General features: G+C 63.8%; 53 protein-coding genes and 1 tRNA gene (2 of these 54 running past the window's edge). 26 read left to right on the forward strand and 28 right to left on the reverse strand.

Annotated features, from left to right (window positions below):
• From XH91_RS30555 to XH91_RS30565, 3 genes are all read left to right on the forward strand, one after another.
• A protein-coding gene (locus XH91_RS30555) for an HlyD family secretion protein (RefSeq protein WP_128954043.1) crosses the window boundary here: on the forward strand, window positions 1-1079 show its 3' portion. The gene continues 73 nt to the left of window position 1, outside the view; only the last 1079 of its 1152 coding nucleotides appear in the window; the start codon falls outside the window, past its left edge; its stop codon occupies window positions 1077-1079.
• Between the two features lie 119 nt (window positions 1080-1198).
• Window positions 1199-2818 carry an MDR family MFS transporter gene (locus XH91_RS30560; RefSeq protein ID WP_128954044.1) on the forward strand — a complete coding sequence of 540 codons (1620 nt, stop codon included), beginning with the start codon at window positions 1199-1201 and terminating at the stop codon, window positions 2816-2818.
• A 28-nt stretch (window positions 2819-2846) separates the two neighbouring features.
• A complete protein-coding gene (locus tag XH91_RS30565; RefSeq protein ID WP_128954045.1) occupies window positions 2847-3308 on the forward strand; it encodes a carboxymuconolactone decarboxylase family protein in 462 nt (153 codons plus the stop codon).
• A gap of 162 nt (window positions 3309-3470) precedes the next feature.
• Here XH91_RS30565 and XH91_RS30575 read toward each other — a convergent pair whose 3' ends face one another.
• The 6 genes from XH91_RS30575 to XH91_RS30600 form a co-directional block, all read right to left on the reverse strand.
• Complete coding sequence (locus tag XH91_RS30575) at window positions 3471-4331, reverse strand: D-amino-acid transaminase (RefSeq protein ID WP_164933671.1); 861 nt, start codon at window positions 4329-4331, stop codon at window positions 3471-3473.
• Window positions 4332-4450: 119 nt separating this feature from the next.
• Window positions 4451-5182 carry an amino acid ABC transporter ATP-binding protein gene (locus XH91_RS30580; RefSeq protein ID WP_128954047.1) on the reverse strand — a complete coding sequence of 244 codons (732 nt, stop codon included), beginning with the start codon at window positions 5180-5182 and terminating at the stop codon, window positions 4451-4453.
• Window positions 5183-5373: 191 nt separating this feature from the next.
• Window positions 5374-6066, reverse strand: a complete 693-nt coding sequence (locus XH91_RS30585; RefSeq protein ID WP_128954048.1) for an amino acid ABC transporter permease — start codon at window positions 6064-6066, stop codon at window positions 5374-5376.
• Between the two features lie 3 nt (window positions 6067-6069).
• Entirely contained in the window at window positions 6070-6801 is a 732-nt protein-coding gene (locus XH91_RS30590) for an amino acid ABC transporter permease (protein ID WP_128954049.1), read from the reverse strand.
• Between the two features lie 130 nt (window positions 6802-6931).
• Window positions 6932-7843, reverse strand: coding sequence for an amino acid ABC transporter substrate-binding protein (locus tag XH91_RS30595; protein ID WP_128954050.1), 912 nt, complete (start codon window positions 7841-7843; stop codon window positions 6932-6934).
• Between the two features lie 112 nt (window positions 7844-7955).
• The gene (locus XH91_RS30600; protein ID WP_128954051.1) at window positions 7956-9341 is read right to left on the reverse strand and encodes a M20 family metallopeptidase; all 1386 of its coding nucleotides are present in this window, start codon (window positions 9339-9341) and stop codon (window positions 7956-7958) included.
• A 278-nt stretch (window positions 9342-9619) separates the two neighbouring features.
• On the opposite strand from XH91_RS30600, the gene XH91_RS30605 reads away from it, so the two are divergent.
• Complete coding sequence (locus XH91_RS30605; protein ID WP_128954052.1) at window positions 9620-10999, forward strand: LLM class flavin-dependent oxidoreductase; 1380 nt, start codon at window positions 9620-9622, stop codon at window positions 10997-10999.
• A 141-nt stretch (window positions 11000-11140) separates the two neighbouring features.
• Here XH91_RS30605 and XH91_RS30610 read toward each other — a convergent pair whose 3' ends face one another.
• Window positions 11141-12802, reverse strand: coding sequence for a thiamine pyrophosphate-binding protein (locus XH91_RS30610; protein ID WP_128954053.1), 1662 nt, complete (start codon window positions 12800-12802; stop codon window positions 11141-11143).
• Window positions 12803-12945: 143 nt separating this feature from the next.
• On the opposite strand from XH91_RS30610, the gene XH91_RS30615 reads away from it, so the two are divergent.
• Window positions 12946-13374 carry a TfoX/Sxy family protein gene (locus XH91_RS30615; RefSeq protein ID WP_164933672.1) on the forward strand — a complete coding sequence of 143 codons (429 nt, stop codon included), beginning with the start codon at window positions 12946-12948 and terminating at the stop codon, window positions 13372-13374.
• On the opposite strand, the gene XH91_RS30620 is transcribed toward XH91_RS30615, so the two are convergent.
• From XH91_RS30620 to XH91_RS30630, 3 genes are all read right to left on the reverse strand, one after another.
• The gene (locus XH91_RS30620) at window positions 13328-13834 is read right to left on the reverse strand and encodes a GFA family protein (RefSeq protein ID WP_128954054.1); all 507 of its coding nucleotides are present in this window, start codon (window positions 13832-13834) and stop codon (window positions 13328-13330) included. The genes XH91_RS30615 and XH91_RS30620 overlap by 47 nt on opposite strands.
• Before the next feature lie 155 nt (window positions 13835-13989).
• Entirely contained in the window at window positions 13990-15117 is a 1128-nt protein-coding gene (locus XH91_RS30625; RefSeq protein ID WP_128954055.1) for an alkene reductase, read from the reverse strand.
• Between the two features lie 104 nt (window positions 15118-15221).
• Window positions 15222-16718, reverse strand: a complete 1497-nt coding sequence (locus tag XH91_RS30630) for an aldehyde dehydrogenase family protein (protein ID WP_128954056.1) — start codon at window positions 16716-16718, stop codon at window positions 15222-15224.
• A gap of 188 nt (window positions 16719-16906) precedes the next feature.
• Between XH91_RS30630 and XH91_RS30635 the strand changes: the two genes are divergently transcribed.
• On the forward strand, window positions 16907-17752 hold the full coding sequence (locus XH91_RS30635; protein WP_128954057.1) for an SDR family NAD(P)-dependent oxidoreductase: 846 nt from the start codon (window positions 16907-16909) through the stop codon (window positions 17750-17752).
• A gap of 157 nt (window positions 17753-17909) precedes the next feature.
• Here the strand turns inward: XH91_RS30635 and XH91_RS30640 are convergent, their stop codons facing one another.
• From XH91_RS30640 to XH91_RS30665, 6 genes are all read right to left on the reverse strand, one after another.
• Window positions 17910-18116: a hypothetical protein gene (locus XH91_RS30640; RefSeq protein ID WP_027562959.1), complete on the reverse strand. Its 207-nt coding sequence runs from the start codon at window positions 18114-18116 to the stop codon at window positions 17910-17912.
• Between the two features lie 71 nt (window positions 18117-18187).
• On the reverse strand, window positions 18188-18601 hold the full coding sequence (locus tag XH91_RS30645) for a Rieske (2Fe-2S) protein (RefSeq protein ID WP_164933673.1): 414 nt from the start codon (window positions 18599-18601) through the stop codon (window positions 18188-18190).
• Window positions 18602-18608: 7 nt separating this feature from the next.
• Window positions 18609-19721: an amidohydrolase family protein gene (locus XH91_RS30650; RefSeq protein WP_164933674.1), complete on the reverse strand. Its 1113-nt coding sequence runs from the start codon at window positions 19719-19721 to the stop codon at window positions 18609-18611.
• A gap of 103 nt (window positions 19722-19824) precedes the next feature.
• The gene (locus XH91_RS30655) at window positions 19825-20889 is read right to left on the reverse strand and encodes an amidohydrolase family protein (RefSeq protein WP_128954060.1); all 1065 of its coding nucleotides are present in this window, start codon (window positions 20887-20889) and stop codon (window positions 19825-19827) included.
• 269 nt (window positions 20890-21158) lie between these two features.
• Window positions 21159-21434 (reverse strand): YiaA/YiaB family inner membrane protein, encoded by a 276-nt coding sequence (locus XH91_RS30660; RefSeq protein WP_128954061.1) that lies wholly within the window; start codon window positions 21432-21434, stop codon window positions 21159-21161.
• A gap of 43 nt (window positions 21435-21477) precedes the next feature.
• The gene (locus XH91_RS30665) at window positions 21478-22173 is read right to left on the reverse strand and encodes a PspA/IM30 family protein (protein ID WP_128954062.1); all 696 of its coding nucleotides are present in this window, start codon (window positions 22171-22173) and stop codon (window positions 21478-21480) included.
• A 101-nt stretch (window positions 22174-22274) separates the two neighbouring features.
• On the opposite strand from XH91_RS30665, the gene XH91_RS30670 reads away from it, so the two are divergent.
• Together XH91_RS30670 and hydA are read left to right on the forward strand one after the other, a co-directional pair.
• Complete coding sequence (locus tag XH91_RS30670; protein WP_128954063.1) at window positions 22275-22883, forward strand: TetR/AcrR family transcriptional regulator; 609 nt, start codon at window positions 22275-22277, stop codon at window positions 22881-22883.
• Window positions 22884-23016: 133 nt separating this feature from the next.
• Window positions 23017-24471: a dihydropyrimidinase gene (gene hydA, locus XH91_RS30675; RefSeq protein WP_128954064.1), complete on the forward strand. Its 1455-nt coding sequence runs from the start codon at window positions 23017-23019 to the stop codon at window positions 24469-24471.
• A gap of 77 nt (window positions 24472-24548) precedes the next feature.
• Here hydA and XH91_RS39105 read toward each other — a convergent pair whose 3' ends face one another.
• Entirely contained in the window at window positions 24549-24689 is a 141-nt protein-coding gene (locus XH91_RS39105; RefSeq protein ID WP_007597071.1) for a hypothetical protein, read from the reverse strand.
• 274 nt (window positions 24690-24963) lie between these two features.
• On the opposite strand from XH91_RS39105, the gene XH91_RS30680 reads away from it, so the two are divergent.
• From XH91_RS30680 to XH91_RS30700, 5 genes are all read left to right on the forward strand, one after another.
• A complete protein-coding gene (locus XH91_RS30680; protein ID WP_128954065.1) occupies window positions 24964-25377 on the forward strand; it encodes a DUF3606 domain-containing protein in 414 nt (137 codons plus the stop codon).
• 443 nt (window positions 25378-25820) lie between these two features.
• A complete protein-coding gene (locus tag XH91_RS30685; RefSeq protein WP_164933675.1) occupies window positions 25821-27395 on the forward strand; it encodes a S53 family peptidase in 1575 nt (524 codons plus the stop codon).
• 209 nt (window positions 27396-27604) lie between these two features.
• Entirely contained in the window at window positions 27605-29167 is a 1563-nt protein-coding gene (locus XH91_RS30690; RefSeq protein WP_164933676.1) for a flavin monoamine oxidase family protein, read from the forward strand.
• 95 nt (window positions 29168-29262) lie between these two features.
• Window positions 29263-29766 (forward strand): hypothetical protein, encoded by a 504-nt coding sequence (locus XH91_RS30695; protein ID WP_128954068.1) that lies wholly within the window; start codon window positions 29263-29265, stop codon window positions 29764-29766.
• A gap of 175 nt (window positions 29767-29941) precedes the next feature.
• Window positions 29942-30922, forward strand: coding sequence for a helix-turn-helix domain-containing protein (locus XH91_RS30700; protein ID WP_128954069.1), 981 nt, complete (start codon window positions 29942-29944; stop codon window positions 30920-30922).
• A gap of 48 nt (window positions 30923-30970) precedes the next feature.
• On the opposite strand, the gene XH91_RS30705 is transcribed toward XH91_RS30700, so the two are convergent.
• Window positions 30971-33121 carry a methyl-accepting chemotaxis protein gene (locus XH91_RS30705; protein WP_128954070.1) on the reverse strand — a complete coding sequence of 717 codons (2151 nt, stop codon included), beginning with the start codon at window positions 33119-33121 and terminating at the stop codon, window positions 30971-30973.
• 56 nt (window positions 33122-33177) lie between these two features.
• Complete coding sequence (locus XH91_RS30710; RefSeq protein ID WP_128954071.1) at window positions 33178-33453, reverse strand: hypothetical protein; 276 nt, start codon at window positions 33451-33453, stop codon at window positions 33178-33180.
• A 397-nt stretch (window positions 33454-33850) separates the two neighbouring features.
• On the opposite strand from XH91_RS30710, the gene XH91_RS30715 reads away from it, so the two are divergent.
• Both XH91_RS30715 and XH91_RS30720 read left to right on the forward strand, forming a co-directional pair.
• A complete protein-coding gene (locus tag XH91_RS30715; RefSeq protein ID WP_128954072.1) occupies window positions 33851-34783 on the forward strand; it encodes an alpha/beta hydrolase in 933 nt (310 codons plus the stop codon).
• A 229-nt stretch (window positions 34784-35012) separates the two neighbouring features.
• Complete coding sequence (locus tag XH91_RS30720) at window positions 35013-36236, forward strand: ABC transporter substrate-binding protein (RefSeq protein ID WP_128954073.1); 1224 nt, start codon at window positions 35013-35015, stop codon at window positions 36234-36236.
• 40 nt (window positions 36237-36276) lie between these two features.
• Here the strand turns inward: XH91_RS30720 and XH91_RS30725 are convergent, their stop codons facing one another.
• Window positions 36277-37839 carry an adenylate/guanylate cyclase domain-containing protein gene (locus XH91_RS30725; RefSeq protein WP_128954074.1) on the reverse strand — a complete coding sequence of 521 codons (1563 nt, stop codon included), beginning with the start codon at window positions 37837-37839 and terminating at the stop codon, window positions 36277-36279.
• A 200-nt stretch (window positions 37840-38039) separates the two neighbouring features.
• Window positions 38040-39467 (reverse strand): sulfatase family protein, encoded by a 1428-nt coding sequence (locus XH91_RS30730; RefSeq protein WP_245477250.1) that lies wholly within the window; start codon window positions 39465-39467, stop codon window positions 38040-38042.
• Between the two features lie 172 nt (window positions 39468-39639).
• Here XH91_RS30730 and XH91_RS30735 point away from each other — a divergent pair, with 172 nt between their 5' ends.
• From XH91_RS30735 to XH91_RS30750, 4 genes are read left to right on the forward strand one after another with little or no spacing between them, the layout of a single operon-like run.
• A complete protein-coding gene (locus XH91_RS30735) occupies window positions 39640-40404 on the forward strand; it encodes a FadR/GntR family transcriptional regulator (protein ID WP_206733187.1) in 765 nt (254 codons plus the stop codon).
• 32 nt (window positions 40405-40436) lie between these two features.
• Window positions 40437-41789 (forward strand): ABC transporter substrate-binding protein, encoded by a 1353-nt coding sequence (locus XH91_RS30740; protein WP_128954075.1) that lies wholly within the window; start codon window positions 40437-40439, stop codon window positions 41787-41789.
• Between the two features lie 6 nt (window positions 41790-41795).
• Entirely contained in the window at window positions 41796-42698 is a 903-nt protein-coding gene (locus XH91_RS30745) for a carbohydrate ABC transporter permease (protein ID WP_128954076.1), read from the forward strand.
• A complete protein-coding gene (locus XH91_RS30750; RefSeq protein WP_128954077.1) occupies window positions 42695-43522 on the forward strand; it encodes a carbohydrate ABC transporter permease in 828 nt (275 codons plus the stop codon). The genes XH91_RS30745 and XH91_RS30750 overlap by 4 nt, the downstream gene beginning before the upstream one ends.
• 245 nt (window positions 43523-43767) lie before the next feature.
• Here the strand turns inward: XH91_RS30750 and XH91_RS30760 are convergent, their stop codons facing one another.
• Complete coding sequence (locus tag XH91_RS30760) at window positions 43768-44013, reverse strand: hypothetical protein (RefSeq protein WP_128954078.1); 246 nt, start codon at window positions 44011-44013, stop codon at window positions 43768-43770.
• Window positions 44014-44230: 217 nt separating this feature from the next.
• On the opposite strand from XH91_RS30760, the gene XH91_RS30765 reads away from it, so the two are divergent.
• A complete protein-coding gene (locus XH91_RS30765) occupies window positions 44231-45322 on the forward strand; it encodes an enolase C-terminal domain-like protein (RefSeq protein ID WP_128954079.1) in 1092 nt (363 codons plus the stop codon).
• Window positions 45323-45406: 84 nt separating this feature from the next.
• Here XH91_RS30765 and XH91_RS30770 read toward each other — a convergent pair whose 3' ends face one another.
• From XH91_RS30770 to cpdR, 4 genes are all read right to left on the reverse strand, one after another.
• Complete coding sequence (locus tag XH91_RS30770; RefSeq protein WP_128954080.1) at window positions 45407-46267, reverse strand: hypothetical protein; 861 nt, start codon at window positions 46265-46267, stop codon at window positions 45407-45409.
• 327 nt (window positions 46268-46594) lie between these two features.
• A complete protein-coding gene (locus tag XH91_RS30775) occupies window positions 46595-46810 on the reverse strand; it encodes a hypervirulence associated TUDOR domain-containing protein (RefSeq protein ID WP_128954081.1) in 216 nt (71 codons plus the stop codon).
• A gap of 143 nt (window positions 46811-46953) precedes the next feature.
• A tRNA-Val gene (locus XH91_RS30780) sits at window positions 46954-47028 on the reverse strand.
• Window positions 47029-47104: 76 nt separating this feature from the next.
• Window positions 47105-47464: a cell cycle two-component system response regulator CpdR gene (gene cpdR, locus XH91_RS30785; RefSeq protein ID WP_007597092.1), complete on the reverse strand. Its 360-nt coding sequence runs from the start codon at window positions 47462-47464 to the stop codon at window positions 47105-47107.
• 325 nt (window positions 47465-47789) lie between these two features.
• Here cpdR and XH91_RS30795 point away from each other — a divergent pair, with 325 nt between their 5' ends.
• The 3 genes from XH91_RS30795 (at window position 47790) to XH91_RS30805 (ending at window position 50992) form a co-directional block, all read left to right on the forward strand.
• The gene (locus XH91_RS30795; protein ID WP_128954082.1) at window positions 47790-48680 is read left to right on the forward strand and encodes an N-formylglutamate amidohydrolase; all 891 of its coding nucleotides are present in this window, start codon (window positions 47790-47792) and stop codon (window positions 48678-48680) included.
• 546 nt (window positions 48681-49226) lie between these two features.
• Window positions 49227-50009: a histidinol-phosphatase gene (gene hisN, locus XH91_RS30800; RefSeq protein WP_128954083.1), complete on the forward strand. Its 783-nt coding sequence runs from the start codon at window positions 49227-49229 to the stop codon at window positions 50007-50009.
• Window positions 50010-50026: 17 nt separating this feature from the next.
• Complete coding sequence (locus tag XH91_RS30805; protein WP_128954084.1) at window positions 50027-50992, forward strand: Bug family tripartite tricarboxylate transporter substrate binding protein; 966 nt, start codon at window positions 50027-50029, stop codon at window positions 50990-50992.
• A gap of 12 nt (window positions 50993-51004) precedes the next feature.
• Here the strand turns inward: XH91_RS30805 and XH91_RS30810 are convergent, their stop codons facing one another.
• Complete coding sequence (locus XH91_RS30810) at window positions 51005-51895, reverse strand: LysR substrate-binding domain-containing protein (protein ID WP_128954085.1); 891 nt, start codon at window positions 51893-51895, stop codon at window positions 51005-51007.
• Between the two features lie 96 nt (window positions 51896-51991).
• Here XH91_RS30810 and XH91_RS30815 point away from each other — a divergent pair, with 96 nt between their 5' ends.
• A complete protein-coding gene (locus tag XH91_RS30815; RefSeq protein ID WP_128954086.1) occupies window positions 51992-52744 on the forward strand; it encodes a sulfite exporter TauE/SafE family protein in 753 nt (250 codons plus the stop codon).
• A gap of 103 nt (window positions 52745-52847) precedes the next feature.
• Here the strand turns inward: XH91_RS30815 and XH91_RS30820 are convergent, their stop codons facing one another.
• On the reverse strand, window positions 52848-53480 hold the full coding sequence (locus tag XH91_RS30820; protein WP_128954087.1) for a LysE family translocator: 633 nt from the start codon (window positions 53478-53480) through the stop codon (window positions 52848-52850).
• A 224-nt stretch (window positions 53481-53704) separates the two neighbouring features.
• On the opposite strand from XH91_RS30820, the gene XH91_RS30825 reads away from it, so the two are divergent.
• Window positions 53705-55501 carry an adenylate/guanylate cyclase domain-containing protein gene (locus XH91_RS30825; protein ID WP_128954088.1) on the forward strand — a complete coding sequence of 599 codons (1797 nt, stop codon included), beginning with the start codon at window positions 53705-53707 and terminating at the stop codon, window positions 55499-55501.
• A 213-nt stretch (window positions 55502-55714) separates the two neighbouring features.
• A protein-coding gene (locus XH91_RS30830) for a di-heme-cytochrome C peroxidase (RefSeq protein ID WP_128954089.1) crosses the window boundary here: on the forward strand, window positions 55715-56841 show its 5' end (the start). 1678 nt of this gene lie beyond the right edge of the window; only the first 1127 of its 2805 coding nucleotides appear in the window; it begins with the start codon at window positions 55715-55717; its stop codon lies beyond the right edge, outside the window.

Here is a 56841-nt window from a genome sequence, read left to right on the forward strand (position 1 = left end):
GGGCCGCCCTCGCGCTGGCGCTGGTCCTCGGCATCGCTGCTGCCGGCGACTTTGGCTATAATTACCTGACCACGGGCCGCTACCTGGAATCCACCGATGACGCCTATGTGAAGGCGGATTCCACCATCATCGCCCCGAAGGTCTCGGGCTACATCGCGAAGGTGCTGGTCGGCGACAACGAAAAGGTCAGGGCCGGCCAGGTGCTGGCCAGGATCGACGACCGCGATTTCAAGGCCGCGCTCGGCCAGGCCCGCGCGGACGTCGCCGCCGCGGAAGCGTCGGTGCGCAACCTCGATGCCCAGCTCGAGCTGCAACAGCCTATTATAGCGCAGAGCACCGCTGACGTCTCCGCCGCCGATGCCAATCTGAAATTTGCGCAGGAAGAACGCGCCCGCTACGACGACCTCATGAAGTCGGGTTCCGGCACGATCCAGCGCGCGCAGCAGACCGATGCGGCGCTGCGCGCCAGCGACGCGCAATTGCAGCACGCCAAATCTGGCCTTCTGGCCGCGCAGCGCAAGGTCGACGTGCTCACCACGCAGCGGGCGCAGGCTTCTGCGCAGCTCGACCGCGCCCGCGCGGTCGCCGACCAGGCCGAGCTGAACCTGTCCTATACCGAGATCACGGCGCCGGTTGACGGCACGGTCGGCGCCCGATCCTTGCGGGTCGGCCAGTACGTGCAGGCCGGCACGCAATTGATGGCCGTGGTTCCACTCGACGCCGTCTATGTGGTCGCGAATTTCAAGGAGACCCAGCTCACGCATGTGCGCGCGGGGCAACCGGTCGAACTGATCGTCGACAGTTTTCGCAATCGCACGCTGCACGGCCATGTCGACAGCCTTTCGCCGGCCAGCGGGCTTGAATTCGCGCTGTTGCCTCCCGACAATGCGACTGGCAATTTCACCAAGATCGTGCAGCGCGTGCCGGTGAAGATCATGCTCGACGATCATAGCCTCACGGGTCTGCTGCGGCCCGGCATGTCGGCGGTGCCGACGGTCGACACCAAGGCGGCGGTGGTGGCCGAGCGCGAGAGCATCAAGCGCGTCGCCGACAACGCACCGCATCCGAACGGAGGCTGATGTCGCGGAGGATCGCGGCGGGATTATCAACTCCCGCCTGATGATCCTTCCCAGATTCCCCCGATTATCGAAACGAACCGTCCAATGCATCCTGTCTCCACATTAGAGACGAGGCTTCCATGAGCACGCTCCAACCAACCCTCAACGCCGCTTCCGCTGCCGACATCCCCGCGCCACAAGCTGCTCCCGCCACGCCGGCGGTTTCTGCAAAAACCTGGATCGCCGTGATCGGTGCGACGCTCGGCGCGTTCATGGCGGTGTTGAACATCCAGATCGTCAACGCCTCGCTCGCCGACATCCAGGGCGCAATCGGCGCCGGCATCGATGACGGCGGCTGGATCTCGACCTCTTATCTGATCGCCGAGATCGTGGTGATCCCGCTGTCGGGCTGGCTCGCCCAGGTATTCTCGATCCGGATCTATCTGCTCACCAATGCGATCCTGTTCCTGGCTCTGTCCGCGGCCTGCGCGCTGGCGCAAGATCTGCCGCAGATGATCGTGCTGCGCGCCGTGCAGGGATTTACCGGCGGCGTGCTGATCCCGATGGCGTTCACGCTGATCATCACGCTGCTGCCGCGTGCAAAGCAGCCGGTCGGCCTTGCGCTGTTCGCCTTGTCGGCGACGTTTGCGCCGGCGATCGGCCCGACCATCGGCGGCTACCTCACCGAGAATTTGGGCTGGCAGTACATCTTCTACGTCAACCTCGCGCCCGGTGCGATCATGGTCGGCATGCTCTGGTACGCGCTCGACGCCAAGCCGATGAAGCTGTCGCTGCTCGCAGACGGCGATTGGGCCGGCATCATCACCATGGCGATCGGCCTCTCCGCGCTCCAGACCGTGCTGGAGGAAGGCAACAAGGACGACTGGTTCGGCTCGCCCTTCATCGTCAAGCTCAGCGTGATCGCGGCCGTGGCGCTCACCGCGTTCCTGATCATCGAGCTGACCGTGAAGAAGCCGCTGTTGAACCTGCGCCTGCTGGTCCGCCGCAATTTCGGGTTCGGAATGCTCGCGAACTTTCTGCTCGGCGTCGCGTTGTATGGTTCGGTATTCATCCTGCCGCAATATCTGTCGCGGATTCAGGGCTACAATTCCGAGCAGATCGGCATGGTGCTGGCCTGGACCGGACTGCCGCAGCTGGTGCTGATCCCGCTGGTGCCGCGCCTGATGCAGAAGTTCGACGCGCGGATCATCATCGGCATCGGCTTCATCCTGTTCGCCGTCTCCAACTTCATGAACATCTCTATGACCAACGACTACGCCGCCGCTCAGCTGTTGTGGCCCAACATCGTCCGCGCCATCGGCCAGGCGCTGGTGATGGCGCCGCTCTCGGCGGTGGCGACCGCAGGCATCGAGGCGGAGAATGCCGGTTCGGCTTCCGGCCTTTTCAACATGATGCGCAATCTCGGCGGCGCCGTCGGCATCGCGCTGCTGCAGACCGTGCTGACCAAGCGCGAGCAGTATCACTCCAACGTTTTGACGCAGTCGGTCTCGGTCTTCGAGCAGGCCACCCGCACGCGGCTCGAACAGCTCACGCAATATTTCATCAATCACGGCTTGCTCGACCGTGCCGATGCCGCGCATCGCGCCTATGTCGCGATCGGCCATGTCGTGCAGAAGCAGGCTTACATTTTCGCGTTCAGCGACACCTTCTATCTGCTCGGCATCGCGCTGATCGTCGCCTTCATCGCGTCCCTCTTCCTGACGAAGCCCGGCCATGTCTCGGCCGGGGGAGCCCACTGATCTCTCACCCAGCGAAAGGAGAACCACCATGAAACCCCGCATGAACTTCTACCAGGCCGCCCCCGACACCATGAAGGCGCTGATGGCGCTGGAAGAGCAGATCCAGTCGACGGGTCTGGAAAAATCGCTGATCGAGCTCGTCAAGATCCGGGCTTCGCAGATCAACGGCTGCGCTTTCTGCATCAACATGCACACCGAGGACGCGCGCAAGCGCGGCGAGACCGAGCAGCGCATCTATCTGCTCAACGCCTGGCGCGAATCTCCGCTCTATACCGACCGCGAGCGTGCCGCGCTTGCCTGGACCGAGTCGGTGACGCTGATCTCCGAGACGCGTGCACCCGATAATGTCTATGAAGAGGTCCGCGCGCAGTTCTCCGATGCGGAGACAGTGAACCTGACCGCGCTGATCGGCGCCATCAACGCCTGGAACAGGCTGGCGATCGCGTTCCGCGCGGTGCATCCGGTGAAGGTGAAGGCGTCGGTGGCGTAGGCCACGGCGCCGTGACGGACGCATCCCCGCTTCCACTCATTCAACTGTCATGCCCCGCGAAGGCGGGGCATCCAGTACGCCGCGGCCCATCTGTTCAACCACCGCCGTCTCGGAGTACTGGATCGCCCGGTCAAGCCGGGCGATGACAGTGACGGGTGTGGCTTAGACCGCGGTCGCCTTGGCGAACTCGACATAGATCTCGCGCAGGCGCGTCGCCATCGGCCCGGGCTTGCCGTCGCCGATCGTCTTGCCGTCGACGGCGATCACCGGCTGCACGAACGACGAGGCCGAGGTGATGAAGGCCTCCTTGGCGGCGAGCGCCTCGGCGACCGTGAAGGAACGCTCCTCGACGCGGAGCTGGCGCTCCTCCGCAAGCGCGATCACCGCCTTGCGGGTGCAGCCGGGCAGGATCGCGTTCGAATTCTGTCGGGTGACGATGACGTCGTCCTTGGTCAGGATGAATGCCGTGGACGAGCCGCCCTCGGTGACATAGCCATCCTGCAACATCCAGGCTTCGCCGGCGCCGACTTCGGCCGCGGCCTGCTTCGCCAGCACCTGCGCCAGCAGCGCCACGCTCTTGATGTCGCGCCGTTCCCAGCGGATGTCGGGCACCGTGATGACGTTGATGCCGGTCTTTGCGACCGGAGCGTTGATGATGTCCTTCACCGAAGTGAACATCACCAGGCTCGATTTCACGTCGGCCTTGGGAAACGGGAAGTCGCGGCCCTTGTCGGCGCCGCGCGTGACCTGGAGATAGACGAGGCCGCTCACCAGCTTGTTGCGGGCGATCAACTCCTTCTGGATCTCGGTGAGGCGCTCAACCGTCTCCGGCAATTTCAGCTTGATCTCCCCGACCGAACGCTCCAACCGCGCCAGATGCGAGGCGTTGTCGATCAGCTTGCCGTCGAGCACGGCGGAGACCTCATAGATGCCGTCGGCGAACAGGAAGCCGCGATCGAGCACCGAGATTTTCGCCTCCGCGAGCGGGACGAATGAGCCGTTGACGTAGGCGATCGAATCCAAGGCGGGTCTCCTGGCAGTAAAGGGGATTTGGGGCGCTTATACGCGAAATGGGGGCGCCGATCACCCCTCGTTTCGTCATTCCGGGGCATTCGCAAAGCGCGCCCCGGGATGACGACCAGTTAGTGGGATAGAATCTTCGACAAGAACTTCTGCGCACGGTCGCTGCGCGGCTTGCCGAAGAAATCGTCCTTCGGGGCGTCCTCGACGATCTCGCCGCGGTCCATGAAGATGACGCGGTTGGCGACCTTGCGGGCAAAGCCCATTTCGTGGGTCACCACCATCATGGTCATGCCCTCATGGGCGAGGTCGACCATGACGTCGAGCACCTCGCTGACCATCTCGGGGTCGAGCGCCGAAGTCGGCTCGTCGAACAGCATCACGATCGGATCCATGGCGAGCGCGCGCGCGATGGCGACACGCTGCTGCTGGCCACCGGAAAGCTGTGCCGGAAATTTCTGCGCCTGTTCCTTCAGGCCGACACGCTCCAGCAGCGTCATGCCCTTCGTCACCGCCTTGTCGGACGACCGCCCCAGCACTTTCTGCTGGGCGAGGCAAAGATTGTCGATGATCTTGAGGTGCGGGAAAAGTTCAAAATGCTGGAACACCATGCCGACGCGCGAGCGCAGCTTCGGCAGATTGGTCTTGGGATCGTTGACCTTGGTGCCATCGACGCTGATGTCGCCGCTCTGGAACGGCTCCAGCGCGTTGACGCATTTGATCAGGGTCGACTTGCCCGAGCCCGAGGGGCCGCAGACCACGACGACCTCACCCTTGGTGACGCTTGTGGTGCAGTCGGTCAGCACCTGGAAGGTCGGGCTGTACCATTTGTTGACGTGGCTGATTTCGATCATGTGTCTCTCAAGTCCTGCGGCAGACTCGGTCACCTCTCCCGAGGGGAGAGGTCGGCGCGGAGCGCCGGGTGAGGGGTTCAGGTCTATCGTTGGAGCGAAGCCCCTCACCCGGATCGCCGACGCGATCCGACCTCTCCCTGTGGGAGAGGTGAAGGGGCACCGTTCGTTGGGATGTCAATTCCACATCACACCTAGCGGATGATGGCGATGCGCGCCTGGAGGCGGCGGACGCCGAAGGACGCGATACAGGAAATGGTGAAGTAGACGACGGCGGCAAACAGATACATTTCGACCAGACGGCCGTCGCGTTGCGCGACCTTGCTGGCGGCACCGAGGAAATCCGTGATCGACAGCACGTAGACCAGCGAGGTGTCCTGGAACAGCACGATGGTCTGTGTGATCAGCACAGGCAACATGTTGCGGAACGCCTGCGGCAGCACGACGTAACGCATGGTCTGGGCGTAGGTCAGGCCGAGCGCGCTGGCAGCGGCCGGCTGCCCGCGCGAGATCGACTGGATGCCGGCGCGCATGATCTCGGAGAAGTAAGCGGCCTCGAACATGATGAAGGTGATGAGCGAGGAGGCAAACGCGCCGACGCTGATGGGGCGCGACGCCCCGGTCAGCCACTGTCCGATATAGGGCACCAGGAAGTAGAACCAGAAGATCACCAGCACCAGCGGCAGCGAGCGCATGAAGTCGACATAGACGCCGGCGATGCGCCCGAGCGTCTTGTAGCCGGACAGCCGCATCAGCGCGATCGCGGTGCCGAACACGAGGCCGCCGAGGGCCGCGAGCCCCGTCAGCATCAGCGTGAACGTCATGCCCTCGTAGAACAGATAGGGCAGCGCGCGGCGGATGACGTCGAAATCGAAATTGGCGAGCATCGCTTATTTCCCCGTGATGTAGCCGGGGATCGCGACCCAGCGCTCGAGGAAGCGCATCGCGGTCACGACGACGGCGTTGACGAGGAGATAGAGGACGGTCGCGGCCGTGAAGGCCTCGAACACCTGGAACGAGAATTCCTGCATCGAGCGCGCCTCACCGGTCAGCTCCAGCAGGCCGATCGTGATGGCAACCGCGGTGTTCTTGATGGTGTTGAGGAACTCGGAGGTCAGCGGCGGCAGGATGATGCGGAACGCCATCGGCAGCAGGATGTAGCGATAGCCCTGCACCGTGGTCAGCCCGAGCGCGGTCGCGGCCATCTTCTGCCCGCGCGGCAGCGAGGAGATGCCGGCCTGCAACTGCACCGCCACGCGCGCCGACATGAAGAAGCCGATGCCGATCGACGCGGTCCAGAACGGCGCGTTCGGCAATTGCTTGAGCCACAGGCCGGCCGCCTTCGGCAGCAATTCCGGCAGCACGAAGAACCACAGGAATAGCTGCACCAGCAACGGCATGTTGCGGAAGAATTCGACATAGGCGAAACCGAACCAGTTCGCGCCCTTGGACGGCAGCGTCCGCATCACGCCGACGACCGAGCCGGTGATCAGAGCGATGATCCAGGCCAGCACTCCGGTTTCGAGGGTCAGCACAAGTCCCGACAGCAACAGGTCGAGATAGTTGCCGGTCCCCATCGGGTTCGGCTCGAAAAAGATTCCCCAGTTCCAATGGTAGTTCACGTGTCCCCCGCGCGAACGCGTCAATCAAAATTGGCTCGAAAGAAGGTCTGGGCGCCTATGCAAATGTCCGGCCACTCTGGTGTCAAGAGTGGCCGGACATGATCCCGATCCTGAGATCGAGTTTATATCTTTACTTGTAGTCGTCCGGGATCGGCGAGTCCGAGGGTTTTGCGAACTCGTGCTTCAGCTGATCGGAGATCGGGGTGTTGAGGTTCAGACCCTTCGGCGGGATCTTGGACATGAACCACTTGTCGTAGATCTTCTGGCCTTCGCCCGAGGTGTAGAGCGCAGCGGTTGCTGCATCGACCACCTTCTTGAAGGGGGCGTCGTCCTTGCGCAGCATGATGCCGTAGGGCTCGGGCTTGGAGAACGCATCCTTGGAGATGACATAGTCGGACGGCGTCTTCGCGCCGGCGACGAGGCTCGCGAGCAGGATGTCGTCCATCACGAAAGCGACCGCGCGGTCGGTCTCGACCATCAGGAAGGCTTCGGCGTGATCCTTGGCCGGAATGATGTTGGCGCCGAGCTTCTTCTCGACGTTGGCTTCAGTGAGCTGCTTGATGTTGGTGGTGCCGGCGGTGGAGACCACCGTCTTGCCCTTGAGGTCGTCGATCGACTTCAGGCCGCTCGATTTCTTGAACACATAGCGGCTGGCGGTCAGGAAGTGGGTGTTGGTGAAGGCCACCTGCTTCTGACGCTCGGTATTGTTGGTGGTCGAGCCGCATTCGAGGTCGATGGTGCCGTTGGCCATCAGCGGGATGCGCGTGGCCGAGGTCACCGGGTTGAGCTTGACCTCGAGCTTGTCGAGCTTGAGCTCCTTCTTTACCGCGTCGACGATCTTGTAGCAGATGTCCATCGCGAAGCCGACGGGCTTCTGGTTGTCGTCGAGATAAGAGAACGGAATCGAGGAGTCGCGGAAGCCGAGGGTGATGGCGCCGGTGTCCTTGATGTTCTTCAGCGTGCCGGTGAGTTCCTCGGCCCCAGCCTGGCTCACAGCAAAGGTCGCGACGAGCGCGAGGCCGATGTGACGGAAATGTTTCACTTTTTCTCCCCTTTCAGGATGATGCGGCCGGATGCAAGCACATCTTGGCCCGGATTAGAATGTGACTTTCGGCTGGATGCCCGCCCAGGTTAATGGACTGAGGCAAGCGGCCTCACGTCAAGGGTCTGGGTAATTCACCGAGATCCCAGAACAAGCCGGCCATCACCGTCAAGGCTTCTTCGGTCAATGGCAGCAGGATGTGTTCATTCGGCGCATGCTGGGAGCAGCCGGGATAGGAGTGCGGGACCCAGATCGTCGGCAGGCCCAGGACTTCCGAAAACACGTCGTTCGGCAGCGAGCCGCCGAAATTTGGCAGCACCGCCGGCGCCTTGCCGGTGGTCTCTCGCACCGAATCCGCCGCCCATTTGATCCACGGGCTGTCGAAATCGGTGCGCGAGGCCGCAAAGCTCTGGGCCGCCCGCACCTCGACCATCGGAAAGCCCTTTGCAACCAGATGCGCGCGGACGGCCTCGATCAGGCCATCGACCTTGGTGCCGACGACGAAACGCAGCTGCAACACGGCATTGGCGTGGCCGGGGATGGCATTGGCCGGCTTCTCGATATTGCCCGACGACATCGCCAGAACTTCCAGCGTATTCCAGGCATAGAGCCGCTCGGCCGCGGACAGGCCATCCTCGCCCCAATTCTCCGCAAGCGCGGGCTCGTCCTCGGTCGGGACCACCTGGACGTCGGCAAGGTAGCTGCGGATCTGGTTGGTCAGCCGCGGCGGCTTCAAGGCCTCCAGCTGAAGCCGGCCATGGCCGTCGACCAGCGTCGAGATCGCGTTGGCCAGGATGGTCGCGGGGTTGGCGAGCACGCCGCCCCAATTGCCGGAATGGTGTCCGCCATCGCGCAAGACCACATCGAGATGGATGCGGATGCCACCGCGGCAGCCCAGAAAAAGAGTCGGCCGATCTGCCGACAGCCGCGGCCCGTCGGAGGCCATGAATAGATCGGCCTTGAGCGCATCGCGGTTGAGGTCGCAGACCTTGCCGAGATCAGGCGAGCCGATCTCCTCGCCCATCTCGACGATGAATTTCGCATTGAAGCCGAGCTTGCCGCCACGGGCCTCGCGCACGGCGCGGAGCGCGGCCATGTTGATGCTGTGCTGGCCCTTGTTATCGGCGGTACCGCGGCCATAGAGGCGAATGCCTGATGTCGTCGTACGCCAGGGATCGCGGCCCTCGCGCCATTCGCCCTCCATGCCGTCGACGACGTCGCCATGGCCGTAGATCAGCACGGTCGGCAGCGACGCGCTTTCTTGATGCTCGGCAAACAGGAACGGCGACTTGCCGCTCGGGGATTCCACGATGCGGCTGGTGAAATCGAGCGCGGCAAAGGCCGGCACCATCTCCTGCTCCAGATAGGCGCGCAGCTCGGGGCCGCGCGAGGCATTCTGGCTTTCGGTCTTGTAGGCGACGCGGCGGTCGAGTTCGGCGAGGAACGCGCCGGATTTGAAGTCGTCCCGGGCGCGGGCGATGGCGTCGGCTCTGGTCATCAGTCTCGTCTTCAACGTCCTGGAACGAGGCAGCGTAGCGGAGTACGCGGGCACTCGAAAGTGGCGGGGACTTGCGATTTCGTTCTTGCTCTCTTGAGCCTGGCTTGCCAAGGACGGGCGTGCCGCCGGTTTTGGCCTTGCCGAGCGCAAGCCTTTCTATCCTCGGTCCTTCTATTCTTGGCCCTTGCCAAGGGCCAATTATATGCAAGAACTTCGCCAAGTTGGGGCGCACGTCTATCATTCAAAGAGCGCTCAGTACAGGGCGCCGGGGGACCAGCATGGCCAAAGAGATCAGGCTCAACGCATTTGCGATGAATTGCGTCGCGCATCAATCACCGGGCCTGTGGACCCATCCGCGCGACCGCACCGCCGAATATAACCGCCTGCCCTACTGGATCGATCTCGCCAAAACGCTGGAACGCGGCCGTTTCGACGGGTTGTTCCTGGCCGACGTGCTCGGCGTCTACGATGTCTACGGCAATAGCCCTGACGCAGCCTTGCGCAATGCAGCACAAACGCCGTCGAACGAGCCGCTGCTGCTGCTCTCGGCCATGGCGGCGGTGACCAAAAATCTCGGCTTCGGCGTCACCAGCAATCTCTCCTTCGAGCCGCCCTACCCGTTCGCGCGGCGGATGTCGACGCTCGATCATCTCACCGAGGGGCGGATCGGCTGGAACGTCGTCACCGGCTATCTCGACAGCGCCGCACGCGGCGCCGGCAAGGACAAGCAGACCGGGCACGACGACCGCTACGATATCGCCGACGACTATATGGAAGTGGTCTACAAGCTGTGGGAAGGCAGCTGGGAGGACGACGCCGTGCTGCGCGATCGCAAGCGCGGCATCTTCACCGATCCAAGCAAGGTTCACCGCATCAATCATGACAGCGCGAACTACCGCATCAACAACACCATTCATCTGAGCGAGCCGTCGCCCCAGCGCACGCCCGTGCTGTACCAGGCCGGCACCTCGCCGCGGGGCCGGCAATTCGCGGCCAAGCACGCCGAATGCGTGTTCATGTCGGGCCCCTCGGCCAAGATCATCGCGCCGCGCGTCGCCGCGATCCGCGAGGAAGCCGCCAAGATCGGCCGCAACCCGGCCGAGATCCTGATGTTCAACATGATGACGATCATCCTCGGCAAAACCGAAGCTGAAGCTGCGGCGAAATATGCCGACTACCGCTCGCACATCAATCCGGAAGGCGCGCTCGCCTTGATGTCGGGCTGGACCGGCATCGACTTCTCCGGCTACGAGCTCGATCAGCAGGTCCGTCACGTCCAGAACGATGCCGGCCGCAGCGCGCTCGACAACGTCACCCGCGGCGATCCCGACCGCATCTGGACCGTACGCGACGTCATCGAGCATGTCGGTATCGGCGGCGCCGGACCCGTCGTTGTCGGCACGCCCGAAAGCGTCGCCGACAAGATCGAGGACTGGTTCGAGAAGACCGACGTGGATGGTCTCAACGTCGCGTTTGCGATCTCGCCCGGCGATTTCGAGGATATCAGCGACATGCTGGTGCCGGAGCTGACCAGGCGCGGCCGCTATAAGCCGGAATACGCCAAAGGAACATTGCGGGAAAAACTGTTCGGCGATGGCCGCGCGCGACTGGATGCACCGCATCCGGCGGCGACGTATCGGGTGGGGAAGAAGGGGTAGAAGCCACGTACTCGCTGTCATGCCCCGCGGAGGCGGGGCATCCAGTACGCCGCGGCCTATCGAGGAATCACAGCCGTCTCTGGAATGCTGGATCGCCCGCCTGCGGGCGATGACAGCTGAGAACGTTGAAGCAGCGCGGCCCTACACCTTCCCGTCCACCATCACCTCGATCAGCTTCGTCCCCGGCCGATTGAACGCCGACGCCAGCGTCGCCTTCAACTCCCTGGGATCGCTGATCTTGATCGCTTCGCAGCCCAGCGCCTTCGCGACGCCGGCGAAATCCACCGGCGGATCGACAAAATCCATGCCGACATAATTGTCGTCGCCATGAAACGCGAGCAAGCGCTGCTTGATGATGCGGTAGCCGCCATTGTTGGCGATGACGACGTTGAGCGGCAGCTTGTGATGCGCCGCGGTCCACAGCGACTGGATCGAATACATTGCGCTGCCATCGCCGGAGAAGCACACGACGGGACGATCCGGATTGGCGATGCTGGCGCCGACGGAGGCCGGCAGGCCCCAGCCAATGCCGCCGGAGGCAAGGCCGTGATAGCCATAGCGGTCGCGGTGTGGACGCAAGTTGGTGATCTGGCGGCTGGAGGTGAGGCCTTCGTCGACGAGGATCGCGTGGTCGGGCATGGCCTCGACCATTTGGAGCACCAGATAATCAGGATCGATCGGCGCACGGCCGGCGCTCTTGCCGATCTGCTCGACCAGCGCGGCGCGGCGCGCGGTCCAGTTCTTCGGCGTCAACTCGGCAAGACGCTGCTTCGCGCGGGTCGCGAGCGCCGCGCCGCCCATCTCCTTCAACACAGGGATCAGCGCGCGCAGCGTTTCCTTCAGATCCGCCTTCAGCGCGATCTCGGCGCCGTAGTTCTTGGCAATCTCCCAATCGACCAGGCCGATCTGAATGATGCCGAGTCCGTCAGGCAGCGCATCGACCTCGCTATAGACCGACATGCGCAGGGGATCGCCGCCGAGCGCGATCAGGAGATCGTAGGGCGCGAGCGTATCGCGCGCGACTTTCTGGACGCGGGCCAGCGTGCCGACGAAGCTCGGGCTCTCGGAGAGGAAGTGCGAGCCATAGGGTGTCGAGGATTGATAGGCGGCGGCGCCGAGCAGTTCGGCGAGCTCGGCAGCTTCCTTCAGCGCATCGCTCTTGACCACCTCGTCCATGGTGACGATGACAGGGCGCTCGGCCTTCAGCAGCCGCGCGGCAAATGCTCTGAGCGCCTCGTCCGTCGGCTTCGTGCGGGCATCGATGCGGGTGGAGCGGCCGAGATCGATGCCGGCCTCGCTGTTGAGGATATCGCCGGGCAGTGAGATGAACACCGGCCCAGTCGGCGGCGTCATCGCCACCTTGGCGGCGCGGCGCACGATGCGCGGCAGGTCCTCCAGCCGTGTCACCTCGACCGCCCATTTCACCAGCGGCTCGGCCATGCGCACCAGCGGGCCGTAAAGCACCGGCTCCATCAGGCCGTGGCCCTGCTCCTGCTGGCCCGCGGTCAATATCATCGGCGTGCCGGTGAACTGGGCGTTGTAGAGCGAGCCCATCGCATTGCCGAGGCCAGGCGCCACATGAACGTTGCAGGCGACGAGCTTTCCGGAGGCGCGGCTGTAGCCGTCGGCGATCGCGACCACCAGGCTCTCCTGCATCGCCATCACATAGGTGAGGTCAGGGTGGTCCTTCAGCGCATGCATGATCGGCAGCTCGGTGGTCCCGGGATTGCCGAACAGATGCGTGATGCCCTCGTCCTTGAGCAGCGCGAGAAAGGCGGAACGGCCGGTGATCTTGTTCTTCATGTTTCCTCCAGGAGCGGACGTTGCCGCAAGGACGGAGGACATGATGGCCGAAATTTCGACGTGCGCGCAAGGAAGCACGGTCATGGCTGCCTTGCGCGCGCGGGGAGAAGCTGGAAGGATCGGCCGATTCTGGAGGGACCGTCATGGCCTATGACGAAGGCACCGCAGTTCGGGTTCGCAAATTGCTGGCCGGCCAACGCCACGTCGCGGAAAAGAAGATGATGGGCGGGCTTTGCTTCATGGTGGACAACGTCATGTGCTGCACCATCAGCGGCCGCGGCGGCATGCTGTTTCGCGTCGGACCTGAGGCGCATGCGCGGATGCTGAAGGAGCCGCACACAAGTCCGATGGAAATGCGCGGGCGCATCATGACCGGCTTCGTGCGGGTCTCTGATGAAGGCACGCGAACCGATGCCGGGCTCAAGTCCTGGGTGAAACGCGCGCTCGATTACGTGGCAACGATACCGGCCAAGCCGCCGGCGAAGCGGGCTACACCGCGCAAGGCCGCACCATCGAAGGCGAGGGCTAAAGCGGCTCCTCGCGGCCGAGCTCGAACGGGTCCTCGCCGCTAGCGCGCTTCTTCTTTTTCGAGCGCTGCCAGACCACGCCCGGAAAGCCCTTCAGCGGCACCAGCGGCTCGCCGGTATAGGCCCATTCCTGCAGCTCCTCGATGGCGATGTGATAGAGCGGCTGGCGCCCGGTGCGCTCCTTGAACAGTGCGCGCGGGATGTTGACCATGTGCGGGCCGCGCGGGCGCTCATAGGCGATCGGCGTGCCGCAATGTGCGCAGAAGCTGCGCGCGGTCCTGGTGGCCTTATCCTCGTAGCGGGTGAGCGCGGCCTTGCCGGAGGTGATGCGAAAACGCTTCTTCCAGCTGCCGACATAGGTGGCATAAGCCGCGCCATGGGCGCGACGGCTGGCCGCGGAGTGATCGTGCCACGCCCAGCGCGCCGGCACGTCGATCTCGAAGGTGACCTTGCCGCAGAGGCACTGGCCCGTGGCGGTTCCTCCGGCGACTGCGGCTTTGGCCATGATGCGTCCTCATCGTCATCGCGAGCGACAATACACGATCGTCATTTCCGGGGCGCGACGAAGTCGCGAACCCGGAATCCAACGAACGGCATACCAAGAGGCTGGATGGATTCCGGGCTCGATGCTGCGCATCGCCCCGGAATGACAGGAGGGGATTACGCCGGCGTCAGCTCGTCATACCCAGGATAATCCGTATACCCCTTCTCCTCGCCGCCATAGAACGTCGCGCGGTTATATGGCGTGATCGGATAACCGTGCTCGAGCCGTCGCGGCAGATCGGGGTTGGAGATGAAGATGCGGCCGAAAGCGATGATGTCGGCATGGCCATCGGCAATCGCGGCATTCGCGGTCTCGCCGGTGAAGCCCCCGGCGGTCATCAGCACGCCGCTGTAGTAGGGGCGGAACAGCACCATGGCAGAGGGCACGTTCTCCCAATGGACGTCGGCGCGGCCGGCGCCGCTGGAGCGCGGCTCGATGAAATGCAGATAGGCCAGACCGAGCTTGTCGAGCGCCTTCACCAATTGGGTGTAGAGCGGCATCGGATCGGGCTCCGCTGAATCATTGGCGATGCCGTGCGGCGACAGCCGCACGCCGACACGGTTCGCGCCCCACACATCGATCGCGGCCTGGGTGACTTCAAGCAGCAGTCGCGTGCGGTTCTCGATCGAGCCACCATATTGATCGGTGCGCTGGTTGCTGCGCGACTGGAGGAACTGCTCGAGCAGATAGCCATTGGCGCCGTGGATCTCGACGCCATCGAACCCGGCCGCGAGCGCGTTCTTCGCGCCCTGCCGGAAAGCCTCGACGATGCCCTTGACCTCGTCGGTCTCGAGCGCGCGCGGCGTCTCGTAATCGGCGATCTTGCCGTCGGCGGTCATCGCCTTCATGCCTTCGGCCCTGATCGGGATCGCCGAAGCCGAGACCGGCAGCTCACCGCCATGGAAGGAGGAATGCGAGACGCGGCCGACATGCCAGAGCTGGAGGAAGATGATGCCGCCCTTGGCATGCACGGCATCCGTCACCCTGCGCCAGCCCGCGATCTGCGCGTCCGTATAGATGCCCGGCGTCGCCGGATTGCCGCGCCCGTGCGAGAGCACCGGCGAGGCTTCGGCGATGATCAGGCCGCCTTTCGTCGCGCGCTGGCCATAATACTCGGCGTTGAGCGGCCGCGGCGAAAAGCTTTCGCGCTCGGCCCGCATGCGTGTCAGCGGCGCCATCGCGACGCGATGCGCAAGCTTGTAAGGACCGACCTGCAACGGTTGAAACAACGCTGGATATTTCATACTGGCCCCAGTTGGCTATGAAAGGATGCTGATCATATAGCGAGGGGCGGCCACCGGAAAAGGTGCCGCCCCACCAAAAGCAGTTATTCCCTCGTGCGGAACGCTTACGCCGTCTTGACCCAGACGGCCTTCACATTGAGATATTCCTCGACGTGCTGCTTGCCGGATTCGCGGCCATAGCCGCTCATCTTGTAGCCGCCGAACGGCACGGCTGGGTCCATCGCCTGGTAGCAATTCACCCAGACCGAACCGGCGCGCAGGCGTTTTGCGACCGCATGGGCCTTGGTGACGTCACGCGTCCACAGGCCGGAACCGAGGCCGAAGGTGGTGTTGTTGGCACGCTTGACCAGCTCGTCCATGTCCTTGAACGCAATCGCGGAGATGACGGGACCGAAGATCTCCTCCTGCGCGATCCGCATGTTGTCCTGGACGCCCGCGAACACCGTCGGTGAGACGAAGAAGCCCTTCGACAGCGCGCCCTCGGTGACGCGGCCGCCGCCGGCGAGCGCACGCGCACCTTCCTTCTGGCCGATGTCGAGATAGCCGGTGACGCGCTCGAGCTGCTGCTCGGAGACCAGCGGGCCGATCTGGACGTTGGGATCGAGCCCGTTGCCGACTTGCAGCTTCTTGCCGAACTCGGCGACGCGGCCGACGAACTCTTCGTAGATGGCCTGCTCGACGAACAGGCGCGTGCCGGCGCTGCAGATTTGACCCGAATTGGCGAACACCGCCATCGCGGCGCCCGGCACGGCGGCATCGAGATCGGCATCGGCGAACACGATGTCAGGCGACTTGCCGCCCAGCTCGAGCGAGACGCGCTTGAGGTTGCCGGCCGACGCACGAATGATCGACTGGCCCGTCACATGCGAGCCGGTGAAGGCGACCTTGTCGACATCATGGTGCGAGGCAAGCGCAGCGCCCGCGGTCTCGCCATAGCCGGGCACGACATTGACGACGCCGGGCGGAATGCCGGCTTCCATCGCGAGCTCGGCGATGCGGAGCGACGTCAGCGGCGCCTCTTCGGCGGGCTTGAGGACCACGGTGCAGCCGGTCGCGATCGCAGGACCGATCTTCCAGATCGTCGCGGTGAGCGGACCGTTCCAGGGAATGATAGCGCCGACGACGCCGATCGGCTCCTTCAGCGTGTAGGAGAAGATCTCGCCGGGCAGCGAGTTCTCGATGGTCTCACCGTGGATCGCCGTGGCCTGACCGGCGTAGTAGCGCAGCATGCCGACAGCGCGCAGGCGATAGGCGCGGGTGCGGCTGAGCGGCGCGCCCATGTCGAGCGTGTCGAGCTGCGACAATTCGTCGAAATTCTTCTCGACGAGGTCGGCGAGCTTGAGCAGCAGGTTCTGCCGTTCGAACGGCTTGACCTTGCTCCACGGCCCCTCGAAGGCGCGGCGCGCGGCCGCGACCGCCCGATCGATGTCGTCCTTGTCGCCTTCGGCGACGGTTGCCAGCAATTCGCCGGTGGCGGGATTGTGGGTCTCGAAGCGCTTGCCGGACGCGGCATCGACCCACTTCCCGTCGATCAGCATCTGCTTGTAGGACCCGTTGGCGAACGGATGGCGCGTGATCGGAATAGCCTGCGACACAGCCATGTCTGCACTCCCTAGGTTTTATGATTTTGATGGGCTCGATCTGGCCGGGATCGTTAGGTCGAAGAGGATACAGCGGCGCCGGAAACGCGTAAAGTCGGCGCGGAACGAAGCCCTGCCATGCCGACTTGTGCAGGGTCGGGCGAATGCCATGTTATAGCTCGAGCAAGATCCACGCCTGGAGAACAGCCATGCCGCATCCTGTCATCGCCAAGGGCAATGTTGCCGTGATCACCGGCGGCGCTTCCGGCATCGGTTTCGCCGCGGCCCTGGCGTTCGCACGCGCCGGGATGAAAGTGTGCATCGCCGATGTCGACGAGGCCAGCCTGGCAGAAGCTGCAACAAAACTGTCATCGATCGCAGGCGCAGCGAACGTGATGACATCAGCAACCGACGTCAGCCGGATCGAGAGCGTGACGGAACTTGAACGCGCCGTGGGCGCGCATTTCGGCGGCACCGACCTGTTGATGAACAATGCCGGCATCCAGCCGGGCAGCACGCTGTTCGGCGAGCCGGACCATTGGCAGCACATCATCGGCGTCAACATGTGGGCCATCATCAACGGCACACGCATCTTCGCGCCGAACATGATCGCACGCAGCAAGGCCGGGGTGATCATCAACACCGGTTCCAAGCAAGGCATCACCACCCCGCCCGGCGATCCCGCCTACAATGTCTCCAAGGCCGGCGTGAAGGCGTTTACGGAGGCGCTTCAGCACGAGCTGCGCAACACCAGGGATTGCCACGTCACGGCGCATCTCTTGATCCCCGGCTTCGTGTTCACGAGGCTCACCGCCAAGGGCCGCACCGAAAAGCCCGCCGCCGCCTGGACGCCCGAGCAGACCGTCGAGTTCATGCTGGCGCGGCTTGAGGCCGGCGATTTCTACATCCTCTGCCCCGACAACGATGTGCCGCGCGTGCTCGACGAGAAGCGCATGCTGTGGGCCGCCGGCGACATCGTCGAGAATCGCCCGCCACTGTCGCGCTGGCACCCGGATTACGCAGACGCGTTCAAACGATTTGTGGAAGGGACGTGATCTTCTTCCTTCTTCCCTTGTGGGAGATGGTGGCGCGAAGCGCCGGATGAGGGCTCCGCAAACTTAGGCGAGGGAGGGCTCATGGAGAGAGACCCCTCACCCGTCTCGCCGCTACGCGGCGAGCCACCCTCTCCCACAAGGGGAGAGGGTAAGAATCCTACAGCGTCTCTTGCTTGTGTCCGCAATTCTTGCAGGCGAACTTGACGCGGCTCTGGCCTTTTTCCGCCTGCACCCGGTTCGGCGCGCCGCATTTGCCGCAGACGGCCTCGATGCGGGTGGTGCCCTGCTTCACGACGATGGTCTTCTTTTCCATCGATTCGCGGATCAGGCGCTCGGCCTCTTCACGCAGGGATTGTTTCGACAAAGCTCGTCTCCGCCTCTGAAAGCGCGAGAGCCATATCGTACCTGCGTGCGAATCTCAATCGGCAATGCCGATCAGACCTCGACAATTACATAGGAGTCTTCGACATGGACCGGGAAAGTCTCGGCGACATACGGCCCCTTCTGCAATTCGTCGCCGCGTTCCACAGCAACCGGATATGACCGGATCTTGAACCGTTTCGGGTCGAACCAGGACTGGCCGTTGCGCATGTCGAATTCCCAGCCGTGCCAGGGACAGCGCAGCATCTCGCCGACGCGCGAACGCTCATAGACGCCGGGCTCCGGCGAGGTCAGCCGCGCCACGCAAGCGGCCTTCTCCAGTGGCGCGCCTTCGTGCGGACAGCGGTTCAATAGCGCGAAGAACTCGCCATTGACATGGAACACGACGATATCGCGCCCGGCGACATCGACGACCTTGTTGCCGCCGGGTGGAATCTCCGAAGTCGACGCGACGATGTGACGGGCCATACCAATCTCAGAACTTGTAGACCGCGCGGGCATTGGTGCTGAAGATCTTCTTCCGCTCGGCCTCAGTCAGCGGCGTCTTGAAGGCGAAGCGCGGATCGTCGAAATCCCAGTGCGGGTAGTCCGACGAGAACAGCAACCGGTCGATGCCGACCCATTCGATCAGCGCGCGCAGATGCCGCGCCTCGTCCGGCTCGTCGATCGGCTGGGTCGTGAACCAGAAATGCTCGCGGACATATTCCGAGGGCTTGCGCTTGAGATGCGGGACCTCGCTGCGGAAGCGCTCGAAATGCTGATCCATGCGCCAGACCGCCGAGGGAATCCAGCCGAAACCGCCCTCGATGAAGACGATCTTCAGTTTCGGGAACCGCTCCGGCACGCCTTCGATGACGAGGCTGGCGAGCTGCGCTGCGATCGTGTGGGCGTTGGACTGATGCTCCTCGACATAATAAGACGGCCAGCCGCCGCCGGTCGGCGCATGGCCGCCATAGCCGCCGACATGGATGCCGAGCGGAAGGTCCAGCGCCTGCGCGCGCTCGTAGATCGGCCAGTAGCGTCGGCGCCCGAGCGGCTCGTTGGCGCGCGGCGAGACGTTGATCTGGATGTATTCGCCAGTTTTGGCGCAGCGCTCGATCTCGGTGAGCGCCAGATCCACCCCGTCCTGCCCGACCAGGATCGAGGCTTTCAGGCGAGGATCGCGATGCGACCAGAACGCCAGCTGCCAATCATTGATGGCGCGCTGGATCGCGGCGCCGAACTCCAGATTCTGCTGCGAGAAGATGAAGAGATCGAGCACCTGCAGAATCCCGAACTCGACGTCGAGCGGATCGAGATGCTGCTTCTGCATGAAGGCGAGATCGGAGCCCGGCGGCCCGCCCGTCGGCGGCCAGGCATCGCGCCGCGCGATCAACGGCGACGACCGCGGATAGGGCGTCGTGAAGAGATAGGGCGTGCGCAGATGGCTGCCATATTCCTTCAAATGCTGCCGCCAGCGTTTGGGCAGGAATTCGTTGAGATCATCGTGAGAATGCAGGCTCGGATGCACGTCGCAATCGACGATACGCAGCCTTGATGCAGCGGGCTTCTCATCGTCACGCAGCGGACGGTCGATGACTTCACTCATGCGAACCTCCTTAAGACCTGTTCGGCAGTTCTTCACCTCTCCCCGACGGGGAGAGGTGTGGCACCGACGATTCGGCTCCGAGATGGGACACCCTCAACATGGTTCACGCATCCAGCCTCAGCCGCGGAAACGTCTCCAGCGGATTGTCGACGCACATTTTCTCGATGATGCTCTTGGGCAGGTTCGGCGGGATCGGATCGTCGCCGTCGAACTGCCAATGTGGATAGTCTGACGCGAACAGGAACATCTTTTCGGAGCCGATCTGGTCGATGATCTCCTCGACGCTTTTGGCGTCGCCCGGCGCATCGAAGGGTTGCATGGTGACACGGAAATTCTCCCGGATGATCGATGCGGGCTCGCGCTCGACCCAGGGCACCTCGACGCGCACGCCGCGCCAGGTCTTGTTGGCGCGCCACATGAAGGCCGGCAGCCAGCTCACGCCCGACTCCATCAGCACGACCTTGAGACCAGGATATTTCCCGAACACGCCCTCATAGATCAGGCTCAAGATCTGTGCCTGAAACGCCTGCGCCTCGACGAAATAATATTCGTAACGGTGCGACGGCCAGCCGGCGGAGCTCGGCGCCTGGCGATATTGCGTGCCGGCATGAATTGCGAGCGGCAGCTTGTATTTTTCCGCGAGCTGATAGACCGGCCAGAAATGCCGGCGGCCCAGCAAGGTTTCGCCCTGCGCGAGCACCAAGATGGACACAAAGCGACTGTCGCTCGCACGGCGCTCGATCTCCTCCATCGCCAGATCAGGCGCCTGCATCGGCACCACGATCGAGGCGCGCAGGCGCGGATCGCGCGACAGCCATTCGGCGGCGATCCAGTCGTTGATGGCCCTGCAGAAGTCCGCTGCCATGTAGGAATCGAATACGGCCTGGGCGCCGTAGAGCACGTTCAGGATGGCGTGGCTTGCGCCGAGCTGGTCGAACGCCCCTTTCTGCACCATGGCAAGATCGGACCCCGGCTTGCCGCCATTGGCCAGCCGCCAATCGGCGCGACCCGAAAGCGGCATGCTCGGCGGATAGGAAGTGAGATCGAGGCCGTCGATGGCGCGGCTCACCACCTGCTCTTTCCAGTGATCGCTGAGATAGGGCAGCAGCGTCGTACGCGTGCCACCAACCGCCGGGTGGATATCGCAGTCGATCCGCGTCACCGCCATGGATGCTTCCTCGGGCAATCTCTATTGGCGGCGTTCTCTGCGCCGCCTGTGCAGAGTGCTCCGAGCCAAACCGGCGCGCAAGGGTGTCGGCCGGCGCGATCCGTCATGGCTCGGTTGCATTTCGCAGGCGCGATATGGGATCAGGCGGAAGCGCCTGAATCCGCGATCGGACTCTGCAAAGGATGTTCTTTCGGCCGCTGCTGCAAATGACATGCGCGAAAGCGGCGGATGCTCCAGCATCCGCCGCTTTCGCTTCCGACGTTGTCGGCTCACGCAGCCTTGGAGACCTCCATCAGCAACCGCTCGGCCTTGGCATCCTCGATGCGGTTCACGAGACGGCTGCTTTCGTGGTTGTCACGCACGGTCTTGGTCAAAGTGACACAGGTCTGGATCAGCATCACGATGCCCATGGTGAGATAGCCCTTCATCCAGAGATCGATCGGCAGGAAGAAGACGCCGAGGGCGACCAGGAAGGCGGAGGCTGCGAAGGACGCGTAGGTGAAGGTCACCCAGGCGCCGCTGTGGGGTTGGCCGTTCTGGTTCATGGTCATCTCCTGTAGGTTCTGATGAGGTTGATTGGGTTTGAGCTCAGGCAGTCGTTGGGCGACTGGACTTCAGCCGCGCCAGCACGTCGTCCGCGGTTGTCTTGAGCCGGGGGCCAAAACCCTGTTCGGCGAGCCTCTCGGCGGTGGCGAGCGGGCCTGTGGCCGCATCGAGCTCGACCAGCGCGTCATCGGCGGCCTGCGCCTCGATCTGGCGCTCGCGCAGACGCCGCAGAGTGCTCTCGGCCTCGGGCAGCGTAGATTCATAAGGGCGTGCCGCCTCGATGCCGCTGCGACGAAGCGAGCGCACCGCTTCCGAAGCGCGGGCGACACGGCGGCCGCGATCGAGCTCGGTGATGCGGGCCTGCGCGCTCGCGACATGGCGCTTCAACCTGATAATCTCGGTTGCGAACAGCGCCCTCGCCGTCAGTGCCGCGTCGCGATCAGCCTCGAGGCCCGCGATGGCTTCAGCGGCCTCCTTGGCAAGATCCTCGCGGCCACCATCGAGAGCTGCGACCGCGCGGGTCTCGAGGTCGGCGATCCGCGCGACCGTGGCTTCGAGCTTGCGGCCTTCCTGCTGGTCCTGCGCGATCGCCAGCGCCAGCGTCCGCTTGCTGCGCTCGACGGCCGCGGCCGTATCGCGCATCTGCTGATCGAGGATCAGCAGGGCCGTGCGGTCCTCCAGCTCCTCGCCGGCAGCGGCCACGCTGCCGCGGAAAAGTGTGACGACAGTCTTGAACATTGCTTGCTCCCTGTTATGAGCATTGCTCATAGAAGCTTTGTAGCAGATCTTGAGCATTGCTCAAGAGAAATTTGAGCAATGCTCACACAATTGGTTGATGCATGTCTAAGGCCTTGGAACGTCGAGAGAAGTTGCGGTCCGACCTGATCCTGGCGGCGGAGCGGATGATCGCGACCCGCGGATTGGCGGGCCTGAAAACCCGCGATCTGGCCAGCGAGATCGGCTGCGCCAACGGGGCGGTCTACAATCTCGTTGCCGACATGGACGAGTTGATCCTGCGGGTCGGCTCGCGCACGCTGCATCGACTGGACGAGGCGCTCAGTGCCGCGGAAGGTGCCGGCGAGCCCTCACCGCAGGAGAGGCTGGTCCGCATCGCGATCGCCTATTGCGATTTCGCTGCGGGCAATCTCCAGCTTTGGCGCGCGCTGTTCGAGCACCGTATGGAGGCCGACAAGATCGTGCCCGACTGGTCCATTGACGACCAGATGCAGCTGTTCAGGCATATCTATGTGCCGCTCGCCGCCCTGTTCCCCAAACGCAGTCCGGAGGAACTCGGCATCACCGCGCGCAGCCTGTTCTCTGCGGTGCACGGCATGGTGGCCCTCGGACTCGAGCAGAAGCTGGTCGCTGTGCCGCTGGCGGCGCTGCGCAAGGAGATCGCGGGCCTCGTGCGCGCGATGATCGACGGATTGATCGCGAGGACGGCTTAGCAAGTCGAAGCGCCGCGAGGCCAAGAGCGGAGATCAATGGGCGGCGGTTGACTAAAATTTCGCCTGTCGCATCGTGGCCGGTGTGCTTAGTTTTGCCGCGTTCCGTCCTCTCCCCTCTCCTTTCGGAGTTCCCATGTCCCTCCTCATCCGCGGCGGCACCGTCGTCAATCATGATCATTCGCGCCATGCGGACGTGCTGATCGAGGGTGACCGCATCGTCGCGATCGGCGCATCGATCGCAGCGCCGACGGGCGCGGAGGTCCTCGATGCCGGCGGCGCCTACATCATTCCGGGCGGCATCGACCCCCACACCCATCTCGAAATGCCGTTCATGGGCACCGTTACCGCCGACGATTTCGAGTCAGGCACGAAGGCGGCACTGACCGGCGGCACCACCATGGTGGTGGATTTCTGCCTGCCTGATCCGGGCCAGTCCATGCTCGCGGCCTATCAGGAGTGGCGGCACAAATCCGAGAAGGCGGCTTCCGACTACGGCTTCCACATGGCGGTGACGTCATGGTCGAAGCAGATCTACGACGAGATGGAGACCGTGGTCAAAACCTACGGCATCAACACCTTCAAGCACTTCATGGCCTACAAGGGCGCGCTGATGGTGAATGACGACGAGCTCTACAACTCGTTCGCGCGCTGCGCCCATCTCGGCGCCATGCCGGTCGTGCACGCGGAGAACGGCGACGTCGTTGCGCTGATGCAGGAGGCCCTGATTGCGCGCGGCGTCACCGGCCCGGAAGGCCACGCCTATTCACGGCCGCCGGAAGTCGAGGGCGAAGCCACCAACCGCGCCATCATGATCGCCGACATGACAGGCACGCCTGTTTATATCGTGCACACCAGTTGTCGCGAAGCGCATGAGGCGATCGCGCGCGCGCGGGCCGCGGGCAAGCGCGTCTATGGCGAGCCGCTGATCCAGCATCTCTTGCTCGATGAGGGTGAATATCAGAGCAAGAACTGGGATCACTCCGCGCAACGCGTGATGTCGCCGCCGTTCCGCGACAAGTCGCATCAGGACAGTCTGTGGGCTGGCTTGCAGTCCGGCTCGCTGCAAGTGGTCGCGACCGACCATTGCGCCTTCACCACCGAGCAGAAGCGGTTCGGCCTCGGTGACTTCAGAAAGATCCCGAACGGCACCGGCGGCCTCGAAGATCGCCTGGCGCTGCTATGGACCGCGGGCGTCGCCACGGGGCGTCTGACCAAGGAAGAGTTCGTCGCGGTGACCTCGGCGAACATCGCCCGCATCCTCAACATCTATCCGCGCAAGGGCGCGGTCGCCGTCGGCTCGGATGCCGACATCGTGGTATGGGATCCCAAGGCAAGCAAGACCATCAGCGCGAAGCGGCAGATGAGCCGGATCGACTACAACGTGTTCGAAGGTTTTGCCTGCACCGGCGGCGCCGCTGCGACGCTCTCGCGCGGTCGCATCGTGTGGAAGGATGGCGATCTTCGTGCCGAAGCGGGCGATGGTCACTATGTCGAGCGTCCGGCGTTCTCGCCGGTGCATGTCGCCAACTCCACCTGGAAGGAGCTGACCGCCCCGCGGGCCGTTAGCCGCGGAGCGGTGACGCCGTAGCGCTCTTGCCGCGATCCGTCGAGCGCGCAGCCACGAGCGGACGACGCTTCTGCTGACAGTCAGCAATCTCCGGCAGCCTAGATCGCAAACACCCAGGCGGCGACGATGGTGCCGATGGTGACGAGACCAGCAATGGTCCAGCCGGCGGCGTATTCGAGTTCAGGATGACCGGTCGCGCGCATGATCTCCGCGGGATCGGCGGTATGCTTCTCTGCCATGACAGCCTCGCACGTGTTTGCCCGTGTCATGGATAAGTCGCACGAGCCGCGATTAGGTTCCATCACGGACGCGCGAATGGCAAAAAAGTCGAAAACAACCCCATGCAAAGTAGAACGACCCTACCGGGATAAGCCGGCGTCGCGCATCCCAACCATTTGAGCGGACGCGGCAAAACCGCCGCCTTGCGCAATCGCCGCGCACGCGGCGTCTTGCACCGCAAAAATCCGATCGCATGCTAGACTGGATGAACGCGATTCAGGGCAGGAGAGAAGCATGGCCGACGACAAGACCAAGCGGGGCGGAGCGGACCGCAAGCTGATTGCGCTCACCGAGAAATACGAAGTCGCCTACTGGTCGAAGAAATTCAAGGTCACCCCGGCCAAGCTGAAATACGCCGTCAACAAGGTCGGCCACTCCGCCAGCAAGGTCGAAGCCTACATCAAGCTTCAGAAGCACCGTGCCGCCGACAAAAAGCGCATCGCGCTCGGCGAAGCCTACGAAGTCCGCTACTGGTCGAAGAAGTTCAAGATCACGCCGGCCAGGCTGAAGGCCGCCGTCGCCGCCGCCGGCCATTCGTCCAGGAAGGTTGAGGCGTACCTCACCGCCCAGAAGGCTGCGAAGAAGAGGAAAGCAGCGAAGAAGACTGCGAAGAAAAAGACATCCGCCTCGCGGAAGAAGGCCGCCTGACGCCTCGGACACCCGTCCGTCAGCGCGGGCACATCCGCCGGCGTGCATCGCGCGCTCCTGCACGCGCGCGGATTGCGATGAGCCAACTGCGTCAGATCGATTGGCTCATTGCCGACGCGCGCCTTCCGATAGACTGACGCAATTGTGAGACGCGCAGCGCGCGATCGGCTTTGCTGCATCAGCATCCCGCTGCTAGGATGCATCACGTCGTTTTGCTATTTTAGGTTTGATCTATTTGAGGCCGGCAATTTCCGCCTGATCGCCGCGATCCATTTTCGAACACCTGAGCACTTTCGAACCAACAGGACCCGCGTCCGCAATTCCGGTTTTCCAGCGCACCACCACCCCCCGTACAAGGAGGAAATACTATGTCCCCTAGTGCAACACCCCACATGGTCGAACTTCCCAACTCTGTCCATCAACTGCCGACAGGCTCGAAAGCGATGCGCCAAACCAACGGCCAGCGCTGGATCGAGCTCACGCTCGGCGTCAAACGATCCGCCGATCTGCCGGACCTGTCCGATCTCGACAAAAAGCTCCCCAAAGATCGCAAATACATGATGCGCGAGGAGCTGGCGAGCCGATACGGCTCCGATCCGAAGGCCATCAAGTCGATCGAGGATTTTGCCAAGGCGCACAAGCTGGTCGTCACCCGCAACGAGCCGGCCGCCGCGCGGCTCGGCATCGCAGGCACAGTCGACGACGTCAGCGACGCCTTCGGCGTCACGCTGTTCGACTATTCCCATCCGCAGCTCGGCGACTTCCATGCCCGCACCGGTCCGGTGCACGTCCCGGCCGAGGTCGGCGACGCCATCACCGGCGTATTCGGCCTCAACAACCACCGTGTGCTCCGCCGTTCGCGCCATTTGGCGAGCAGCGCGAAGCCGGATTTCGCCAGCTCCGTGCGGCACTGGTTCATTCCGACCGAACTCGGCGCCATCTACGACTTCCCAAAGGTCGATGCGAGCAAGCAATGTATCGGCCTGCTCGAATTCGGCGGCGGCGTGGAGACGCCCGACGTCGCGGCCTATTTCAGCAAGATCGGCGTTCCCGCGCCGGAGGTTGCCGTCATCGCGGTCGATGGCGTCTCGACCGATCCCGCCGGCGATCCGGATTCGACCGGTGAGGTGATGCTGGACGTCGATGTCGCCGGCGCGCTCGGCGGCGGCGCCAAGATCGCCACCTATTTCTCGACGTTCGACGAGAAGGGCCTGGTCGACTGCCTCGCCAAGGTCGTCAGCGATTCCGTCAACGATCCCTCCGTCGTCTCGATCAGCTGGGGCTGGGACGAGAATCAGGCCTTCAACAACAGCGGCGTGATCTGGTCACCGGCGGCAATCGACCATTGCAACCACAGCTTCCTCGCGGCGGCCCATCTCGGCATCACGTTCTGTGTGTCCACCGGCGACGACGGCTCGGAAGCGCAGATGCAGGACGGACGGGCGCACGTGAATTTCCCGGCGACCAGTCCGTACGTGCTAGCCGTTGGCGGCACCACCCTGCATGCGCGCGCCAACGCCAAGAAACAGGTGCAGATCACCGAGACCGTCTGGAACGACGGACCCGGCAGCGGCACCGGCGGCGGCGTCAGCGACATCACCCCGGTCCCGAGCTGGCAAAACGGCATCGTGCCGAAGTCGATCAATCCCCGGCACTTCGCCGGACGCGCAATCCCGGACGTTGCGGCCAATGCCGACCCGGCCACGGGCTATCTGACGATGTCCGGCGGCAAGCTCGGCGTTGTCGGCGGCACCAGCGCCTCCGCGCCGCTCTGGGCCAGCCTGATCGCCCGGATCAACGCCGCACTCGGTGCACGCTCGGGCAATTTCAATGCGCTGCTTTATTCCAAGTTCGGGCCATCAGGCGTGCTGCGCGACATCACCGTCGGCAACAACGACACCGATGGCCTGCTCGGCGGCCAATACAAGGCCGGCCCGGGCTGGGACGCCTGCACCGGCTGGGGCGTGCCTGACGGCGGCAAGCTTCTCAGCGCGCTTCAGGGCGGGCCGAGCAGCTAGGCCGTCGATCTGGCGCAGGCGGGCAATCGTCCGCCTGCGCGAGGCCATAGACTTGCGGTCACGTTCATTCCGACGCGTCGGTCCGCCGTCGCCGCCCTCGGTATCTCATCGCCCTCGACACTCGTTAAGGTTGTCGTCCATTCTCGATGGCAACGACCGGCCAATTTGCGGCCCGCGACGACCGCTCTGATTTTTCGAAAGGCATTTTCATGCGTTCGCTTTTTGCGCGGCTACACCGGCGTTACGGACCCAGAATTTCGGGCGCCGAGCGACAAAGCCGGGTCAAGGACAAGCTCGCGGGACAACCCGTCCTGCCCTCGCTGCGCCTGCTGGCCGCGCACGCTGAGCTGGCACGTCCGCGCCCCAAAGTGGCCGTCGTAGGGGGCGGCTTCGCGGGCCTGATGGCGGCCTATGAATTGGTCGCGCATTGCGAGGTGACGCTATTTGAAGCCCGCTCTCGCTTCGGAGGCCGGGTCTGGAGCAAGGATAAGCCAAGCGGGATCGTCGAAGCCGGCGGCGAGCTGATCGGCTACAATCATCCGATCTGGCTGAGCCTCGCCAAGCGCTTCGAGCTCGGCCTGTCCGTCATCACCTCGGACTCGAATTTCGAAGCGCTCGACCTCGAAGCGCCGTTGTTTCTCGACGGCCACAAGCCGTCCGACAGCCAGATGGAGCACATCTATCACGAGATGGATCACGCTTTCAAAAAGATCAGCCAGCAGGCCGCAGAGATCGATCCGCGCAAGCCCTGGCGCGCGAAGGACGCTAGGCATCTCGACGAGATGACACTTGGCGAATGGATCGACGGTCTCGACTGCTCGAAGCTGACCAAGGTTGCCATCGACGAACAGATGTCCAACGATCAGGGCGTGCCGACCCATGAGCAGAGCTTTCTCGCCAACCTCGCCGCAATTTCCGGCGGACGCATGAAGGACCAGGTCGATGCCTTTTTCACCCAAACCGAAACCTTGCGCTGCTCCGAAGGCAACCAGCAGCTTGCCATTCGACTCGCCAAAGAGATTGAGAACATGGGCGGCGCGCACTTCCGGTCGACGCCCGTCAAAGCCGTTCGCGTCGAAGCCGAAGGCGTGACACTGGAGTTCGCCGGCATTGGAAACGCCGAGCCGCGCGAGCCCTTCACGGCGGACTACGTCGTTCTGGCCATACCGCCAAGCCTGTGGCCGGCCTCGCGCGATGCCAAGATCACGATCACGCCGGAGCTGCCAAAGGACTATTACATCAGCATGGGATCGGCGGTGAAATATCTCAGCACCATGACAAAGCGGTTTTGGATCGGCGAAGGTCAGGCACCGACGTCGATGTCGACCCGGTTCGGGGTCACCTGGGAGGGGACAGACAACCAGATCGGGCCGCCCGACCGCCCGGTCGAGCTCAGCGTGTTTGCCGGCGCCGAGGTGGCCAAGGAAGCGCTTGCGCGTCTGAAGCCCAATAACGATCAGAGCGCGGTCGATGCGTTCTACGCGCGAGGCATTGGAGAACTTTACAGGGACTACAGCGCCAATCTGGCAGGTCAACCCGAATTCATGGCCTGGCCTAAGGACGAATGGACCGCCGCGGGCTATTCCTGCCCCGCCCCCGGCGAAGTCTGCAGGGCCGGGCCGCTGCTGGAGAAGGGCTTCAAGGACCGTCTCTTCTTCGCCGGAGAGCACACCTGCTTTGCCTATTTCGGCTACATGGAAGGCGCACTTGAATCTGGCAGGACGGCAGCAACCGCAATCATCCGCGCCATCGGCAAGCACATCATGGTGTAGACTTCGAAAGCGAGCCTTCCCCTGGCCGGAACATCCGGCATAGGCTTGGCACAATCGCGCGGCGGCCAAGCCGTGGCCTTCGAGGAGAGACGCCCATGAAACTCACGACGTCCGCGAGCCTCGCCGCCACCATGCTGGTGGCCGGCGCCGCCCATGTCGCCGCCGCCAACGGCGCTGGTCCTGCACCCTCCAAGATCTCCGGCTCCACGGCGCTGGCGCTGGCGGGCGTGATCGCGCCGCTGTCCCCGACGCTGTCCGGCGCCGAGAAGAAGGCGGTGGCGATGCTGTTCGCGGCCAATGCCGACATCCCCTACAAGAAGCCTGTTGTCGTGACCGCGGACAAGATCGTCTGCCGCACCGGCAATGTCGACATCACGTCGCGCAATTGCGAGGTGACGTTCGGCAAGAAGGTCAGGACCGTGAATGGCCCCACCGCCAACGAGATCTTCGCGACCCAGGCGCTGGCCGGCATCCCGCCTGACGGTGCGGCGGGATCGAATTTCGAGAGCCTGAGCAAGCTGAGCTGCACGATCGATCCCAACGCCATCAGGCGGAAGGACGGCAGCGGGGCGGATTGCACGTTCCAGCCGGCGAATTGAGCGCGCCGCGTTGCCGAATTTCGACATGCGCCAAAAGCGCGCAATGCGATCGGAATACCGTCGCCGTTGGCTTCGGCGTCGAGCGATGCGAGTCCCCACGAACAATGCAATTCGAGATTAGTAGCGCAGTCGGAGCGAATGCGTAGATTTGCGCGCGCGGTTTCGGGTGCTTCGTTTGCCGGGTTCAAAAGACGTCATTTATCTGGATAAGTATGAGGCCGTGCGTTCGCGCGACAGCGAGCTTGCGCGCGACCGCCTGTTCAGCGTCTACGGCGCGGACGGTTTCGCCAAGAGAAGTGGATCCTTCGGCATCCGGGCCAACTACGCCAGGCTCACGGCCGTCGGTCTGGGTTTTTGCTCCTACGAAGCTCCCGTCTCGTTGACATTTCCCGAGGCGAACTTCGTCAGGCAGTTCTTCTCCATCCAGGGCCGCGCCAGTTTCGCGACGTCGCGCGGCAGCAGCTTGATCGGAGCCTGGACACCCATCGTCTCCGGAAACTCGCGGCTGCGACTGGAGTTTGGCGAGGATTACCGACAACTGGTCCTGCGCATCGACACGCCGACGCTTGAACGCACCATGAAGGCGCTCGCCGGCGACGCAAGCGACCGACGGCTCGAACTGTCCGAATCCGATCCGAATGCGTCCAGCATGTCGTTTCTGCGGCGGCAGGTCTTCCATCTGGCCGAGGAGCTGGAGACGTTTGCGGATCAATATTCGCCGCTCGCGAGGGCCGAGCTCGAGCGCGACCTCATCGTCAGGTTTCTGCTGGGCCACGAACATAATTTCTCGGATCTGCTCAGGCGCGAGCCGCGCAGCGCGGGGCGGAGCGTCGTCGCCAGGATCGAGGCCTTCATCGAGGCGAACTGGAGCCGGCCGATCGATCTCGACGAAATCGCCGGCGTCGCCAATGTCGGCGTACGCACCGTGTTTCGCGAGTTCGCCCGGGCCGGCAAGGGATCTCCCGCCCAATTCGCCAAGCGGGTGCGGCTGCAACGGGCCGCAGAATTCCTGCGCTCACCGGTGGAGACGACCACGGTGACCGGCGTTGCCTTCCGCTGCGGCTTTCACAATGTCGGTCGCTTTGCCGCCGATTATCTGCGGCTCCACGGCGAGCTGCCGTCTGAAACCCTGAAGCGCGCCTCTTCGACACTGTAGCAGCCGCGGCGCTCTCTCGCCGCGGCCGCCATTCTCCCCAGACGCCGGTCAGGCTGCGCGAATGGTCGCCAGGAATTTGTCGACCTCCGTCTTGAGTCGATTGCTCTCGATCGACAGCGACTGCGCCGAGGACAGCACCTGTGACGATGCCGATCCCGTCTCCGATGCGCCACGCTGCACGTCGCTGATGTTCGACGAGACGTCCTGCGTGCCCTTCGCGGCCTGCTGCACGTTGCGGGAGATCTCCTGGGTCGCCGCGCCCTGCTCCTCCACGGCGGCGGCGACCGCCGCCGATATCTCGGAGAGGCTTCCGATCGTCGCTCCGATCGTCTCGATCGCCGCGACGGACTCCTGGGTCGCAACCTGAATACCCGTGATCTGCTGGCTGATCTCTCCGGTGGCCTTCGCGGTCTGCTCGGCCAGCGCCTTGACCTCGGAGGCCACGACGGCGAAGCCCCGCCCGGCATCGCCGGCGCGCGCGGCTTCGATGGTCGCGTTCAGCGCCAGGAGATTGGTCTGCCCCGCAATGTTGTTGATCAGCTCGACGACATCGCCGATCCGACCCGCCGCACGCGACAATTCGCTGACACGGTCGTTGGTCTGCCGCGCCTGATTGACCGCCTCGGCCGCCATCCTGGCGGAATCCTGGACGCGATGGCTGATCTCGGTCACCGAGGAGGACATCTGCTCGGTCGCCGACGCCACGGACTGCACGTTGGTGGACGCCTCTTCCGATGCTGCCGCGACGGCGATCGAAAGCTGCTGCGTCGATTCCGCCGTGCCGGTCAGCGTGCCCGCAGCGGCTTCGAGCTCGGTGGAGGCCGAAGCAACGGTCTCGATGATATTGCCCACGGCGGCCTCGAACTCACCGGCCATCCGGTGCATGTCGATCCGCCGCTGCTCCGCAGCCCGCTTCTCCAGATCCCGCTGAGACTCCCGATCGAATCCGAGCTTGGCCTGAAGCGCCTGGAGGGCACGCAATGCCAATCCTGCTTCGTCGTCGTGCTCGACATTGACCCGGCTGTTGAACACACCCTGGGCGATCTTCGACATGATGTCGTTCAGATGCGCCAGGGGGCGCGTGATGGCGCGAATTGTCGCCCATGACAGCAGGGCGCCGGCGAGCAGGCCGAGGCACAGCGTGACCACCGCGATCAAATTGGCGAGGGTGAACGCGCCTTGCGCGGCATCGTATTCCGCCTTTGCTTCCTTGACCTGGATCGCAACCAGCCGGTCCATGTCGGCCTTGGCGGCCCCGAAGAGTTCGGCAGCCTTGCCCGTCATATGAGCGTTCAACTCATCGAGCTTGCCGTCGGCCAGCATGGCCAGCGCCGGCTTGAGGCCACGCTCGACATATTCGGCTCGTTTCGGTGCAAACGACTCCGCAACGGACTTCTCCTCCGGCGTGAGATAGGTCGCCATGTAATCCGACCACAGCTTGTCGATCCGGCCGGCGTTGGCCGCGATCACGCCTTGGGCGTTCGAAGCGGCACGGCTGCTGCGCGCTTCGATCGCCGACCTGAAGATGGCGAGCGAGTTCTCCTTCATGCGGTCATTGATCTCGAACAATTGGGCCAGCGGCACCGACCGGTCCTCGTAGATCGATTGGGCGTGCCGGTTGACCTGGCTCATGCCGATCAATCCGGCGGCGCCGATGACCATCGTGGACAACGACACGACGCCGACCAGCGAGACCAGTCGCGCCTTCAGGGACCGCGTGAATGGCGAGAATATCTCGAACATGGAGCGCTTGCGGATCATGCCGGCCTCGATCTTGAAGGCGCCGGCCTTCTTGTCCCGGATCGCGGCGTAGACGCGCTCGGCCTGCTCGCGCTGGTCCGCAGCCAGCTTGGTGCGGATCGACATGTAGCCGACGACGTGCCCTCCTTCCCAGATCGGCGTTGCACTCGCCAGGACCCAATAGAAATCGCCGTTCTTGCGGCGGTTCTTGACCGCCCCGGCCCAGGGCTTGCCGGCCTTCAGCGTCTCCCAGAGATTGGCGAAGGCTTCCGGCGGCATGTCGGGATGCCGGACGATGTTATGCGGCTGGCCGGCCAGCTCCTGCTCGGTGAAGCCGGACGCCTCGACGAACTGATCGTTGAAATAGGTCAGCTTGCCCTTGAGGTCGGTCTTCGAGACGATCAGCGTCTCGTCCGTCAGGGGATATTCGGTGGCGGTGACAGGCAAATTGGTACGCATCGTTCATATCTCCGAGAACATTGACGTGTAGGTGGAAAAGCCGCAGGTCGGCGCGGCTAGATCTGCAGGATCTTCAGGTGGACGATTTCGAGCAGATGCCGCGTCCGCTTGATCTGGTCCGAAAACTCCCGCCGCTTTTTCGGATCGGGAATGCGCAGCTCGATTTCGCCTGCGTGCTCCATCGCCAGCTCGAACTGGCCAGCCAGCAAGCTCAGCGCATTCCGGGCGGACGCGCGCAACGCGGCGGACTTGATCTCCGCAGAACAATCACAATGCGCGATTGACGTACCGAGATCATGCCGCTGCGAGCGAAACTGTATGATGTTCGACATGCTATTCTCCCGCGGCGGAAGATCCGGCCGGCAGGATCGCTAATAAACGAGTCGAGTTATCAGGGTATTTGACCGATCTACGACACTCTGGCCGGATTCTGACACGCGCGTTAAGCCGCCCATGACGTTTGACGGTAACGGGATCGCTTTCATAAGACGGAGCTAATTGGCCTGTCGAAAATCGGCAGCCGAGAACGCGTCGAGGAGCGGCTCCGGTCTCCCGTCATCGAAAATGCGCACCGCCACGGGCAAACGTCACCTTCGTTCCGCGGAGACAGAACCGGAGTGGAAGAGCCGAAGTGCCGTGAAATTGCCCAAAGGGGACTAACTAATAAGGCGAATTGAAAAGACAGGCCCGACGCGCGAGCCATGATGGGAACGCAAGGCCGGCAGTGACATGAAGAATTTCCTCGTACTTTTCCTCCTTCTCACCGCGACGGCAGCTTCGGCGCAGGGCGTGAGGCCGGTGCGACCCGCCGCACCGTCCGATCTGGTTCTGACAGGCCTCACCGACAACGACACCACCGCAGGCGGCGTCGGGCGGCTGTGCGAGCAGGTCACCTTCTCGCGCGGCCTGCGCTATGGCGACAGCGAGGCCAATGTGCTCGACGTCGCGACCAGTGAGATCACCAAGGCGGACACGCCGCGGCCGGTGCTGCTGTTCGTCGCCGGCGACACCTTTACGGGTGATCGCGGCGCGCCGGAGCTGGCCCGCGAGATCCAGGACGAGGCGATGTGCTTTGCCGCGCGCAACGGCATGATCGGGGTGCGCGTGAGCTATCGCCTCGCGCCCGCCGCAACCTGGCCGATGGGCGCGACCGACGTGGCCGCGGCGCTGTCCTGGGTCCACGGCAATATCGACCTGTTCAATGGCGATGCCCGCGAGATCGTCGCGGTCGGTTACGGCGCCGGCGCCTTCCATGTCGCGAGCCTGCTCGCGCATCCAGAGCTCCAGACCGATCGCGCCGACGTCGCCGCCGTGGTGCTGGTCTCGGGCATCTACCGCGCCGGCAAGGATGCCGGTGACAGCGAGAAGGCCTATCTCGGCCTTGATGCCGCTCAATATGACAAGCGCTCGGTGTATCCCGGCATCCTCAACGTCGAGGAGCCGATCGTGCTGGCCTGGGCTGCGAACGATCCAGCCAACATCGTGGCGCAGGGCGAGACCCTGAAGAAGACGCTCTGCGGCGCCGGCCATTGCCCGCGGCCGACCCTGCTGCGCAGCCACGACGGCATCGCCGCCGCATTTGGCCTGGATGGTTCCGGCGACAGCCTCGCCGAGCCGACGCTGCTGCTGGTGCATCAGCTCGAGGCGCGCGGGCTGCCGTAGGGTTGCGGGCAGCCCGACAATTACTCACACCATTTGCTGGGCCACCCCCCATGTGGAGGAGGGCCAGGGAGAGGGGTGCCGCAGGGGGGACTCTCTCGTCGGCCCGTCAGCACGCCTGCCGCTTTCATCGGGCCGACAGCCACACGATTGCCAAACGCTTGACGTAGATCAACCTGTCCTTGGACGGGTTGAGCCGAGTTCGTTGGGGGCCAACGACAAGGTGTCGAGCATGCGCGTCACCGGCAGACTGCTGTTCATTTCGATCGCCGCGCTCGCCTCGCTGGGGGCGATGTCGCAGCAGCGCTCAGACCAACCCGGCTCCGACAAGGACATCCGCATCGGCAACATCGTGCCCTATTCGGGAGCGCTGTCGGAATTCGGCGCGATCGGCAAGGCGGAAGCGGCCTATTTCGACATGATCAACGACCGCGGCGGCATCAACGGCCGCAAGATCCGCTTCATCAGCCGCGACGACAATTCCGATCCCGCGACCGCGCTGCAGCTGACCCGCGATCTCGTCGAGAAGGACGGGGTGCAGCTGATGTTCGGGTCGTTCGGCACGCCGGGCAATCTCGCCACGCGCTGGTACCTGAACGAGAAGAAGATCCCGCAACTGTTCGTCGCCTCCGGCGACGAGGAGCTGAGCCAGGCCAAGGCGTTTCCCTGGACCATGGGCTGGCAGCCGCCGTACCGTTCGGAGGGGCGCATCTACGCCAACTACATCCAGGCCTATTATCCCCGGAAGAAGATCGTCGTGCTCTGGCAGAACGACCAGTTCGGCCGGACGCTCTACAAGGGCATTCAGGAAGGTCTCGGCGATCTGAACCGTCATGTCCTGGTCGACGTCGCCTTCGACATCAACGACGAGCATCTCGAAGCACACGTCGCGATTCTCAAGCGCGCGGACGCCGACGTCTTCGTGTTTCTCGGCGTGCCGTCGACGGCGGCCAAGGTGATCGGCCTCGCGGCGTCGCTGAACTGGCATCCGGTCTTCATCGTCAACGATGCCTCCGCCTCGATCGCCAATGCGATGGCGCCGGCGGGGCTGGAGAATTCGGCCGGCGTGATCTCGGCGACGTTTTTGAAGGATCCGAGCGATCCCGCCTGGAAGGACGATCCGGCCATGAAGAGCTGGTTCGCCTTCATGGACAAGTTCTACCAGGTCGAAAGCGCCAACAGCAGCGCGGCGCTCTACGGCTATGCCGCGGCCGAGGCGCTGACGCAGGTGCTGAAGCAATGCGGTGACGACGTCTCGCGGGAGAACATCATGCGCCAGGCGGCGTCGCTGCGCGACTACCACCCGTCGGTCGCGCTGCCGAACATCAAGATGAATACCTCGCCCGACAGCTATCTACCGATCAAGCAGATGCGCCTGGTGCAGTTTGATGGGCGGTCATGGCAACCATTTGGAGCGGTGATCGAGACGGCATTCACGGAAGGCGCGGCAAGGTGAGGTGAGGCTTACCCTCCCCCGGGGGAATCCGGCGAGGGTCTCACGCCGGCTTCAGCGAGGCCAGCGCACTCTCCAGCAGCGAGCGCACGCGCGCCGCATCGCCCGACTTCACGACGGCCGGATCGAGGTACAGTTCCAGCCCGGGCGCGCGTTCGGTGATGACGCCGCTCCTCTCCGCTGCCGCATCGCTCAGCGCATCGACCGCATAGGGGATGACCTCGCGGCTGATGCCCTTCATCGTGATCGCCGGCAGCGCGTGGGCGCGGACGATGTCGCTGACCAGCGCAAAGGTCTCGTAGCTCAGCACGATGCCGCCGGGCTCGGCGATCGATTGCAGCCGCGCGGCGAGGTTCGCTTCGGCACCGATGATGGTGTAGTCCATGCGATCGCTGCTGCCGAAATTGCCGACATTGCAGTAGCCGGAATTGATGCCCATGCGCGAGCGGAACGGCTGCTCGATGCCGGCGGCGCGCCATTTCGCGTTGAGCTCGGTGAGGCGCTGCTGCATGCGCCAGGCCATCTGCAGGCAGGCCTGCGCATCGGCGCGGTCGCCCTTGGTCTCGGGGTCGCCGAAGAAGATCAGCATGGCATCGCCGATGAACTTGTCGACGGTGCCGCCATGCTCATGCGCAATCGCAGACATCTCCGTGAAATATTCGTTGAGCAGCTGGGTCAGCAGTTCCGGCTGCAGGCGCTCGGTGGTGGCGGTGAAATTCTGGATGTCGGAGAAGAAGATCGTGAGCTTCTTGCGCTCGGTGTGGATGGTGACGTCCTTCTGGCCGGAGAAGATGCTCTTGTAGACCTGCGGCGGGATGTAGCGCGAGATCTTCATCGAGAGCGAGGCCAGGAAGTCGTTGGCGGATTCGAGCTCCCTGTTCATGCCCTTGATGCGGCTGGCCTGCCGGCGCTGCAGCGAGAGGAAGGAAAGCCCGCTGCCGGCCGCGATCAGGAAATAGGCGAGCAGGAACTTGAACGAGAAGATGTTGGCGGCGATCGGCTGGGCGATGATCACCTCCTGGATGCCCCTGACATCGCCGACCTTCCAGTCCTTCTTCGGGCTCTCGGGGTGGCTGTTGTGGCAGCTGACGCAGGCCGGGCCCATGATGACGGGCGCGACCAGGCGGACCTTGTCGGAGAACAGCGAGGTCTCGGTGTCCACGATCTTCCGCTCGGGATCGGCGCGCAGCGCGGCCAGCGCATCCCGCTCGAACGTGTCGAGCTGATGCGGCGCGCGGTTCTGGAACGGGAAGTCTGAGACGAAGCGATAGGTGATGTTCTCCTGCTGCGCGCCGATGACGCGGCCGAGCTCCAGCGACAGCGTTGCCGGGATCGGGATCGCGCCGGGAACGGATTCGTAATTGTGCACGACCTTGGTCGTGCCGTCGGGGTTGGCGAGGACGCGCCCGACCACGTTGGACGCATAGTAGCTGCGCACGCTCGTGATGACCGAGTTGAGATCGGCGGTCTGCCGCCGGAGCGCGTTCTTGTTCAGCTCCGTCAGGTCCAGCCACACCGCCAGCGGCAGCGCCAGCAGGAGAAAGGCAACCACGGCCCCGATCAGGATGCCGTTCTTGCGCTGCTCTTCGGCGATCTCTTGTTTCACTCTGCGGCTCCGTGATGTGCGTTTTTGCCGCAAGGGCGGGAGATTTGCGGCAGCTAGCGGGTTTGCACAGAGCCAACAAACCCGCGCCCGCGCAACCCCATTTTATGGTGGGTCGCGGCGGGCGGCTTTTCGTTTCATGACGGCAGGCTGCATCCGCGGCGGCGGCGCGCAGAGTCCAACTCTCGCCTGCCCCGCGGGGATCACCGCGCCGCGGCGTTCAAATCCATCGTCTCCAGCAGGCTGTTCTGTCGCCAGTCGATGAAGGCGTCCTTGAGGCGGCTGATCTGGCCGGCGTGTTCTGGCACGCCCCAGAGATTATGCTGCTCGCGCGGGTCGGTCTCGAGGTCGAACAGCTGGCCGTCCTCGGCACCGTGGATGAACACGACCTTCCACCTGTCATCGCGCACCATGGTGATCAGCCGGGCGCCGGTCATGGCGACATCGCCGGCCTGCTCGGAGAAGACGAAGTCGCGGCCGGTCCATTCCTCACCCTTCAGCGCCGGCAGCAGGCTGCGGGCCTGGAACGGCTTTGGATGCTCCGCGCCGGCAAGATCCAGAATGGTCGGCGCCAGATCGAACAGCTGGCACTTCTCGTGGATGCGGCGGCCGTCGGAAAGCAGGTTCGGCGACCAGAACAGCAGCGGGATGCGGGTGACGGGCTCGTACATCGACCATTTCTGGCTGAGGCCGTGCTCACCGAGATTGTCGCCATGGTCCGACATGAAGATGATGACGCAATTGTCGAGGTAGCCCTTGTCCTCCAGCGTCGTCAGCAGGCGGCCGATCTGCTCGTCGATCATGGTGACGTTGGCGTAGTAGTGCGCGCGCAGGCGGCGCATCTCTTCATGCGTGGGTGCGAGCTTCCATGACACCGCGTCGTGGTCCACTTCAGTGTCGTGGCGGCGCTTCTCCTTCAGATAGGCCGGCAGACCCTCGATCTCGGCCTCGGTCGGCTGCGGCACCGGCAGGTCGTTGCGGGCGAGATAATGCTCCAGATATTCCGGCAAGGGATCATAGGGCGGATGCGGTCCGGGCAAACCGATCTGCATGAACAGCGCCTCGGGCTTGGGCCGCGTTTCCAGCCACCACATCGCGGTCTCCGCGACGAAGATGTCCGGGTGCAGCGATTTCGGCATCTCCCAGGTGAAGGCGCCCATGCGGTCGCCATAGTCGGGCAGGCTGCGGTAGCCGGCGCGCGACGGCTTCGTAAGCTTGTGCGCGGCGAACGCCTTGTCGAGCTCGTCGGCGAACCAGCGGCCCTCGAAGAAGCGGTCCTTGTTCTCGACCACGAAGCGCTCGTGGAAGCCGGCCTTCGCGTCATACGGGATCGTGTGCATCTTGCCGACATTGACGCAGTGATAGCCGACCTCGCCGAGCTTGCCGACCCAGGTCTTCTGCCAGTGCTGGCCGTTTTTCAGGACGCCCGAGGCGTGCGGATAGAGGCCGGAGAACAGCGCCGCGCGCGAGGGCACGCAGCTCGGCGCGTTGATGAAGCAATTGTCGAAATAGACGCCCTCGCGCACCAGCCGATCGAGATTCGGCGTCTTCATATAGGGATGGCCGGTCGCCGCGATCGTGTCGAAACGCTGCTGGTCGGTCATGACCAGGATGATGTGGGGCTTTGTCACGATGGCTTTGTCCTAGCGCGGCGTTGAGTCAATAGAAAATATGTCTGACATAATAATTCTTGTCAAACCAGGACCGATTTGATTTATTGCCTTCTACGGCACGATTTCAGCGCGATTATCGACCGCCACTCGCAATAAATCAGACATTTCAGTTCAAAAATCCGGGATCGTCGTGGCAAAATCTCCCAGCAAGGACAGCCCGCAATCGAGCGCCCAGGTCGCCCGCGAGGTGGCCCGGATGATCCTGACCGGCGTCTGGCGCGAAGGCACGACCCTGCCGCGCGAGATCGAGCTCGCATCCCGTTTTGACGTCAGCCGCGCCTCGATCCGCGAAGCGCTGTCGCTGCTCAAGGCCAAGGGCCTGATCGCCTCGAAGCAGAAGGCCGGCACCCATGTGCGGGCGCGGTTCGACTGGAACATGCTCGACGAGGAGCTCTTGAACTGGACGCTGTCGGCGCTGCCGACACAGGAGTTCGCCAAGCAGATTTTGGAGGTTCGCCGCATCGTCGAGCCGGAGGCCTGCGCGATCTGCGCCGTGCGCGGCACCGACGAGGACTTTGCCCGGATCGAGCGCGCCTATCGCGGCATGGACGCGGCCGGCATGGACCGTGTCGCCTATGCCGAGCCCGACTTGCAGTTCCATCGCGGCATCCTCATCGCCACCGGCAACGATTTCCTGATCGCGTTCGGTGCGACGGTCGCCGCTGCCCTGCGGATGTCGTTCGACCTGTCGAGCACCAATCCCGGCGCGCCGCGCAAGAGCCTGCCCTATCACCGCGCCGTGCTCGACGAGATCTGGGCGCGCAACGCCGACGGTGCGCGTCAGGCCATGCACAAGCTGATGGATCTCACCGAACAGAACATCGTCACGGCGATGTCGCGTCAGAAGAAGAAGGACGCCGAGGACGAGACCGTCCGCACCAGACGGACGCGTTGACGCCTGCAAACAATAAAATGAGGGAGAGAAAGATGAAGACCGCATCGCGCGTGAGCTCGATCACCCGCCGCAAATTGCTGAAAGCGAGCGCCGCAAGCGCGGCGCTGGCCGCATTCCCCGCACCGCTGATCGCGCAGACAAAGCCGTTTGCCGGCGTGACGCTGCACGGCGCCTCGTTCCAGCACCGCTTCTTCACGCTGCTGCAAAAATACATTCCCGAGTTCGAGGACAAGACCGGCATGAAGGTCGACCTCCAGCTCTCGGCCCTGCCCGTCTACAACCAGCAGGCCAATCTCGAACTGTCCTCGGGCGGCTCCGCCTATGATTTCGTCAACGTCACCTTCACGCTCGCGACGCGCTGGATCGCAGCCGGCCTGCTCGCCAATCTCGACGAATTCACGGGCGATGCCAACCTGACGCCGGCCGAGTGGAATCCGAAGGATTTCGTCGATGGCGCCCAGGTGCCTTATCGCGACGCCAAGGGCGCGACCTACGGCTATTCCTGGGAGGGCGGCGCCATGCTGATGGGTCTGTCGCGGATGGACCTGATGGAGAAGAAGGGGCTGAAGATCCCGAAAACCTTCGCCGAGCTGCAGCAGGTCTGCGCCGAGATCAACGGCACCGACGGCGTCAGCGGCCTGGTGTCGTGGTTCCTGCACAACTGGAATTTGCCACCCTACATCCAGGGCTTCGGCGGCAATATCTTCAGGAATCCGCCAAGCGACCCGATGCCCGCGCTGAACACACCCGAGGCGATCCAGGGCGTCGAGTTCTACGCAAATCTCCTCAAGAGCGCGCCGAAGGGCGTGTTGACCTATACCGAGGATCAGGCCCGCCAGGCGATGCTGACCGGCCGGGCCAACATCTTCATCCATTCCAGCGCCTGGGTGACGCCGATCCTGCTCTCCGACGAGAGCAAAGTGAAGGAGACATCGCGCGTGGTGCGATCGCCGGCCGGCCCCGTGCACGACTATCCGGCCTCGAACAGCCAGGGCCTCGGCATTCCCAAGAACGCCAAGAACCAGAAGGCGGCGTGGGAATTCATCAAATGGGCGCTCAGCCCGGAGATCTCGATGAAGCTTGTGAAAGAGCACGGCCACTCCTCGATCTGCCGCCGCTCGATCATCACCAGCGAGGACTATCGCAAGCTCAACACGGTGAACGGCCAGGACCTCGGCGCGCTCTATCTCGAAGTGTTGGAGCTGCCGGGCAAGGGCGAGAACTACATGGCTTATCGCACCTCGAAGGAGTTCCCCATCGTCGGCGACGTCCTCAACAAGGCGTTCGAGCAGGTTGCCACCGGCCAGCTGCCGGCCAAGGACGCAATGAACGCGGCGCAAGACCAGGCCATCGCCGCACTCCGCCGCGCCGGGACAAAGCTTTGAGCGAGAGTGGAATTGACCGAGAGCGGAATTGACCTGGAGCGCCGAAGGTTCATCGCCTTCGCGCTCACACCAAGCCTGATCGTGCTGTTCGCCGTCGCAGTGCTGCCGGCGATCTATCTGATCGTGACCAGCCTGACGCCGTTTCAATTGACGACGCCGGGCTCGGCCACGGATTTCAGCGAGCCGCTGCGCAATTATGGCCTGCTGCCCGGCGATCCCCGCTTCGTCAACTCGCTGGCGGTGCAGGCCAAGCTCTCGGTCGCGAGCGTATTTTTCCAGGTGCTGCTCGGCATGCTGCTGGCGCTGCTCCTCAACGTGCCGTCGCGCTTCGTCGAATTCGCCCGCACATTCTTCCTGATCCCGATGGTGCTGCCGCCGATCGTGGTTGCGGTGATCTGGAAGCTGATCTACGCACCCGATATCAGCCCGCTCTATTATGCAGCCCAGGCGCTGCACCTCACCTTGCCTGCGCTGACTTCGAGCGTCGATTTCGCGCTGACCTCGATCGTCATCGCCGACACCTGGGAGTGGACGCCGTTCACCTTCCTAATGGTGCTGGCGGCGCTGCAGACCATTCCGGACGAATATTCGGAAGCCGCCCTCGTCGATGGCGCGAGCAAGCTGCAGATCTTCTGGTACGTGACGCTGCCTTTCATCACGCCGATCCTGGTCATCTCGGGCATGTTCCGCCTGATCGACAGCGTCAAGGCCTTCCCGTTGATCTTCCTGCTCACCGGCGGCGGCCCCGGCACAATCACCGAGGTCACCAACTACTACGCGTACCTGCTCGCCTTCGACACCAACGAGATCGGCTATTCCAGCGCGGTGACCGTGGTGATGCTGCTGCTGGTCTGCGGCATCAGCCTGGGGCTGGTCTGGATGGGCCGCCGCAAGGAGGCGCTGGCATGAGCGAGTCCTCCTTGCGCAAGGCAACCTCAGGCCGGCTGATCGCGATCACGGTCACACTGATCATCCTGCTGTCGCCATTCCTGTGGCTGTTGCAGATGAGCTTCAAGACCAACGACCAGATCCTGCAATTCCCGCCGCCGCTGATCTTCACGCCGACGCTGGAGAATTACGTCGCGCTCTGGCATAGCGCGTTCTCGGCGTCCATCGTCAACAGCCTCATGAGCGCATCGCTGTCCACCGCGCTGGCGCTGCTGTTCGGCGTGCCCGCCGCCTACGCGCTGTCACGCTGGTCCGGCCGCGGCAAGCACGGCCTCTCATTCGCCATCCTGGTGACCCGCATGGCGCCACCGATCGCGTTCACGATTCCCTTCTTCCTGTTCTATCGCTGGATCGGCCTGCTCGACACCATCACCGGCCTCGTTCTGGTCTACACCAGCTTCAACCTGCCGCTGGTGATCTGGATGATGCAGCCGTTCTTCGACACCATTCCGGTATCACTGGAAGAAGCAGCATTGGTCGACGGGGCGCGGACACGCACGGTGTTCACCAAAATCGTGCTGCCGATGGTGACACCGGGCATCGCCGCAACGGCGATCCTTTGCTTCCTCTACGCCTGGAACGACTTCTTCTTCGCGCTGATCCTGACCCGCACCAATGCGCGCACCGCGCCGGTCGCCGTCGTCAACTTCATGAACTACGAGGGCTGGGAATGGGGCAAGATCGCCGCCGGCGGCTCGCTGGTGATGGCGCCGGTCCTGATCTTCTCGCTCGCGGTGCGCCGCTATCTCGTCTCCGGGCTCACTGCCGGCGCGGTCAAGGGCTGACGTCATAGGTTGCTGTCGTCCTGGCGAAAGCCAGGACCCATACGGCGTGATTTATTGGTTTCGATCGGCGTTCATCCAGAGCAGCCAATCTTCGCAAAACCTCTCCCTGGGGTAATGGGTCCTGGCTTTCGCCAGGACGACGATGGGGCACTGTTCCCCGGCGCCTGCATCCCCACTTCGCGTCGTTGCCATCGGCTTGCACCTCCCGCCTGCGCCGAAATACAGGCGCCACTGAACGGTCCCGGCTACCAATTCTCCGCGCCGGGGATCTTCTTGCGCACCGCCATGCGCTGGATCCAGATGCAGCGACGGACGGATCTGTTGGAGCGGCCAACCGCCGATATCCCCTCGCCGGCCTGAAGCAGCGGCGCGACGCTCGCGCGCAACTCGCGGCAGCGCTGGAGCTCGGCCTGCCAGTCGATGACGGCGGCATTCGCGCGCGCACCCACGAGCCCAAGCACAACCAACGCTAGACGGACCGCCCGTATCATTCGCATTCCCCTCACCGTGACCCGCCTGTGGCTCCGTGATCGGCATTCTTGCCGCAAGGGCGGGGGATTTGCGGCAACATGCGGGTTTGCACAGAGCCAACAAACCCGCCCCCGCGCAACCCCATTTTATGGTGGGTCGCAGCAGGCGCCTTTTCGTTTCACGACGAATGTTTAAGATCGGGATGAACCTGCATCGATAAATCCGGAACCAGTGCCCATGACCCGTGACATCCGCATCAGGCGTTTCATTGCGCGCCCGGTGATCGTGCCGATGAACTTGCCGCTTCTGACCTCGACCGGCGCGGTCGCCAAGGCGCCGCTGGTGCTGATCGATTGCGAGACCGACCAGGGCGCGGTCGGGCATGCCTATCTGTTCTCGATCACGCCGTCGGCCCTGAAGCCGCTGACCGCGCTGGTCATGGAGATGTCGGAGCTGCTCGCCGGCGATGAGCTGCTGCCGTTCGAGATCGAGCGCAAGCTGACCCAGCGCTATACGCTGCTCGGGCTCGCCGGCCTGCAACGGCTGGCGCAATCCGGCATCGACATGGCGGCATGGGACGCATTGGCGCGCGCCCGCGGCCTGCCGCTGGCCCGCCTGCTCGGCGGCGCGCCGAAACCGGTGAAGGCCTACAATTCGAAGGGCCTCGGCATCATGCCGGATGGTGCCGCGGTGGACGAGGCGCACAAGCTGCTGGCCGAGAGCTTTCATGCCGCCAAGATCCGCGTCGGCCGGCCCGAAGCACGGGACGACCTCGCCGTGGTGCGCGCGGTGCGCAAGGCCGTCGGCGACGAGGTGACCCTGATGTGCGATTACAATCAGGCGCTGACGGTGACCGAAGCCATTCGCCGCGGCGAGATGCTCGACGACGAGGGCTTGAGCTGGATCGAGGAGCCGATCCGCCACGACGACTACGCAGGCTGCGCCCGCATCGCGGATGCGCTGCGTACACCGGTCCAGATCGGCGAGAACTTTGACAGCGCATTTGCGATGCAGGCGGCGCTCTCGGCCGAGGCCTGCGACTACGTGATGCCCGACGTGCAGCGCATCGGCGGCGTCACCGGCTGGCTCCGCGCCGCGTCACTGGCGCATGCTGCCGGCATCGAGATGTCGACGCATCTGTTCTCGGAGGTCAGCGCGCACCTGCTCTGCGTGACACCGACGGCGCACTGGCTGGAATATGTCGACTGGGCCGACGCGGTGCTGGCGAGCCGGCTGAAGATCGAGGATGGGTTTGCGCTGCCGGGGGAGGAGCCGGGAAATGGGATTGAATGGGATGAGGCGGCGGTGAGGAAGTATCTGGTGGGATAGATTGTGAGCGGCAGATACTTCTTCGCGTCTTCGTCACTGCTGTCGAACACACACTTCAAGAGGGGGCCGTTCGTCGATCTTCCATCACTGAATATTGAAGCGCGCGCCCGGGCATTCGTTGGTCACGGACGTTGCGACCAGCTGGGCGGCGACCGAGGTCGGCTTCGGGACCGCGACGATCATCCAACGTCCCTGCTTATTGAGCCAGAACCGACCCGTCGTCGTTGCGATGCGACGCTCGGTGTATTTCTTCGTCGAGATCAAGGGGACCTTCGACTTCGGCGCGGGGACTTCCTTCCAACCGTCGAACGAATAGAATTCCTGGAAGAAGTAGTGCCACTCGATCTTTTGAAACTCGTGATGCGAAACGACGACCCGGACGAATGAGTTTCCCGTAAGCCATTCCGAACCCATCGGGTCGGGTTCAACCTGCAAACATCTCGTGTGTAGCGGCTCCTGGACCTGAAGCAAATTCACGCGCTGACTCTGCGACAGCATCGCCGAGGTCACCGGCTGCCCCACATTTGGGTCGTTGGCGGGCCCTGAGCAGATCGGCACGGTGGGCGGGCCTTGCCCGGTCCATGGATTATTGCTGCAATAGACGTAGCGCGACCAGGACGACCAGGCGGTGGACGCTTTTTCCTCCGCTTTGCCCGTCTCGCGGTCCCAAATGCCGCTGAACTTGATCGTCTTGCTCGGCGGGCATGCGGTTATGGCAGGCCCAGTCCACCAATGGGTGGTTTCGAACTCATAGATGGATTGGTTCGGATGCGGGTACATCACTGCTTTGGCGCTGGTCAGCGCGTGATGTTCCGAACACCCTTCGCCCTTCGTATCGAGCCAACAGACGAGCGGAAAGTTATCGCTGGGCCAGCAACCCGCGTGCGCCGAAGACGATCCAAGAATGGCGATCGCGAGAGCCAGTGCAAAGAGACGAGCGCGCATGGTCAACTCCGATTTGCATCCTCTCGTTGAGCTTGCTCCGTTCCGTCGCCGCCGCCTTGACCGAGATCAACGCATGGATTCCGGCGACGCGGCCGTTTCGCAAAGGGACGAAGCCGGCGCGTCGACCCAAATTGATGTTGTCGCGCGGCGCGCTCGAGCACGCGCGACAGACGGCAGCCCTGATGCCTGCAGCGCTTGGCTAAATCCGCGCGGGACCTAAAGCACGACGAGATTGGGTTGAATCGTCATCGCGCTTTGGTTCTTTGGTTGAGCATGATCTCTTCGGGAAACCGCTTCGCGCTTTTCCGGATCATGCTCTGGTGCCGATCAACTGCGCAGGCGTCGCAGCGCCCGGCCCTTGTGCAGGGCGACGTGATCGGTCTTGTCGCTCTTGATCTCGTATTGCGGATCGTCCGGGCTCGCATGGTGCGTGTGCCCCTTGTAGTCGACGTCTTTGGTGCGGACGCGCAGGATATGGCCGCGGACGCGGCCGGCCTCGGAATTCCAGCTGACGTGATCGCCGCGGTGGAAGGGTTTGGGCATGGCGGAACAATGCCGGATCGTGGCGGCGTGTTCCAAGAGAGCGGAGGATGAGGGGACAGTCCGTCTTCGCTCTTCGAGCGACGCCGGACACGCTTCGCCGTTATTGGGCGTGGCTGCGCCACGCGAAGCCCTTTGGCGAAGCGTGGTGGGCACGACAGGGATCGAACCTGTGACCCCTACCATGTCAAGGTAGTGCTCTCCCGCTGAGCTACGTGCCCTAATCGTCCACTTACGTCGGGTGGGGGTCCCTATAACGGCTCAGGGGAGCCGGCGCAAGGACGGAACGGGGCCAATTTAGGCCGCCAGCATCTTGTTCACTTCGCTCACCAATTCGCGCAGGTGAACGGGCTTCGACAGCACCTTGGCGTTCTTGGGCGCGTCCGAATCCGAGTTCAGGGCGACCGCGGCAAAACCGGTGATGAACATGATCTTGATGTCAGGGTCGAGTTCCGAGGCCCGGCGGGCAAGCTCGATACCGTCCATCTCCGGCATCACGATGTCGGTCAGCAGCATCTCGAACGGCTCTTCCCGCAGGCGCTGATAGGCAGCCATGCCGTTGTCATGGGACGAGACCTGAAAACCGGCGTTTTCCAGCGCCTTGACCAGGAAACGGCGCATGTCGTTGTCGTCTTCGGCGAGCAGGATTTTTGGCATGAGCTGAACGTCGATCCCCAGAGGATATGCAGAGGTCACTAAGCCCGACAGAGGGTAAATTTGGGGTGAAAATCCTAACCCTGGGCTCGCGCTGCGAGGGGTGTTGTGAACCGGAATACGGGACGAATCAATTCCGGTGGACCCACGCATCCCCGCCTCCCTGCCCACACGGTTAAGACATGTTCCAGCGCGGATCACCGCTTTTTCGCTTGGCAGAATGGTTGCGATTCCGGACAATGACGACACATAAGAGCCGCTCGATCGGCCGAATCATCCGATCTGGACCTGCCGGATCGTGCGGCGTGAAGGGACGAAGCCTGAGAAGATGACCCGGTTTGACGGCGAGGTGTCGCCAGCCTTCGAGATCGTGGAGCCCGCCGAGTGGCGCGCGCCTGTTATCTTCAACTCGCCCCATTCCGGCTCGACTTACCCGGACGAATTCCTGAGCGCATCGCGGATCGACCTGCCGACGCTGCGGCGCTCGGAAGACTCCTTCATGGACGAGCTGATCGGCCATCTGAGCGCACGCGGCTTTCCGACCGTGCGGGTCAACTTTCCCCGCTCCTATGTCGACGTCAACCGAGAGCCCTATGAGCTCGACCCCCGCATGTTCACCGGCCGCCTGCCGAGCTTTGCCAACACCCGCTCGATGCGGGTCGCCGGCGGATTAGGCACGATTCCACGCGTGGTCGGCGACGGCCAGGAGATCTATCGCGACCGCATCGCAGTCGACGATGCGCTGGCGCGGATCGAGACGCTGTACAAGCCCTACCACCGCGCGCTGCGCCGGCTGATCAACAAGGTGCACCAGATGTTCGGCACCGTGGTGCTGGTCGATTGCCATTCGATGCCCTCGGTCGGCGTCAGCAGGGACGAGCCGCGCCGGCCCGACGTCGTGATCGGCGACCGCTACGGCACGAGCTGCACGCCGCTGCTGCCCGACCGCGTCGAGGAGACCATGACCGGTCTCGGCTATTCGATCGGCCGCAACAAGCCCTATGCCGGCGGTTTCATCACCGAGCATTACGGCAATCCGGCCAGCGGCCTGCATGCGGTGCAGCTCGAGTTCAACCGCGCGATCTACATGGATGAGCGCCGCCGCGAGCGCAGCCAGCGCTTTGCGCAAGTGGCGAGCGATTTCGGCGTCCTCGCCGACGTGCTGGCGACCACGATCCCGTTCGGCGATCTCGGCCCGTTCCAGGCCGCAGCGGAATAGAGGCGCGTCTCGAACGATCGACTTGCCTGCAAGAGGCGCGAACGCGTTTTCGCTTCGCTGCGGATCGCGCGCCAAACTGAAACGAGACGGACAAGAAAAAAGGGCCGCTCGCGAATGACGCAAGCGGCCCAAGTCTAGGGAGGAAACGCCCAAGGAGGGCAGCGGTAACGCGAGAAGCGCTACCGCACCGCAACAATATGCGGCCGCGCCGCACAAAGTGCAAGGGCTTTTGAGCCGTTTCCCATGCAAAAACACATGGCTCAGTTGCTCCCAAAGAAACCCAGATTCAGTTTCTTTGATAAGGAAATTCAATGGGTTGATAGTCATTTGCATACGAACAAGGCATGCTCGGAACTAAGTATTCAACTCGGTGATCGATATTTGGCCAGCATATGGCTCGCCAATCGTCTGACTATTTCGCTTGCTGGGGCCGCCGGCTGTCCGGTCCAAAATACCGGGGCGCAAATCAACACAGCGCTGCACGCGGCGAGCGAATTGAGCTAGGCAGATGCGAGCTTCACCCAACTTTCGTTTTGAGGATGCGCCGTGACGGTGATCGACTTCTCAGCCTTCATCGGACGGCTTGCCACGGCCTCCGGCGAGACCATCCTGCCGTTCTTCCGCACCTCGCTGTCGATCGACGACAAGAGCAAGACCCGGGAATTCGATCCCGTCACGGAAGCCGACCGCGCCGCCGAGGCGGTGATGCGGCGGCTGATCAAGGCGAGCTTCCCCCAGCACGGCATCGTCGGCGAGGAATTCGGCAATGAGCGCGAGGATGCCGACTATGTCTGGGTGCTCGACCCCATCGACGGCACAAAGTCCTTCATCGGCGGCTTTCCGATCTGGGGCACGCTGATCGCATTGCTGCACAAGGGCACGCCGGTTTACGGCATGATGCACCAGCCCTTCATCGGCGAGCGCTTTTCCGGCGACAACGGCTCGGCCAATTATAAAGGTCCCTCCGGCGAGCGCCGGCTGCAGGTCCGCCGCTGCGCCTCGCTGTCGGAGGCAACGACCTACACCACCTCTCCCTTGTTGATGAACGAGCGCGATCGCGCCATCTTCGGTCGGATCGAGCAGGGCGCGCGGCTGTCGCGCTATGGCGGCGACTGCTATTCCTATTGCATGCTTGCCGCCGGACATGTCGATCTCGTGGTCGAGACCGAGTTGAAGCCTTACGACATCGCAGCCCTGATCCCGATCGTGACCGGCGCCGGCGGCGTCGTCACCACCTGGGAAGGCAAGCCGGCCCAGGGCGGCGGCCGCATCGTCGCGGCCGGCGATGCAAGGGTCCACGAAGAAGCCCTGAAATTGCTCAACGGATAGGCGAAGCGGGAGCCTGCATGAAAAACTGGCGTAAGCTCCTCCTCTCGATTCTGCTGCTGTTTCCCGCGCTCGCCTCCGCCCAAAACTTTCCGGCGAAACCGATCAAGCTGATCGTGCCGTTCCCGGCCGGCGGCCCCAACGACATCATCGCCCGCGTGATCGGTCAGCGGATGTCGGAGCTCTCGGGCCAGCCGGTGTTGATCGACAATCGCGGCGGCCAGGGCGGCGTGCTCGGCACCGATGCCGTCGCAAAGAGCCAGCCCGACGGCTACACCATCGCCATCTCCTCCGCTGGCGCACTTGCGATCAGCCCGAGCATGGAGAAGGTCGCCTACGACACGCTCAATGACCTCGCGCCAGTGACGCTGGTGGCAACCGTGCCGGAAATGCTCGTCGTCGCCACCAACGTGCCCGCCAAGGACATCGGCGAATTGATTGCGTTGGCGAAAGCCCAGCCGGGAAAGCTCAATTTCGCCTCCTCCGGCCCCGGCAGCCTGCCGCATCTTGCCGGCGAATTGTTCAAGCTGACGGCCAAGATCGACATCGTTCACGTGCCCTATCGCGGCGCGGCGCCGGCCGTGAACGACCTGCTGGGCCAGCAGGTGCAGATGACCTTCCTCGACCTCCCGGTGCTGCTGCCGCAGATCAAGGCCGGCGCGCTCAAGCCGATCGCGGTCGGCTCGGTGGAGCGCGCCCCGACCGCGCCCGACGTGCCGACCACGAAGGAAGCCGGCTTTCCCGATCTGCGCATCGAGAACTGGTACGGCATGGTCGCGCCCAAGGGCACGCCGCGGGAGATCGTCGCCGCGCTGCACGATCTTGCGACCAGGGCGATGGCCGATCCGGCCGTGAAGCAGAAACTCGCGGCGCAAGGGGCAACGCTCGTCGGCGACGAGCCCGAGCATTTTCGCGCCTTCATCGCGGATGAGATGCAGAAATGGGCGAAGGTGATCAAGGACGCTGGCGTCGAGACGGCGAAGTAACGCTCCGGCGCCTCACACCGCCTCCGCCCTTAAATGCTCCACCAGCATCTTGGCGGGCCGCGGCAGCGCCTTGAAACTCCGCGCGCAGATCACGAGCCTGCGGTTGGCGAAGGCGTCGCGCAGGCGGACGATGGCGAGCGGCATCAGCTTGGAGCAGCGGCGCGCGGCGGCTTCCGGCACCAGGGCGACACCGACATCGGCCGAGACCAACTGGCAGATCGCATCGAAGTCGCGCAGGCGCGCACGGAAATGCGGGCGCATGCCGAGCCGCGCGGCGTGCTTCGAAATATGCATCTGGAGCGCGGTGGCGCTGGTGAGGCCGACGAACTCGCAGGCGCCCGCCTCCTGGAAATCGATCTGGCGGCGGCCGGCGAACGGGCCGCGCTTCGACGTCACCAGGGTCAGGCGGTCCTCGCTGAACACGAAGCGCTCGATATGATCGGGCAGCGCGTGCTCGGCGGCAAAGCCGAGATCGGCGGCGCCGGCCGTGATCGCAGCCGCAATGTCGGTGCTCTCGCGCTCCTCGATGTCGATGGCGACGTCGCGATGCTCGCGCAGGAAGCCGGCAAGCGCCTTCGGCAGATGCTCCGACAGGCCCGAGGTGTTGGCGAGGAAGTGCACGCTGGCGCGCACGCCGCTGGCAAAGCCGGCGAGATCGCCGCGCATGGCGTCGACCTGATGAATCACGATCCGCGCGTGATCGAGCAGGCTTTCGCCGGCCGCGGTCAGTTCGACGCCGCGCCGCCCACGCTTGAGCAGGGCGACGCCGAGCGCGTCCTCGAGACCCTTGATGCGCGCGCTGGCCGAAGCCAGGGCCAGATGCGATCGCTCGGCGCCGCGGGTGATGCTGCGCCGGTCGGCGACCGCGATGAAGAGCTGGAGATCGACGAGGTCGAAACGCACGGGTCCTGTCCTCCGCAATCAGCCTTCGTTTCGAACGAAGGCTATCTCCGTAACCTCCAGATTGTGCCCGCGCACCGCTTCGGTCAATGTGGCCTAATGATCGACCCGCTTCTCATCCTCATCGCCGCCGTCTTCCTGGTCGCCGGCTTCGTCAAGGGCGTCGTCGGGCTCGGCCTGCCGACGGTGTCCATGGGCCTGCTCGCGGTGAACATGGCGCCGAGCCGCGCGATCGCGATCGTGATCGTGCCCGCCATCGTCACCAACATCTGGCAGACCTTTGTCGGCCCCTATTTGCGCGACATCCTCAGACGCCTGTGGCCGCTGATGATCGGCACCGTGATCGGATGCTGGCTCAATGCTGGCGCGCTGACCGGCCCCCATGCGCGCTACGGCACCGTCGTGCTCGGCGTGCTGCTGGTGATCTACGCGATCGTCGGCCTCAGCAAATTCAAGTTCCACGTCGCGCCTCGAAACGAGAAATGGGTCGGCGGCGTGGTCGGCGTCGTCACCGGCGTGATCTCGGCCTCGACGGGCGTGCAGGTGATCCCCTCGATGCCATTCATGCAGGCGATCGGGATGGAGAAGGACGAGCTGGTGCAGGCGCTCGGCGTGTTCTTCACCACGGCGACGCTGGCGCTCGCCTTCAATCTTACGGCCGGCGGATTGCTGACTTCAGCCAATGCCGTGCCCGGCGCGGTCGCCATGGCAATGGCGTTTGCCGGGATGTTCATCGGGCAATCGGTGCGGCAGCGGATGCCGGCCGAAGCGTTTCGCCGCTGGTTCCTGGTCGCGATGATCCTGCTCGGCTTTTATCTGGCCGGCAGCGCGCTGCTGAAGGAATTTTCGTGAGGGTAAATCGTGGGTTAGCGAAGCGTAACCCACCAACTTGATTCCGCAATCGCTGAAGCATGGTGGGTTGCGCCTTCGGCTAACACCCCACGCAGCCTCAAAGTTACCGCGCCTCGAGCATGGCGACGCGGATGCCGAGATAGATGAAGAGGCCGCCGAGCGTCCGGTTGACCCAGGCGATCACGCCCTCGGACTGCCGCAGCCGGTGGGCGGCCCTGGCCGCGAACGCCGCCAGAACCAGGCACCACAGCGTCCCCGTGCAAATGAAGATCAGGCCGAGCGTCAGGAAGGCCAGCGGCTTGTGCGGCGCATCGGCTGCGACGAATTGAGGCAGGAAGGCCAGGAAGAACAGCGCGACCTTGGGATTGAGCGCGTTGGTGAAGACGCCCTGCAGGAACACAAGCCGCAGCGAGTTCCGCTCCGCCTCGTCCTTGACCGCCAGAAGCTGCGGCCGCGACCAAAGCATCTGAAGACCTGATAGCACCAGATAGGCCGCGCCGGCCAGCTTCAGCACCCCGAACGCGGTGGATGAGGCCATCAAAAGCGCCGAAAGGCCGATCGCCGCGCCCGTAACATGGAAAAAACAGCCGCAACTGATGCCAAAAGCGGCGGCCGCCCCGCCGCGCCAACCCATCTGCATGCTGCGGCCGATCACATAGACCGTATCGGGCCCCGGCGTGATGTTGAGCAGCAGGCCCGACAGGACGAAGAGCCAGATTTCGTGAATGCCCAGCATCGAAGGTCCTCGCCGCCCGGACGGGCGATCTCAAGGGACTGGCCTTAGTCGGTTCGAACCCTGCCGTCCACCGCCGGAAATGGTTAGGATTCGTATCGAATTTGCAATGCGGATCATACTTTCGTTCGGCTCCATCTGCTCTATAAGGACGCCAGTTCTTGAAATGCTGGATTCGCGGCGACGGCCCCGCCGGTGGCGTCCCGCTCCCTTGGAGCTCCGAGGATATGGAAAGACGTCTGGCCGCCATCGTCTGCGCCGATGTCGCCGGCTATTCGCGGATGATGGGCAGTGACGAGGCCGGCACCCACGCCGCCTTCAAGGCCCATCGCAGCGCGATTCATCCCATCATTCTCAACCATGGCGGCCGTGTCGTCAAAAACACCGGCGACGGCTTCCTGCTGGAGTTTCCCTCCATCGTCGGCGCCGCCGAGGCCGCGATCGCGATGCAGGTGCTGATGGCGGAGCGTAACCATCATCTGCCTGCCGACCGTACCATGCAGTTCCGCCTCGGCATCCACATGGGTGACGTCATCGCCGACGAGGACGAGGTGTTCGGTGACGACGTCAACATCGCCGTCCGTCTCGAATCGGTGGCGAGCCCCGGCGGGTTCGCGATCTCGGCCAAGGCCTACAGCGAGGCGAGCAAGCATCTCACCGTGCCGCTGGTCGATGGCGGCAACCACCGCTTCAAGAACATCAAGGACCCGGTCGGTGTCTGGACCTGGACGCCCGACGGCGCCGCCGCGCTCGCGCCCGAACTGAGGGACGGCTCGACGCTCTCGCAAGCCTACCGCACGGCGATCGTCGGCGTGCTGCCGTTTGCCAATCTCAGCGACGCCCAGGACGAATATTTCTCCGACGGCCTGACCGAGGATCTGATCCACGCGCTGTCGCTGCAATCCTTCTACCGGGTGCTGAGCCGCAACTCGACCTTCGCCTTCAAGGGCAAGAACGCGAGCACGCGCGTGATCGCGCGCGAGATCGACGCCACCTACCTGATTCAGGGCTCGGTGCGGCGCGCCGGCGCCAAGATCCGCGTCACCGCCGAGCTGATCGCGCCGGAGACCGGCGAGCAGCTCTGGACCGGGCGTTACGACCGCGACATCGGCGACCTCTTCGCCATGCAGGACGAGATCACGACCAACCTGTCCGCGGCGATCGCCACCGAGATCGTCCGCGCCGAAGCCTCGGCTCCGGCGCGCCCGACCAACGATGTGAGTGCGTGGGACCGCTTCCTCAAGGGTCTGTCCCATTACTATCGGCTGACCAAGGAGGACCAGAGCGCCGCCGTCGCACTGTTCAGGGAGGCGATCGCGCTCGATCCGAAACTGTCGATCGCACACGCCTATCTCGCTACGGTCCAGATCCAGAGCATCCAGTTCGGTTGGATCAAGGGTACGCGCGAGATGTGGGCGGAAGCGATGTCGCTCGCCGAAACCAGCGTGCGGCTCGACCCGCGCTCCTCCTTCGCGTTCTCGATCCTGTCGTGGGTTCAGGGGATGGAAGGCCATTACGAGGCGGCGATGGATGCCGCCAAGCGCGCGGTTGCTTTGAATCCCTACGACATGGGCGCGCGCGGCGTGCTCGGCATCTGCCATTTCATCATCGGCGAGCACCGGCAGGCGATCGAGCTGTTTTCGATGGCCGCCCAGCGCGGCAACAGCGATCCGCGCTACCAATGGGCCACGCTGAACGCGTTCAGCCACTATCTCCTCCGCCAGTATGACGCGACCCTGTCCTGGGCCCGTGAGCAGCTCTACGTCAACCCGAACCACATGCAGGCCCTGGCGATCCGCGCCGCGGCGCTGGCGCAATTGGGCCGGACCGACGAGGCAGCCGAGGCGACCTCCGTGCTGATGCGCAATTACCCGACCCTGAATGTCGACCGGCATTTGCGGAATTTTCACTGGAAGCGGCCCGAAGACATCGCGCATTACCGCGACGGGCTGCTGAAGGCGGGCGTACCGGCCAGCAAGCTCACTCTGGTCCAGAGCGACGTCAGACGCGCGGCCGAATCCTGACGGCCGTATCCTCTGGGCAATATCCTGAGGGCAGCCTTTGCGTGCGCTGCGGTCTCACCGCGGCATTATTGACAGCAGAGCGAAATCAGCCACACTTCGTCACACCCTGAAGTAGCATAGCTGCGCCACGTCCGCTGTCTGTTTGTTAGGTCTTTCTGCGCTTGATCGGCGCGGCCGCTTTTTCACGATTCGTGTGTTTTCAGGACTTTGCCGATGGATGTCTCCCGCAAGAAGCCTTTTGATCCTTCAATCGAAGTTTCTCCTGATAACCCCTGCCCTTTCCTGCGCGGCCTCGTCGGCGAAGGCTTCGTCGACGGTGGCACCGTGCCGCTGCGGACGCTGTCGCAGACCATCGCAAATGCAAGCGGCGAGACCGGAATCAAGAAAACCTCGGCCCGCATCCAGGTCCGCGGCGTCGCGCTGATCGCCAACGGCGCCTGTCATATCCTGCAGAGCATCTTCTGGGGCGCACAGCTCAACCGCCTGCGCGGTGGGCCGCTCGACAAGCTCGGCGCCGGCTCGCGCATCCTCGGCGTCGACGGCAAGGTCAACGAGGGCCAGATCGCGCGGCTCGCCGGTTTCGGCAGCACCTATGCCGATCCCGATGGCGGCAGCGAGACCGGCCTCAACGCCTCGCAGATCCAGACCTTCATGAACGACAATCTCAAGCGCGCCGGCAATCAGGCGCGCTGGTACTACCCGATCCTGATGAAGTTCGAATGGCCGGTCCTGCTCAAGATCATGGGCAAGGGCGAAGGTGACGACCGCTATCTCAGCGTGGCCGAGGTGAGGACATTGTTCAACGAGCGCAAATTCCCCGAGCGTGTCACCCAGCGGATGGTCAGCCAGCCGGTCCGCCCGCCTTCACTCATCTTGCGCGCCGCCGCCGGCCTCGTCGCCGCGCTCCTCGTCTTCGGCATCGTGGCGCTGCGCTTTCCGGATCAATTCCAGCCGATGCTACCCGGCGTGCTCGGCGACCTCGTGGCACCGCCCTTGCCGAAGCTGGTCGAACCGAAGGCCGCATACTGGCTCGAGCAAAACTGGGCGCTCGAAGACCGGCACTGGTTTCATCACGCGAGCCAGGGCACTGCGACGTTCCCGGTGCCCTATAGCTGGTTCATGGCGCTGGAGCAGCCGCGGCTGCATTTCTTCGCCAAACCCGGCATGCTGCATGACAGCGACCATCTGCAGCGCTTCGGCTTCATCCCGAGCCCTCGAACGATCAACACCGATGAGGCCACGCTGCGCCGCTTCGGCTATGCCAACGTTTACGACAAGACCAAGCCGGTGCCGGCGCGGCTGTGGGATCCGCCGGTCAACTGGGGCAAGCAGGTTGAAAA

Origin of the sequence: Bradyrhizobium guangzhouense (assembly GCF_004114955.1) — a bacterium.
Taxonomy (GTDB): Bacteria; Pseudomonadota; Alphaproteobacteria; order Rhizobiales; family Xanthobacteraceae; genus Bradyrhizobium; species Bradyrhizobium guangzhouense.

Bases quoted from the DNA above. Each gene is read 5' to 3' on its own strand.
- XH91_RS30560 (WP_128954044.1), top strand. From the start codon at position 1,199: ATGAGCACGCTCCAACCAACCCTCAACGCCGCTTCCGCTGCCGACATC.
- XH91_RS30565 (WP_128954045.1), top strand. From the start codon at position 2,847: ATGAAACCCCGCATGAACTTCTACCAGGCCGCCCCCGACACCATGAAG.
- XH91_RS30580 (WP_128954047.1), bottom strand. From the start codon at position 5,182: ATGATCGAAATCAGCCACGTCAACAAATGGTACAGCCCGACCTTCCAG.
- XH91_RS30585 (WP_128954048.1), bottom strand. From the start codon at position 6,066: ATGCTCGCCAATTTCGATTTCGACGTCATCCGCCGCGCGCTGCCCTAT.
- XH91_RS30600 (WP_128954051.1), bottom strand. From the start codon at position 9,341: ATGACCAGAGCCGACGCCATCGCCCGCGCCCGGGACGACTTCAAATCC.
- XH91_RS30605 (WP_128954052.1), top strand. From the start codon at position 9,620: ATGGCCAAAGAGATCAGGCTCAACGCATTTGCGATGAATTGCGTCGCG.
- XH91_RS30610 (WP_128954053.1), bottom strand. From the start codon at position 12,802: ATGAAGAACAAGATCACCGGCCGTTCCGCCTTTCTCGCGCTGCTCAAG.
- XH91_RS30615 (WP_164933672.1), top strand. From the start codon at position 12,946: ATGGCCTATGACGAAGGCACCGCAGTTCGGGTTCGCAAATTGCTGGCC.
- XH91_RS30620 (WP_128954054.1), bottom strand. From the start codon at position 13,834: ATGGCCAAAGCCGCAGTCGCCGGAGGAACCGCCACGGGCCAGTGCCTC.
- XH91_RS30625 (WP_128954055.1), bottom strand. From the start codon at position 15,117: ATGAAATATCCAGCGTTGTTTCAACCGTTGCAGGTCGGTCCTTACAAG.
- XH91_RS30630 (WP_128954056.1), bottom strand. From the start codon at position 16,718: ATGGCTGTGTCGCAGGCTATTCCGATCACGCGCCATCCGTTCGCCAAC.
- XH91_RS30635 (WP_128954057.1), top strand. From the start codon at position 16,907: ATGCCGCATCCTGTCATCGCCAAGGGCAATGTTGCCGTGATCACCGGC.
- XH91_RS30645 (WP_164933673.1), bottom strand. From the start codon at position 18,601: ATGGCCCGTCACATCGTCGCGTCGACTTCGGAGATTCCACCCGGCGGC.
- XH91_RS30650 (WP_164933674.1), bottom strand. From the start codon at position 19,721: ATGAGTGAAGTCATCGACCGTCCGCTGCGTGACGATGAGAAGCCCGCT.
- XH91_RS30655 (WP_128954060.1), bottom strand. From the start codon at position 20,889: ATGGCGGTGACGCGGATCGACTGCGATATCCACCCGGCGGTTGGTGGC.
- XH91_RS30660 (WP_128954061.1), bottom strand. From the start codon at position 21,434: ATGAACCAGAACGGCCAACCCCACAGCGGCGCCTGGGTGACCTTCACC.
- XH91_RS30665 (WP_128954062.1), bottom strand. From the start codon at position 22,173: ATGTTCAAGACTGTCGTCACACTTTTCCGCGGCAGCGTGGCCGCTGCC.
- XH91_RS30670 (WP_128954063.1), top strand. From the start codon at position 22,275: ATGTCTAAGGCCTTGGAACGTCGAGAGAAGTTGCGGTCCGACCTGATC.
- hydA (WP_128954064.1), top strand. From the start codon at position 23,017: ATGTCCCTCCTCATCCGCGGCGGCACCGTCGTCAATCATGATCATTCG.
- XH91_RS39105 (WP_007597071.1), bottom strand. From the start codon at position 24,689: ATGGCAGAGAAGCATACCGCCGATCCCGCGGAGATCATGCGCGCGACC.
- XH91_RS30680 (WP_128954065.1), top strand. From the start codon at position 24,964: ATGGCCGACGACAAGACCAAGCGGGGCGGAGCGGACCGCAAGCTGATT.
- XH91_RS30685 (WP_164933675.1), top strand. From the start codon at position 25,821: ATGCGCCAAACCAACGGCCAGCGCTGGATCGAGCTCACGCTCGGCGTC.
- XH91_RS30690 (WP_164933676.1), top strand. From the start codon at position 27,605: ATGCGTTCGCTTTTTGCGCGGCTACACCGGCGTTACGGACCCAGAATT.
- XH91_RS30695 (WP_128954068.1), top strand. From the start codon at position 29,263: ATGAAACTCACGACGTCCGCGAGCCTCGCCGCCACCATGCTGGTGGCC.
- XH91_RS30705 (WP_128954070.1), bottom strand. From the start codon at position 33,121: ATGCGTACCAATTTGCCTGTCACCGCCACCGAATATCCCCTGACGGAC.
- XH91_RS30710 (WP_128954071.1), bottom strand. From the start codon at position 33,453: ATGTCGAACATCATACAGTTTCGCTCGCAGCGGCATGATCTCGGTACG.
- XH91_RS30715 (WP_128954072.1), top strand. From the start codon at position 33,851: ATGAAGAATTTCCTCGTACTTTTCCTCCTTCTCACCGCGACGGCAGCT.
- XH91_RS30720 (WP_128954073.1), top strand. From the start codon at position 35,013: ATGCGCGTCACCGGCAGACTGCTGTTCATTTCGATCGCCGCGCTCGCC.
- XH91_RS30740 (WP_128954075.1), top strand. From the start codon at position 40,437: ATGAAGACCGCATCGCGCGTGAGCTCGATCACCCGCCGCAAATTGCTG.
- XH91_RS30750 (WP_128954077.1), top strand. From the start codon at position 42,695: ATGAGCGAGTCCTCCTTGCGCAAGGCAACCTCAGGCCGGCTGATCGCG.
- XH91_RS30760 (WP_128954078.1), bottom strand. From the start codon at position 44,013: ATGATACGGGCGGTCCGTCTAGCGTTGGTTGTGCTTGGGCTCGTGGGT.
- XH91_RS30765 (WP_128954079.1), top strand. From the start codon at position 44,231: ATGACCCGTGACATCCGCATCAGGCGTTTCATTGCGCGCCCGGTGATC.
- XH91_RS30770 (WP_128954080.1), bottom strand. From the start codon at position 46,267: ATGCGCGCTCGTCTCTTTGCACTGGCTCTCGCGATCGCCATTCTTGGA.
- XH91_RS30775 (WP_128954081.1), bottom strand. From the start codon at position 46,810: ATGCCCAAACCCTTCCACCGCGGCGATCACGTCAGCTGGAATTCCGAG.
- cpdR (WP_007597092.1), bottom strand. From the start codon at position 47,464: ATGCCAAAAATCCTGCTCGCCGAAGACGACAACGACATGCGCCGTTTC.
- XH91_RS30795 (WP_128954082.1), top strand. From the start codon at position 47,790: ATGACCCGGTTTGACGGCGAGGTGTCGCCAGCCTTCGAGATCGTGGAG.
- XH91_RS30805 (WP_128954084.1), top strand. From the start codon at position 50,027: ATGAAAAACTGGCGTAAGCTCCTCCTCTCGATTCTGCTGCTGTTTCCC.
- XH91_RS30815 (WP_128954086.1), top strand. From the start codon at position 51,992: ATGATCGACCCGCTTCTCATCCTCATCGCCGCCGTCTTCCTGGTCGCC.
- XH91_RS30820 (WP_128954087.1), bottom strand. From the start codon at position 53,480: ATGCTGGGCATTCACGAAATCTGGCTCTTCGTCCTGTCGGGCCTGCTG.
- XH91_RS30825 (WP_128954088.1), top strand. From the start codon at position 53,705: ATGGAAAGACGTCTGGCCGCCATCGTCTGCGCCGATGTCGCCGGCTAT.